Annotated in this window: 46 protein-coding genes and 4 pseudogenes (2 of these 50 running past the window's edge); 32 read left to right on the forward strand and 18 right to left on the reverse strand. The window is 70.4% G+C overall.

The window, feature by feature from the left end; translation table 11 throughout:
* Positions 1-186: the 3' portion of a hypothetical protein gene (locus ABZ893_RS05095; RefSeq protein WP_361396929.1), read on the forward strand. 279 nt of this gene lie to the left of the window's left edge; 186 of the gene's 465 nt are visible here — the last part of the coding sequence; its start codon lies beyond the left edge, outside the window; it ends in the stop codon at positions 184-186.
* A 74-nt stretch (positions 187-260) separates the two neighbouring features.
* On the opposite strand, the gene msrB is transcribed toward ABZ893_RS05095, so the two are convergent.
* The 4 genes from msrB to ABZ893_RS05115 form a co-directional block, all read right to left on the reverse strand.
* The gene (gene msrB, locus ABZ893_RS05100; RefSeq protein WP_361396932.1) at positions 261-668 is read right to left on the reverse strand and encodes a peptide-methionine (R)-S-oxide reductase MsrB; all 408 of its coding nucleotides are present in this window, start codon (positions 666-668) and stop codon (positions 261-263) included.
* A 13-nt stretch (positions 669-681) separates the two neighbouring features.
* The gene (gene murC, locus ABZ893_RS05105; RefSeq protein ID WP_361396935.1) at positions 682-2,076 is read right to left on the reverse strand and encodes a UDP-N-acetylmuramate--L-alanine ligase; all 1,395 of its coding nucleotides are present in this window, start codon (positions 2,074-2,076) and stop codon (positions 682-684) included.
* A gap of 181 nt (positions 2,077-2,257) precedes the next feature.
* Positions 2,258-2,731: an indole-3-glycerol phosphate synthase gene (locus tag ABZ893_RS05110; protein WP_361396938.1), complete on the reverse strand. Its 474-nt coding sequence runs from the start codon at positions 2,729-2,731 to the stop codon at positions 2,258-2,260.
* Between the two features lie 146 nt (positions 2,732-2,877).
* Positions 2,878-3,651, reverse strand: coding sequence for a pyrimidine reductase family protein (locus tag ABZ893_RS05115; protein ID WP_361396941.1), 774 nt, complete (start codon positions 3,649-3,651; stop codon positions 2,878-2,880).
* A 37-nt stretch (positions 3,652-3,688) separates the two neighbouring features.
* Here ABZ893_RS05115 and zapE point away from each other — a divergent pair, with 37 nt between their 5' ends.
* From zapE to ABZ893_RS05160, 9 genes and pseudogenes are all read left to right on the forward strand, one after another.
* On the forward strand, positions 3,689-4,780 hold the full coding sequence (gene zapE, locus ABZ893_RS05120; RefSeq protein ID WP_361396944.1) for a cell division protein ZapE: 1,092 nt from the start codon (positions 3,689-3,691) through the stop codon (positions 4,778-4,780).
* A gap of 207 nt (positions 4,781-4,987) precedes the next feature.
* Positions 4,988-6,388 carry a PhoX family protein gene (locus ABZ893_RS05125; protein ID WP_361396947.1) on the forward strand — a complete coding sequence of 467 codons (1,401 nt, stop codon included), beginning with the start codon at positions 4,988-4,990 and terminating at the stop codon, positions 6,386-6,388.
* Positions 6,389-6,747: 359 nt separating this feature from the next.
* On the forward strand, positions 6,748-7,572 hold the full coding sequence (locus ABZ893_RS05130; RefSeq protein WP_361397710.1) for a PPK2 family polyphosphate kinase: 825 nt from the start codon (positions 6,748-6,750) through the stop codon (positions 7,570-7,572).
* Between the two features lie 162 nt (positions 7,573-7,734).
* Complete coding sequence (locus ABZ893_RS05135; RefSeq protein WP_361396950.1) at positions 7,735-8,601, forward strand: ABC transporter substrate-binding protein; 867 nt, start codon at positions 7,735-7,737, stop codon at positions 8,599-8,601.
* Between the two features lie 112 nt (positions 8,602-8,713).
* Entirely contained in the window at positions 8,714-9,595 is an 882-nt protein-coding gene (locus tag ABZ893_RS05140) for a polysaccharide deacetylase family protein (RefSeq protein ID WP_361396953.1), read from the forward strand.
* A gap of 162 nt (positions 9,596-9,757) precedes the next feature.
* Entirely contained in the window at positions 9,758-10,513 is a 756-nt protein-coding gene (locus ABZ893_RS05145; RefSeq protein WP_361396956.1) for a peptidyl-tRNA hydrolase, read from the forward strand.
* A 508-nt stretch (positions 10,514-11,021) separates the two neighbouring features.
* Positions 11,022-11,829: pseudogene (locus ABZ893_RS05150) on the forward strand (IS5 family transposase).
* A 74-nt stretch (positions 11,830-11,903) separates the two neighbouring features.
* Complete coding sequence (locus ABZ893_RS05155) at positions 11,904-12,503, forward strand: SMI1/KNR4 family protein (RefSeq protein ID WP_361396959.1); 600 nt, start codon at positions 11,904-11,906, stop codon at positions 12,501-12,503.
* Positions 12,504-12,568: 65 nt separating this feature from the next.
* Positions 12,569-13,409, forward strand: a pseudogene (locus ABZ893_RS05160) (IS5 family transposase).
* 95 nt (positions 13,410-13,504) lie between these two features.
* Here ABZ893_RS05160 and ABZ893_RS05165 read toward each other — a convergent pair.
* Positions 13,505-14,194: an isochorismatase family cysteine hydrolase gene (locus ABZ893_RS05165; RefSeq protein ID WP_361396962.1), complete on the reverse strand. Its 690-nt coding sequence runs from the start codon at positions 14,192-14,194 to the stop codon at positions 13,505-13,507.
* Positions 14,195-14,249: 55 nt separating this feature from the next.
* On the opposite strand from ABZ893_RS05165, the gene ABZ893_RS05170 reads away from it, so the two are divergent.
* Together ABZ893_RS05170 and ABZ893_RS05175 are read left to right on the forward strand one after the other, a co-directional pair.
* Positions 14,250-14,762, forward strand: coding sequence for a PadR family transcriptional regulator (locus ABZ893_RS05170; RefSeq protein ID WP_361396965.1), 513 nt, complete (start codon positions 14,250-14,252; stop codon positions 14,760-14,762).
* A 67-nt stretch (positions 14,763-14,829) separates the two neighbouring features.
* Positions 14,830-15,963, forward strand: coding sequence for an IS630 family transposase (locus ABZ893_RS05175; protein ID WP_361396968.1), 1,134 nt, complete (start codon positions 14,830-14,832; stop codon positions 15,961-15,963).
* A gap of 7 nt (positions 15,964-15,970) precedes the next feature.
* Here ABZ893_RS05175 and ABZ893_RS05180 read toward each other — a convergent pair whose 3' ends face one another.
* Positions 15,971-17,527, reverse strand: coding sequence for an oxidoreductase (locus tag ABZ893_RS05180; protein WP_361397713.1), 1,557 nt, complete (start codon positions 17,525-17,527; stop codon positions 15,971-15,973).
* A gap of 179 nt (positions 17,528-17,706) precedes the next feature.
* Here ABZ893_RS05180 and ABZ893_RS05185 point away from each other — a divergent pair, with 179 nt between their 5' ends.
* The 7 genes and pseudogenes from ABZ893_RS05185 to ABZ893_RS05215 all read left to right on the forward strand — a co-directional run bounded on the left by ABZ893_RS05185 (position 17,707) and on the right by ABZ893_RS05215 (position 24,724).
* Positions 17,707-18,042, forward strand: coding sequence for a hypothetical protein (locus tag ABZ893_RS05185; protein ID WP_361396971.1), 336 nt, complete (start codon positions 17,707-17,709; stop codon positions 18,040-18,042).
* A 7-nt stretch (positions 18,043-18,049) separates the two neighbouring features.
* Positions 18,050-18,821, forward strand: a pseudogene (locus ABZ893_RS05190) (transposase).
* 170 nt (positions 18,822-18,991) lie between these two features.
* Positions 18,992-19,414, forward strand: a complete 423-nt coding sequence (locus tag ABZ893_RS05195; protein WP_361396974.1) for a DUF5959 family protein — start codon at positions 18,992-18,994, stop codon at positions 19,412-19,414.
* 26 nt (positions 19,415-19,440) lie between these two features.
* Positions 19,441-19,689: pseudogene (locus ABZ893_RS05200) on the forward strand (transposase family protein); the annotation flags it as partial.
* Positions 19,690-20,726: 1,037 nt separating this feature from the next.
* Positions 20,727-22,052: a DUF692 domain-containing protein gene (locus ABZ893_RS05205; RefSeq protein WP_361397715.1), complete on the forward strand. Its 1,326-nt coding sequence runs from the start codon at positions 20,727-20,729 to the stop codon at positions 22,050-22,052.
* 144 nt (positions 22,053-22,196) lie between these two features.
* Positions 22,197-22,970 (forward strand): TIGR04222 domain-containing membrane protein, encoded by a 774-nt coding sequence (locus tag ABZ893_RS05210; protein ID WP_361396977.1) that lies wholly within the window; start codon positions 22,197-22,199, stop codon positions 22,968-22,970.
* Positions 22,971-23,074: 104 nt separating this feature from the next.
* A complete protein-coding gene (locus tag ABZ893_RS05215) occupies positions 23,075-24,724 on the forward strand; it encodes an alpha/beta hydrolase (RefSeq protein ID WP_361396980.1) in 1,650 nt (549 codons plus the stop codon).
* A gap of 111 nt (positions 24,725-24,835) precedes the next feature.
* Here the strand turns inward: ABZ893_RS05215 and hemQ are convergent, their stop codons facing one another.
* Positions 24,836-25,555: a hydrogen peroxide-dependent heme synthase gene (hemQ, locus tag ABZ893_RS05220; RefSeq protein ID WP_361396983.1), complete on the reverse strand. Its 720-nt coding sequence runs from the start codon at positions 25,553-25,555 to the stop codon at positions 24,836-24,838.
* 4 nt (positions 25,556-25,559) lie between these two features.
* Entirely contained in the window at positions 25,560-27,026 is a 1,467-nt protein-coding gene (gene hemG / locus ABZ893_RS05225; protein ID WP_361396986.1) for a protoporphyrinogen oxidase, read from the reverse strand.
* A gap of 138 nt (positions 27,027-27,164) precedes the next feature.
* On the opposite strand from hemG, the gene ABZ893_RS05230 reads away from it, so the two are divergent.
* Positions 27,165-28,142 carry a DUF4349 domain-containing protein gene (locus tag ABZ893_RS05230; protein ID WP_361396989.1) on the forward strand — a complete coding sequence of 326 codons (978 nt, stop codon included), beginning with the start codon at positions 27,165-27,167 and terminating at the stop codon, positions 28,140-28,142.
* Between the two features lie 105 nt (positions 28,143-28,247).
* Positions 28,248-29,633 carry an FAD-dependent oxidoreductase gene (locus ABZ893_RS05235; RefSeq protein WP_361396992.1) on the forward strand — a complete coding sequence of 462 codons (1,386 nt, stop codon included), beginning with the start codon at positions 28,248-28,250 and terminating at the stop codon, positions 29,631-29,633.
* Between the two features lie 117 nt (positions 29,634-29,750).
* On the opposite strand, the gene hemE is transcribed toward ABZ893_RS05235, so the two are convergent.
* The gene (gene hemE, locus ABZ893_RS05240; protein WP_361396995.1) at positions 29,751-30,818 is read right to left on the reverse strand and encodes a uroporphyrinogen decarboxylase; all 1,068 of its coding nucleotides are present in this window, start codon (positions 30,816-30,818) and stop codon (positions 29,751-29,753) included.
* Positions 30,819-31,006: 188 nt separating this feature from the next.
* Between hemE and ABZ893_RS05245 the strand changes: the two genes are divergently transcribed.
* The 10 genes from ABZ893_RS05245 (at position 31,007) to ABZ893_RS05290 (ending at position 42,061) form a co-directional block, all read left to right on the forward strand.
* Complete coding sequence (locus ABZ893_RS05245; RefSeq protein ID WP_361396998.1) at positions 31,007-31,684, forward strand: DUF3000 domain-containing protein; 678 nt, start codon at positions 31,007-31,009, stop codon at positions 31,682-31,684.
* A 331-nt stretch (positions 31,685-32,015) separates the two neighbouring features.
* The gene (locus ABZ893_RS05250) at positions 32,016-32,678 is read left to right on the forward strand and encodes a response regulator transcription factor (RefSeq protein WP_100591261.1); all 663 of its coding nucleotides are present in this window, start codon (positions 32,016-32,018) and stop codon (positions 32,676-32,678) included.
* Between the two features lie 244 nt (positions 32,679-32,922).
* Positions 32,923-33,369: a hypothetical protein gene (locus ABZ893_RS05255; RefSeq protein WP_361397002.1), complete on the forward strand. Its 447-nt coding sequence runs from the start codon at positions 32,923-32,925 to the stop codon at positions 33,367-33,369.
* Between the two features lie 5 nt (positions 33,370-33,374).
* A complete protein-coding gene (locus ABZ893_RS05260; protein WP_361397006.1) occupies positions 33,375-35,162 on the forward strand; it encodes an alpha/beta hydrolase in 1,788 nt (595 codons plus the stop codon).
* A gap of 95 nt (positions 35,163-35,257) precedes the next feature.
* Entirely contained in the window at positions 35,258-35,722 is a 465-nt protein-coding gene (locus ABZ893_RS05265; RefSeq protein ID WP_361397010.1) for a hypothetical protein, read from the forward strand.
* 177 nt (positions 35,723-35,899) lie between these two features.
* Positions 35,900-37,183, forward strand: coding sequence for a ribonuclease D (locus tag ABZ893_RS05270; protein ID WP_361397013.1), 1,284 nt, complete (start codon positions 35,900-35,902; stop codon positions 37,181-37,183).
* 169 nt (positions 37,184-37,352) lie between these two features.
* Positions 37,353-38,063, forward strand: coding sequence for a ferritin-like domain-containing protein (locus tag ABZ893_RS05275; protein WP_361397015.1), 711 nt, complete (start codon positions 37,353-37,355; stop codon positions 38,061-38,063).
* A gap of 134 nt (positions 38,064-38,197) precedes the next feature.
* A complete protein-coding gene (locus tag ABZ893_RS05280; RefSeq protein WP_361397017.1) occupies positions 38,198-39,424 on the forward strand; it encodes an acetyl-CoA C-acyltransferase in 1,227 nt (408 codons plus the stop codon).
* Positions 39,421-41,553: a 3-hydroxyacyl-CoA dehydrogenase NAD-binding domain-containing protein gene (locus ABZ893_RS05285; RefSeq protein WP_361397021.1), complete on the forward strand. Its 2,133-nt coding sequence runs from the start codon at positions 39,421-39,423 to the stop codon at positions 41,551-41,553. The genes ABZ893_RS05280 and ABZ893_RS05285 overlap by 4 nt, the downstream gene beginning before the upstream one ends.
* 142 nt (positions 41,554-41,695) lie before the next feature.
* The gene (locus ABZ893_RS05290; RefSeq protein WP_361397024.1) at positions 41,696-42,061 is read left to right on the forward strand and encodes an NTP pyrophosphohydrolase; all 366 of its coding nucleotides are present in this window, start codon (positions 41,696-41,698) and stop codon (positions 42,059-42,061) included.
* Here the strand turns inward: ABZ893_RS05290 and ABZ893_RS05295 are convergent.
* The 5 genes from ABZ893_RS05295 to ABZ893_RS05315 are packed head-to-tail and all read right to left on the reverse strand — an operon-like array spanning position 42,058 to position 50,694.
* The gene (locus tag ABZ893_RS05295) at positions 42,058-43,050 is read right to left on the reverse strand and encodes an endonuclease/exonuclease/phosphatase family protein (protein ID WP_361397027.1); all 993 of its coding nucleotides are present in this window, start codon (positions 43,048-43,050) and stop codon (positions 42,058-42,060) included. The genes ABZ893_RS05290 and ABZ893_RS05295 overlap by 4 nt on opposite strands.
* Positions 43,047-45,017, reverse strand: a complete 1,971-nt coding sequence (locus ABZ893_RS05300) for a PIG-L family deacetylase (protein WP_361397030.1) — start codon at positions 45,015-45,017, stop codon at positions 43,047-43,049. The genes ABZ893_RS05295 and ABZ893_RS05300 overlap by 4 nt, the downstream gene beginning before the upstream one ends.
* Before the next feature lie 34 nt (positions 45,018-45,051).
* A complete protein-coding gene (locus tag ABZ893_RS05305; protein WP_361397034.1) occupies positions 45,052-47,925 on the reverse strand; it encodes a stealth conserved region 3 domain-containing protein in 2,874 nt (957 codons plus the stop codon).
* A gap of 7 nt (positions 47,926-47,932) precedes the next feature.
* Positions 47,933-48,898, reverse strand: a complete 966-nt coding sequence (locus ABZ893_RS05310) for a hypothetical protein (RefSeq protein WP_361397037.1) — start codon at positions 48,896-48,898, stop codon at positions 47,933-47,935.
* Positions 48,895-50,694, reverse strand: coding sequence for a stealth family protein (locus ABZ893_RS05315; RefSeq protein ID WP_361397040.1), 1,800 nt, complete (start codon positions 50,692-50,694; stop codon positions 48,895-48,897). Before ABZ893_RS05315 ends, ABZ893_RS05310 begins: the two co-directional genes overlap by 4 nt.
* Positions 50,695-51,118: 424 nt before the next feature.
* Between ABZ893_RS05315 and ABZ893_RS05320 the strand changes: the two genes are divergently transcribed.
* Positions 51,119-52,216, forward strand: a complete 1,098-nt coding sequence (locus ABZ893_RS05320; RefSeq protein ID WP_361397043.1) for an LCP family protein — start codon at positions 51,119-51,121, stop codon at positions 52,214-52,216.
* Positions 52,217-52,310: 94 nt separating this feature from the next.
* On the opposite strand, the gene ABZ893_RS05325 is transcribed toward ABZ893_RS05320, so the two are convergent.
* The 4 genes from ABZ893_RS05325 to ABZ893_RS05340 form a co-directional block, all read right to left on the reverse strand.
* Entirely contained in the window at positions 52,311-53,414 is a 1,104-nt protein-coding gene (locus tag ABZ893_RS05325) for a hypothetical protein (RefSeq protein WP_361397046.1), read from the reverse strand.
* A gap of 235 nt (positions 53,415-53,649) precedes the next feature.
* A complete protein-coding gene (locus ABZ893_RS05330; RefSeq protein ID WP_361397049.1) occupies positions 53,650-55,158 on the reverse strand; it encodes an amino acid permease in 1,509 nt (502 codons plus the stop codon).
* 175 nt (positions 55,159-55,333) lie between these two features.
* Positions 55,334-57,259, reverse strand: coding sequence for a 1-deoxy-D-xylulose-5-phosphate synthase (dxs, locus tag ABZ893_RS05335; protein WP_361397052.1), 1,926 nt, complete (start codon positions 57,257-57,259; stop codon positions 55,334-55,336).
* 201 nt (positions 57,260-57,460) lie between these two features.
* A protein-coding gene (locus ABZ893_RS05340) for a sugar ABC transporter permease (RefSeq protein ID WP_361397718.1) crosses the window boundary here: on the reverse strand, positions 57,461-57,671 show its 3' portion. The gene runs 1,061 nt beyond the window's last position; 211 of the gene's 1,272 nt are visible here — the last part of the coding sequence; its start codon lies beyond the right edge, outside the window — the gene reads right to left on this strand; the stop codon is at positions 57,461-57,463.

The raw sequence follows: 57,671 nt of genomic DNA on the forward strand, positions 1-57,671 counted from the left end.
GACCGCTACGCGTGCACCGGCTGCTCGTCCACGTACACCCTGACCGTCGTCCTGCGCGGCCGCCCCTGGGGCATGGCCGAGACGGTGGTGCGGGGCGGGTCGGCGGAGCCGGTCGTCCAGACCCGGGTCTTCCCGGGCGTCATCCACCCGATGATGCGCCCGGAGAAGTCCGACGAGCAGGACTGACCCCCCTTAACGCACTGCTGAACGCACTGAACGGGACCGAGCCAGGCTCGGTCCCGTTCGTGTGTCGGCGTGCGTCAGCCCTGCTCGGGCGTCAGCGTCAACGAAATCGAGTTGATGCAGTACCGCTGGTCCGTGGGCGTGGGGTAGCCCTCGCCCTCGAAGACGTGACCCAGGTGCGAGCCGCAGCGCGAGCAGCGGACCTCGGTGCGGACCATGCCGTGGGAGCGGTCCTCGATCAGCTCGACGGCGTCGGAGTCCTTGGGGTCGAAGAACGACGGCCAGCCGCAGTGCGACTCGAACTTCTCGCCCGAGGTGAACAGCTCCGCGCCGCACGCGCGACAGGAGTAGACGCCCTTCGTCTTCGTGTCCGTGTACTCACCGACGAACGCGGGCTCCGTGCCGGCCTGACGCAGTACCGCGTACTCCGCCGGGGTCAGCTCCGCGCGCCATTCCTCGTCCGGCTTCTCTACGTCGTACGGCATACGGCTCAGTCCTTCACTTGGCGAGGCGGTCCAGGATCTGCGGGCCGAGCTCCGTCACGTCGCCCGCGCCCATGGTGAGAACAAGGTCGCCGGGCTTGGCCATTCCCGCGATCACGTCGGGCACGGTCGCCTTGTCGTGGACGGCGTCCACGTCGGCGCCGGCCGCGCGGGCGGCGTCGATGATCAGGCCGCTCGTGATGCCGGGGATCGGGTCCTCGCGGGCCGGATAGATGTCCAGGACCACGGACGCGTCGGCGAGGGCGAGGGCGTCGCCCATCTCCTTGCCGAGCTCCTGGGTGCGGGAGAAGAGGTGCGGCTGGAAGACGACGAGGATCCGCGAGTCACCGGCGGCGGAGCGCATCGCCTCCAGGTCGGCGGTCATCTCGGTGGGGTGGTGCGCGTACGAGTCGATGACCTGGACGCCGTTCGCCTCGCCCTTGAGCTGGAGGCGGCGCTTGACGCCGGTGTACGACTTGAGGGCGGCGGCGAGGTTCCGCGAGGGGATGCCGAGCGCGACGCCGGCGGCGAGCGCGGCGACCGCGTTGTGCGCGTAGTGGCGGCCGGGGACCGAGACCGTGAAGGTGAGCAGCTTGCCGTCGAGGAGGACGGTGACCTCGCTGGTCAGGCCGCGCGGGGTGACCTTGTGGATGCGGACGTCGGCCGACTCGGACTCGCCGTAGGTGACGACCTTCAGGGAGGTCGTGTCGCGCAGGCGGCGGGTCAGCTCGACGGCGCCGGACTGGTCGGCGGCGATGACGAGCGTGCCGCCGGGGACGATCTTGGAGGCGAAGGTCTCGAAGGACTCGTAGATCTCGTCCATCGACGCGTAGTTGGCGTGGTGGTCGAGTTCGACGTTGAGGACGATGGCGACCTCGGGCGCGTACTTGTGGAAGCTGCGGTCCGACTCGTCGGCCTCGGCGACGAAGATGTCGCCCGCGCCGTGCAGCGCGTTCGAGCCGGGGGCGTCGAGGTCGCCGCCGATCGCGTACGACGGTTCGAGGCCGAGGGAGCTCAGGGAGACCGCCAGCATCGACGTCGTCGTGGTCTTGCCGTGCGTGCCCGCGACGGCGATGGGGCGCAGGCCGTCCATGAGGGAGGCGAGCGCGTCGGAGCGGTGCACGACGGGGATGCCGAGCTCGGCGGCGCGGGCCAGCTCCGGGTTGTCGGCGCGGATCGCGGAGGAGACGACGACGCAGGTGGCGTCGGGGGCGAGGTGCGCGGCGTCGTGGCCGATGTGGACCGTGGCGCCGAGCTCGCGCAGCGCCCCGGCCGTGGCGGACTCCTTGGAGTCGCTGCCGGCGACCTGGGCGCCGCGCTGGGCGAGGATCTTGGCGATGCCCGACATTCCGGCGCCGCCGATCCCGATGAAGTGCGGTCGGTCCATGGCGGTGGGCAGGCCGGGTGCCATTCGTTTCTCCCCTGGGACGGTGTGCGCTTGCGTGCCCGGTGTGCGGGCGGACTCAGCCTACTTTCTCCGCGCACCCCGCCCGCGCAAGCCTGTGCCCCCGGCCCGCACCCGGCCCCAGGCGTGACCGGCCCTACGCCTTGCCGGGCCTCACGCCATGTCGGGCCTCACGCCTCGCCGGGCCTCACGCCTTGTTGTAGGAGAACAGCTTCAGGACGGGGACGCCGACCTTGTGCCGGGCGCGCGAGGCCCAGTCGCGATGGAAGAACTCCTCGACGTAGTGCGGGTCGGTCAGGACGATGACCTCGTCGGCGCCGATCTCGTCGACGAGGGCCTTGAGGGCGTCCAGCGGGTGGTCCTCGACGAGGCGTCCCTCCGCCTCGCAGCCTGCCTGGTGGAGTGCGGTGAGGGAGACCTCCAGGGCCTGTTCGCCGAGTTCGGCGGCGTCCGCGCCCTCGGGCACCTCGCCTTCCTTCGCCGCGTCGTCCAGCTCTCCCATCGCGACGTCGTCGATGGCCCGCAGCAGGCGGTCCGCCTGGTCGCCGCGGGGCTGGATCAGCACGTGGAACGTGACGGGCTCGTCGCCGTGCAAGGTCGTGACGAACTCCACGTCGGCGGACGTAAGGGCCTTCTCGATCATCAATACGCTCGTGAACACGACAGGCGCCCTTCTTCTTCTCCTCCGTGGGTCCGTCGTCGCTCGACGGGTCCCTGCGGAAACCATCCTGCCCCGCGACAGCACGGGGTCTGCGAGATTTAGTGTGCCCACCGGAAGGTAAACGGAACGGCACATTCCGTCGATTGTCAGGACCGACGGTATCGAGTGAACAGGAACCCGGCCTCTTCCAGCACAGAAGCCATCTCGAAACGTTCGGGGACGGTCAACGATGATCCACCGGCGATGCGCTGCGCGTCCCCGGCCGTCAGCATCGGCGACAGCGTCAGACAGAGTTCGTCGAGCACCTGTGCGGCCACGAACTGGCCGAGCAGCCGGGGTCCGCCCTCCGTCAGCAGCCGCGTGAGCCCGCGCTCCGCGAGCATCCGCACGGCGCGGTCCGGCTCGACCCCGGTGCCCTCGCCGGCGATCAGCACCTCGGCGCCCGCCTTGGCCGCCTCCTCGATCCGGTCGGGCGGTGCGGCGGCGCCGGTGAGGACGAGTGTGGGGACGAGGGGCGAGGTGAACAGCGGGAGGGAGAAGTCGAGGTTCAGGCTCGCGCTGATCACGGCGATGGCGGGGGCGAGTCCCTGTCCGGCCGCCTTCCTGCGCGCGGCGAAGGCCTCACGCGCGCGTGCCGGGCGGTAGCCCTCGAGCCGGACCGTCTCCGCGCCGACGACGACGGCGTCCGCGAGTCCGCGCAGCGTGCCGAAGATCCGCATGTCGGTCTCGCACGAGATGCCCTGTGAGCGGCCGTCGTGCTGAGCGGCCCCGTCGAGCGTCGAAACCATGTTGGCCCGCAGCCATACGGGCTGCTCGGCGGGGTAGGCGTAGGCGTCCGCGAGCTCGTCGAGACTCCATTCGCGCGGCTCGTGGGCCGCGTGATCTGCTGTTTCGTACGTCACAGGGAACAGGCGTCGCATGTCCTGCAGTGTCCCACGGCGTCTAGAGTTGAGGGCTGTGTCGTCCTCCACCACCGCCCCCGCTCAGAGCCCCATAGCCGACTCGGCCCCGCTGTCGCTGTGCGCCCGCGAACCGCAAGTGCCCGCCGACCGTCTGGTCGCCGAGATGGTGCCGCCGCCGCGCTTCGACTCGGTCCGCTTCGCCACGTACATCCCGGACCCCAAGCAGCCCAGCCAGCCCGAGGCGGTGCGGGTCCTGAGCGACTTCGCGGCCGGACTCGGCGGCGCCCACGCGACCGGGGCGGGCAAGCGCCGCTGGTTCGCGAAGAAGCCGGCGGCCCCCACCGGCCCGCGCGGCGTCTACCTCGACGGTGGTTACGGCGTCGGCAAGACCCACCTCCTCGCCTCCCTCTGGCACGCCACCCCGGCGGCGCCCGAGCAGAAGGCCTTCGGCACGTTCGTCGAGCTGACGAACCTAGTGGGCGCGCTCGGCTTCCAGCAGACCGTGAAGACGCTGAGCGGGCACCGGCTGCTGTGCATCGACGAGTTCGAGCTGGACGACCCGGGCGACACGGTCCTCGTGTCGTCGCTGCTCAGCAAGCTCGTCGAGGCGGGCGTCGCGCTCGCCGCGACCTCGAACACGCTGCCCGGCAAGCTCGGCGAGGGCCGCTTCGCCGCCGCCGACTTCCTGCGCGAGATCCAGGGCCTGTCCGCCCACTTCCGCCCGCTGCGCATCGACGGCGAGGACTACCGCCACCGCGGCCTGCCCGAGGCGCCCGCCCCGTTCTCCGACGACCAGGTGACACGGGTGGCGTACGCGACCGAGGGTGCCTCGCTCGACGACTTCCCCCATTTGCTCGACCACCTCGCGCGTGTGCACCCCAGCCGGTACGGCGCCCTGACCGACGACCTCAAGGCCGTCTGTCTCACGGACGTGCAGCCGATTCCGGACCAGTCGACGGCGCTGCGGCTCGTCGTGCTCGCCGACCGGCTCTACGACCGCGAGGTGCCGGTGCTCGCCTCCGGCCTCCCCTTCGACCAGTTGTTCAGCGAGGAGATGCTGAACGGCGGCTACCGGAAGAAGTACTTCCGTGCGATCTCCCGGCTGACCGCGCTGGCGCGCGACGCGAAGGGGCTCGTGGACGGCTGACCGTTCGCCGGGCGCGCGGAGGGTTCGCGCGCCCGTAGGGGCTGCCGCATACCGAGGTGGGCAGGGCCGTGGCGCGAAACCGCTGTTACCGCTGAGTGCCGCCGTGTCATGTGCGTCAGTCGGGTACGCGCGTGGTTCCCGCGCACCAAGTCGCGTGGTACACACGACCGGGTCACAGGTTCCTGTCCGCCAGCAGGAGGTCGACCCATGTCTGAAGCACGTACCGCACGTACCGCTCAGCCGTCCGCGACCCGACGTCAGGTCCTCGCCCGCAGTGGCGCTTCCGTCGCCGCCATCGCCTTCGCCGGCAGTCTCTCCGAACTCTTCGCGGGTACGGCCGCCGCGCAGAGCCTGGGCGAGAAGGGCTACGGCCCGCTGGTGCCCGACCCCGCAGGGCTGCTCGACCTGCCCGAGGGGTTCCGCTACAAAGTCCTCTCCCGCGAGGGCGACCCCCTGCGCTCCGGCGAGGGCAAGGTGCCCAGCAACCACGACGGCATGACCGCCCTCGCGGGCAGACGCGGCCGCGTCCACCTGGTCCGCAACCACGAGAACCGGGTCACCGCGAAGATCCCCGTCCCGATCGTCGCCGGCCTCACCTACGACCCGATGGGCAAGGGCGGCTGTACTGCGCTGACGCTCGACCACAAGGGCGAGGTGCTGTCCGAGCGCGTCGCCATCGCCGGTACGGCGGTCAACTGCGCGGGCGGGCCCACCCCTTGGGGCACCTGGCTGACCTGCGAGGAGACCGAGGACAGGGCCGGCACGAACGGGTACACCAAGGACCACGGCTTCATCTTCGAGGTCGACCCCGAGGACCCGCACCGCTCGGGCGCCGTACCGCTGACGGCGATGGGCCGCTTCCAGCACGAGGCGATCGCCATCGACCCCAGAAACGGCATCGTCTACGAGACGGAGGACGCGTTCCAGAAGCCGTTCGGTCTGTTCTACCGGTTCCTGCCGAAGAAGCCCGAGGGCGGCCTCGGCTCGCTGCGCGCGGGCGGCACGCTCCAGGCGATGCGGGTGCCCGGGGTGCCGGACCTGTCGGCGGTCCAGGAGACCGGCAGGGCGTTCGACGGTGTCGAGTGGGTCGACGTACCGGACCCGCTGGCGGCGCAGACGCCCGTCCGGCTCCAGGACTTCGGCCCGAAGGGCATCACGCACGCGCAGAAGCTGGAGGGCTGTTACTGGGGCGGCTCGTCCGTCTACTTCGTCTCGTCGTTCGCCCACAGCGCGGAGGGCTCGGCGGCCGACCACTTCGGGCAGATCTGGCGCTACGACCCGAACAGCCGCCGGCTCACGCTGGTGGTCGTGTTCGGCCCGAGCACCGACGTACAGCTGCCGGGGGAGGAGCCGGACAACATCTGCCTCGCGCCGAGCGGCGGCCTGATGGTGTGCGAGGACGGCGAGGGCGCGCAGCACGTCTTCGGCGTCACCCGCAAGGGCGAGGTGTACGCGATGGCGCGCGGGCGCCAGAACATCGGTACGGCCGAGGCTCCGGCCTGGGGCGAGTTCGCGGGCGTCACGTTCTCGCCGGACGGCGACACGATGTACGTCAACTGCTACTCGCCCGGGACGACATTCGCCGTGACGGGGCCCTGGCACCGGTAGCGCCACCGCCCCGTCGGTCGCACGATTTAGAAGACGTGTGACCTGACGGGTACGGGAAGGGGTGCGCGGTGGCCAAGGGCGGCACGGACACGAAGCGGAAGGGTGCGGGGGGCGGGGCCGGGAAGGCGGGCGGTGGGAAGGCCTCCGGCGGAAAGGGCTCCGACCGGAAGGCGCCCGCCGGGGAAGGCTCCGACGGGAAGGCGTCCGCCGGGAAGGCGTCCGCCGGGAAGAGCTCCGCGGGTAGGGCGTCCGCAGGGAAGTCGTCCGGTGGGAAGTCGTCGGCCGGGAAGTCGCCCGGCGGCAAGGCCTCCCCCGGCAAGGCGCCCGCCGAGAACGCCGCCTCCACCCCGCTCCGCGAGCTGCTGCGCATCCCCTCCGGCAAGCCCGTCGACCTCGCCTCCTACGACGCACGGGCGACACCCGCCGGGCCGTCAGGCAAGGCCGAAGGCCTGGAGGCGACCACCCGTGCGGGTGAACGCCTCGCCGGACTCCAGGAGCGCCTGTGGGCCGCGGCCACGGCGGGTGACCGGCGCCGGATCCTGCTGATCCTCCAGGGCATGGACACCAGCGGCAAGGGCGGCACGGTCAAACACGTCATCGGCCACTTCAACCCCTCCGGCTGCCGTATCAAGGCGTTCAAGGAGCCCACCGCCGAGGAGCGCGGCCACCCGTTCCTCTGGCGCGTCACACGCGCGCTCCCGCAGCCCGGCGAGATCGGCATCTTCGACCGCTCGCAGTACGAGGACGTCCTGGTCGCCCGCGTCCGCGGCCTCGTCCCGCGCCGCCAACTCGGCGGCCGCTACGGCCAGATCAACCGCTTCGAGCAGACCCTGGCCGAGGACGGCGTGACGGTCGTCAAGTGCTTCCTCCACATCTCGTACGAGGAGCAGCGCGCGCGGCTGCTCGGACGGCTCGACAACCCGGACAAGCACTGGAAGTTCTCCACAGGCGACATCGAGGACCGCCTCCTGTGGCCGGACTACCAGAAGGCGTACGAGATCGCCCTGGAGCGCTGTTCCACGGACGCGGCGCCCTGGTACGTCGTGCCGGCCGACCGCAAGTGGTACCGCAACTGGGCCATCAGCAGGCTGCTCCTGGAGCACCTGGAGGCGCTGGACCCGCAGTACCCGAAGGCGGACTTCGACGTGGAGGAGTCGCGCGAGCGGCTGCTGGAGATCCGCTGACCTCTCGTCGAGCGTCGGCGCCTCGCGCAGCTCGCTGACGCGTGCGGAGTTGACGCGTGCGGAGTTGACGCGTGCGGGGCCGTCGCCCCGGGAAGGGTTCTATGGGTCCGGCCGGACCTGTAGGACCCTTCCGCGCCTCTCCGGACAAGGACACGCAGACACATGGGACGATACGCACCGGCTTGGGAGTTCACCGACGACCGCGGACACGTGGCGACCTCGGGGTACGTGCCGTCGAGGGTCGTGGCGTACATACAGGCCGGCGCCACCCTGTGGGACCACGGGGTACGGCCGACGGCGGTCTTCGGCTCGTTCCACGACGGGGACAGCGCCGACCCGGCCAAGTCGGGGGCGCTGCCGCTCGACACGGTCGGCTACCTCGGGGCGGGCGCCGGGCTCGGCCTGGACGCCTTTCTCGCGGCCAGGCCTGATCTCGTCGTGGCGGTCACGTACGGCGGCGGACAGGTGTACGGCCTCGATCCCGAGGTCGCGAAGCACCTGGAGGAAAACGTGCCGGTGTTCGTGGTCGACGTCGGCCAGGACCGTTCGCTGACGGAGGTGCGGGAGCGGTTCGCCGAGCTGGCGCGCTCACTCGGTGCGCCGGAGAGCGGGGACGGTGAACTGGAGCGGGCGGTAAGGGAGTTGAGGGAGGCCGCGCGGCTGCGGCCGGGACGGGTCCTCGCCCTGTCCCCCGGCGGGCCGGACAGCGTCCATCTCGCCCGCCCCGCCAAGTGGCCCGACCTGAGCGCGCTGACCGCCCTCGGCGTACGGACGGTGGAGCCGCCCGAGGGCCCCGGCGTCAACTGGAACACGGCCGGGTGGGCGGAGGCCGCCGCTCTCGCGCCGGACATCGTGCTCGTCGACTCCCGCGTGAACGCGGCTTCGCCCGAGCAGTACGCGGCGGATCCGCACTGGCAGGAGATCGCGGCGAGGACTCGCCTGCTCCCCTGGAACCCCGAGCTCCCGGCGAGCGGGCCCGCGCACGCCCGCTTCTTCGACGGGGTGGCGGGGGCGCTGCGGGACGACTGAGGAGCCGCCCCGCGAAGGGCCGCGCCCCACCGTTCGTACACCTGGCCCTACGCCGCACCGCCCCCGCGACCAGGTGCGCAACGCATCCCATTAGTACGGTTAACGTCGCGGCGTGATGACCTACGTACGGAGATTCGCGCTGGTCTGCGCCCTGGGCGCGCTGGGGGTCGCAGCGGCGGCATGTGGTGCGGGCGGTGGCGGGTCCGCCGGACAGGGGCGGCACCTCGGGCGGAGCGCGGTGAGCGCTCCGGCGTCGTCCGCCGCGCCGTCGCGTCCGCCCACGCTCGCCCCGGGCCCGACCGGCCTCACCCCCGTCTTCAAGAGCGCGCCCCGCTCCCCGGCCCGTACCGTCGCGCTCACGTTCGACGCCGACATGACCGCCGACGAGGGACCGCGCGCGGCGGCCGGTGAGCACTTCGACAACCCCGAGCTGATCGCCACGCTGCGGCGGCTCAAGGTGCCCGCGACGGTGTTCATGACGGGCCGCTGGGCCGACGAGTACCCGGCCGAGGCGAAGTCGATCGGCGCCGACCCGCTCTTCGAGGTGGCGAACCACTCGTACAGCCACTACGCGTTCACGGGTGACTGCTACGGCCTGCCGACCGTGCCCGAGGCGCGGATGAGGTCGGACGTGGAGCGGGCGTTCACCGCGTTCCGCAAGGCGGGCGTGGAGCGGACGGTGCCGTACTTCCGGTTCCCCGGCGGCTGCTACGACCAGCGGGCGCTGAAGGCCCTGACGCCCACCGGCGTGACGGCGGTGCAGTGGGACGTGGTGAGCGGGGACGCGTTCGCGACGGACTCGGACGCGGTGGCGCAGCAGGTCCTGGACGGGGTGCGGCCGGGTTCGGTCGTCGTCATGCACTGCACCCGCAGCGCGGCCCCGGCCACGGAGCGCGCGGTCCGCGCCGTCGTACCGAAGCTGCGCGAGCGCGGGTACACGTTCGTGCGGGTGTCCCAGCTGATCGGGACGGCGGCGGGGCGGGCGGCGCGGTAGGCGGGGCGGGGCGTCCGGCCCGGTAGGCGGGGCGGGGCGGGGCGGCCGACCCGGTAGGCGGCGCGGGGCGGGGCGGCCGACCCGGTAGGCGGCGCGGGGCGGGGCGTCCGGCCCGGTAGGCGGCGCAAGGCGGCCGGCAGCGCGCCTGGCAGACTTGGTCGGGTGAGCAGCGAAGAGCCCGTGAGCAGTGCGGACCAGACGCAGGACAGCCCCTTCCGACACGAGTCGACCGCGCGCGACGAGGCGCCCCAGTTCGTGCTGCCTCTCGTGGCGCGGATCGAGAAGGCCACTCCCCCGGCCCGTACCGACGCGCTGGAGACGGCGGCCCGCGCGGTCCTCGTGATCCTCTCCGACGCGCGGGCGACCGGCGACGGCGAGTGGGCGGAGGCCATGCGCGACTGGCAGGACGCGCGTATCCGCAAGGTGGTGCGGCGGGCGCGCGGCGCCGAGTGGCGCAGGGCCGAGGCGCTCGACGGCATCACGGTGACGGGGAAGTCGGCCGAGGTCCGCGTGTTCCCGCCGGTCCCGCTCGACGGCTGGCCCAAGGACCTGGCCCGGCTCCAGGTGTCGGGCACGGACCTGGACGACCCGGAACCGCCGGCCGCCCCGGACCGCACGGCGCCGGTCCTGTGGCTGAGCCCGAGCCTCGACATGTCGGCCGGCAAGGCGATGGCCCAGGCGGGTCACGGCGCGCAACTGGCCTGGTGGGAGCTGTCGGACGAGCAGCGCGCGGAGTGGCGCGACGCTGGCTTCCCGCTCTCCGTACGCACGGCGGACGCGGACCACTGGGCCGAACTGACCGCGAGCGGGCTCCCGGTGGTACGGGACGCCGGGTTCACGGAGATCGCGCCCGGGAAAACTCTTGCAGTCGAAGGCGGTAGTCGCTTCTGCCCTCTCCCGCGCCCACCACGGGCGTGACCCGCCGCCGACCAGCTCACGATGTAGATCACGAGCCTGTCCACGTAACAGCTCTGCCCCGCACGGTCGACTCCGCTCCGCAATCAACAGCGACCAAGCGTGACCAGAGGTCGCTGGCATCGAATGCGAGATGCCAACCCCCGCGTGGAGACCGCCTACGAGGATGACCGAGACCGCGGTACGCAGCAAATGCCTCAAAAGCCTGCCCCGACTCTCCGCCTTGCCGCTCCCAAGGATCGACAACGCCCCGGTCAACCACCGGTTACCCTTCCCCCTCCCCCTACGCCACCAGCAGTCTCGCCGCAGCAAGCCTCAAGAACAGTCATTTAACGAAGCGGGCCCTCTGCCGCCGCCCGGGTGGTGCGGGGGTGGTGCAAGCAGCCGTCACGCTAACGATCTACGCCAGAATGAAGCCGTGGATGACATCGCTCGCCACCCCGCCCAGCCCCATGAGTTAGAGGTCGTCTCAACTGGCTTGATCTCTAAGCTGGCGGCCGTGATGGCGATGGTGGGACGTCTGATGCCGGACGGGCTGTGGGAACTGTTCCAGCGTGTGGTCCCGGCTGCGCCGGTTCGTCCCCAGGGCGGCGGCCGTCGGCGCTACGGCGATCGCGAAGTGCTGGCGGCGATCCTGTTCGTAGCCACAACCGGCTGTACCTGGCGACAACTACCGCCAGGCTTCGGCCCGTCCGGGCCGACCGCGCACCGCCGCTTCACCGAGTGGAGCCGGGCCCGGGTATGGGGCAAGCTCCACCGCCTGCTCCTGGCCGAACTCGGCGCACGCGGGGAGTTGGACTGGTCCAGGTGCGCGATCGACTCGGTGAACATGCGCGCAACGAAAGGGGGGATCTGACGGGTCCGAATCCCGTAGATCGCGGCAAGAAGGGGTCAAAGATCCACTTGATCACCGAGCGATCCGGTCTGCCCCTCTCAATCGGGATCTCCGCCGCGAACACCCACGACAGTCAGGGCCTCGAACCCCTCGTACGCGGCATCCCGCCCGTTCGCTCACACCGTGGACCGCGTCGGCGACGGCCTGCCAAGCTCCACGGCGACAAGGGGTACGACTCGATCACCTGCGCCGGTGGCTGCGCTCACGGAACATCACCCCGCGCATCGCGCCCAAGGGCATCGAGTCCTTCCAGCGCCTGGGCCGTCACCGCTGGACCGTGGAGCGGACGGTCGCCTGGCTTGCCGGGTGCCGCCGCCTGCACCGTCGGTACGAACAGAAGGCAGGACACTTCCTCGCCTTCGCCGGAATCGCCGCCGCTCTGATCTGTTACCGCAGACTTGCGAAGGTCATCAACTCGACGTGATCCGTAGAGTACGGCTCCACAGGGGCCGGCCCGACGCGGGGGGACCGCGCCGCGGACACACCGTCGAGGAACTCATGACTGACTACCTGGCTGCCGTGCTGGAGATGCTCGGCCCGGCCCAGAACCGCTATGCGGACCCGGCTGCCTGGGACCGTCTCCACGCAGAGCTCGGCATAGAACTTCCTCCCGACTACAGGGCCCTCGTGGACGCGTTCGCCCCCATCCAGATCAACGGGCACCTGTACCTCTCCCACCCCGCGACCGAACGGTGGAACCTGGGCGAAAACATGCGCAGCACGATCAAGGCGTGGTCAGAGGTGCCGTGGGACGACCTCGACCTCGACGCGGATGAGGATCCCCGCCGGCTCTTCGGACTCGACGAGCTGAGCTTTGGCACCCGCAACGGGCTGTGGCCGATCGCGAGCACCGACCGAGGAGAGGCCATCTTCCTGCACTCCGACCCCGATGCTCCAAGGCTCCTGGTGAGCTACGGCGAAACTTGGGCAGAGCACCGCATGAGCTTCGCGGAATGGCTCTACCGCTACCTCATCGGCGAAGACATGAGCGGGCCCAACAGCGCAGCCTTCTACCCGGGTCCCGTGCAGTTGCAGAGTCTTCCGATGTCCGCTGACGAACGCCCCGAGCCTTGGTACGGCCCAGACCGCGGCATGTAAGAAGCCACCGCGCTAAGAACCCCTAACGAAATGATCTTCGAGGTGCTTGGATCACTCCCAGACTGATGATCTGGGGGTGCAAGGTGGCGAGGCCGAAGCCGTGGGAAGTCGACGACGAGCTGTGGGCGGTGATCGAGCCGCTGCTGCCCAAGGTAGAGCGCCGGACTCGGCATCCGGGACGCAAGCGGCATCCGGACCGGCTGGTGTTCCAGGGCATCCTGTTCGTGCTGCACACTGGGATCTCCTGGGAACACCTGCCGCAGGACTCGGCTTCGGTTCCGGCATGACCTGCTGGCGCCGCCTGGCCGAGTGGACTGCGGCGGGGGTCTGGCCCCGGCTGCACGCGTTCCTCCTCGCCAGGCTCCGCAGCGCGAACGCCCTGGATTTCTCTCGCGCGGCGGTCGATGGCTCCCACATCCGGGCGCTAAAGGGGGAGCCAAGGCGGGACGAAGCCCTGTCGATCGGGGTAGGACGGGCAGCAAACATCACCTGATCACCGATGCCACGGGTATCCCGCTCGCCGTCACACTGACCGGCTGCAACCGCAGTGACGTCACCCAGCTCATTCCCCTGCTCGAAGCGCTGCCGCCAGTGCGGGGCAAGCGCGGCCGGCCCCGGCGCCGCCCGGACGCGGTGCTGGCCGACCGAGGCTACGACCACGACAAGTACCGCCGCCTGGTCTGGGATCTCGGTGTGAAGCCGCTGATTGCCCGCCGCGGTACCGAGCACGGCTCTGGGCTTGGCACCCAACGCTGGGTCGTGGAGCGTGCGTTCGCCCACCTGCATTGGTTCCGCCGCCTGCGAATCCGCTGGGAGATCCGCGACGACATCCACGAAGCCTTCCTCACCCTCGGATGCGCACTGATCTGCTGGCGACGCCTGAACTCACTCCGAGAGGAGTCTTGAGACCGTGGCATCTGGGGGGGGCTGATCAAGATTGACATGTCTCACTCCCACCGATCTCCATCCCGTGACCCCCAACGACGGACCCTAGTGCCGCATCAGGCAACGTTCGCCCGCTCCTCGTCGTCTGATGCCGGGGTGGCTGCGGTCAGTCGGTTGGTGATCTCTTCGGCGGTCAGTACGAGGGCGAAACCCTTGCGCAGGACGGCGAGTTCGGGTTCGTGCCGCGACTCGTCGTCGGTGGCCGTGACATCGGATCCGAAGACGACCTTGTAGCCGCGTTCGTATGCCTGCCGGGCCGTGGTGCCACAGCAGTAGTTGGTGAGCGTTCCCGTGACGATGACCGTGTCGCGGCCGAGGTTACGCAGCATGGTGTCGAGCGGGGTGTCGTAGAACGCCCCGTAGGAGGGCTTGCGGATCACGGCCTCGTCGGGACGGCGGCCCATCGGGGCCCACACCTCGGCAGGGGCCGGTCGACGCCAGCCGCTGTCGGCGTGTGGGAGGAAACGCAGGGCGTGCGGCCGGTCCAGGCCGAGGTGGGTGTCGTCGAAGATGGTCCAGAGCACCGGGACCGAGGCACCCCGGCAGTCTTCGACCAGTTGCTGCAGCCGGGGCGCCATCCGAGTGGCGGCGGGCACCCAGTAGGGACTCCAGCCGGGCCGGACGAATTCATCCTGCATGTCGATGACCAGCAGTGCTGTCCGTTCGGGCCGCACTCCGAACGATGCCCGGCCGCGCTCGTAGGCGTCATGTGCCCGCGTGGTCACCCATTCCTCGGTGTACTCCATTCCTGCCCCCTGCATCGATTCGATATACCTCGGTTCGATGTGCGAGAGTAGCAGCATGCTCGAACTCGCGATCCTGGGATTCCTGACCGAGGGGCCGCTGCACGGCTACCAACTGCGCCGCCGGATAGCTCACTTGTCCGGCCATGCCCGGCCGGTCAGCGACGGCAGCCTCTACCCGGCGATCAATCGGCTGGCCAACGCCGGGCTCCTCGACCGGCTGACCGAACCAGGCGCCTCGGCCGCCCAGCGGCACACCCTGAGCCTGACCGACGCCGGCCGCACCGAACTGCTGCGCCGACTGCGGGACGCAGGCGGCCTGGACATCAGCGACAGCACCCGCTACTTCACCGTCCTGGCCTTCCTCTCCCAGTTGCCCGACCCCGCCGACCAGCACGCGGTACTGCGCCGCCGACTGGAATTCCTGGAACAGCCCGCGAGCTTCTTCCATGACGGCGACCGCCCCCTGGGTGCCGACGACACCGACGACCCCTACCGGCGCGGCATGCTCACCGTCGCCCGCGCCACCAGCCGCGCCGAAAGGGCCTGGCTGCGGGAGGTGTTGGCCTGATACGGCACCAGCAGACACCTCACCCGTTCTCAACCCGGACGCCTCCTCTTCCCGGAAGACTGTGCGGGTGGCAGAGCCGGTACAGGTCCGTGAGATCGATGACGACGAGGGGCAGCGCCTGCTGCGGATCATCCGCCGGGGCACCGACTCGGTGGTGACCTGGCGGCGGGCCCAGATGGTGCTGCTGTCCGCGCAGGGCATGCCCGTGGCGAAGATCGCCGAGGTGACGTTCACCAGCGACGACCGGGTCCGCGACGTGATCCACAACTTCAACGCCGACGGCTTCGACGCCCTCTACCCCAAGTACAAGGGCGGCCGGCCGAGGACCTTCACGCTGCCCGAGCGCCGCGAGATCAAGAAGTTCGCCAAGTCCAAGCCGGCCGAGCACGGCCTGCCGTTCTGGACGTGGAGCCTGGCCAAACTGGCTGACTTCCTCGTCACCGAGGGGGTGATCGACGACATCAGCCACGAGGGCCTTCGGATCCTGCTCCGCCAGGAGGGCGTTTCGTTTCAACGCATAAAGACCTGGAAGACCTCCCGTGACCCGGACTACGCCGCCAAGAAGGCCCGCGTCGAACACCTCTACGCGATCGCCGACGGCGAGGTCATACCCGAGGACAGCGAGCCCGATGTGGTGTTCTGCCTGGACGAGTTCGGGCCGCTGAACCTCCAGCCCCACCCCGGACGGCAGTGGGCCGAGCGCGGCGGCAAGCACAAGGACCCCGACCGGGAGCCCAGGCCCCGCAGGCGGGCGACCTACACCCGCCCGCACGGGGTCCGTCACCTGTTCGCCGCCTACGACCTGGGCAAGGACAGGCTCTACGGCCACATCAAGCCGAAGAAGAACCGGACGAGGTTCCTGGAGTTCTGCCGCTACCTGCGCAGTCTCTACCCGCCGGAGATTCGCATCGCGATCGTGCTCGACAACTTCTCCCCGCACCTAACCACGAAGAAGGACGCCCGGGTCGGTGACTGGGCCATGGCCAACAACGTCGAGTTCGCCTACACCCCGACCAACAGCTCCTGGCTCAACCGCATCGAGGCCCAGTTCACCGCCCTGCGCTACTTCGCGCTTGGCGGCACCGACCACGCCACACACAAAGCGCAGGGCAGCATGATCCGCCGCTACATCATCTGGCGAAACCGTCACGCTGACGATCAACGGCTACGAGCCGTGGTCGACAGGGCGAACGTTGCCTGATGCGGCACTAGCTCTTGGTCAGGGTTCGGGTGACGCCCGCAACGACCGTCGTGGTGAGCACCCAGCCTGCGGCGATCAGTGCGTAGGCCAGCCACTGGGTACCGCTGTCCGTCCAGAACCAGCCCGTACGCTGGCCGAGACCGCCGATGGGAATGAGCAGGTCGAGGGTGTAGACGAGGGGCTGGAACGGGGCGCTGTCACCGGACTTCACCGGAGTCGGCTCGTGGGTCCCGAAGACCGACGTGCCGAACAGGACCAGTGCTGTGAGCCACATGCCGGCCACCCACGGGCGGTAGCCGTAGCCAACGGTGGCATCCAGCAGATGACCCCACGCGCGAGCGGCCGGGTGCAGCGTGCGGCGGCGGTGGCGCTGCTTTGCCAGGAGCACGCGGCGCGCGTCGCTGTCGTGGCCGATCTTGCGGTACCAGCCCGCGAGTTGTTCGTAGGGTTGCGGGGTGTAGCCGGGATTCCGGCGGATCCATGCCAGGCGACGTGTCACCTCGTCCCCCGGTTTTTCCTCTCCCACGGATGTCCTGTACCCCCCCGGCTCTCCGTCTTCCCCTGCCGCCCCGTCTCCCGGGAAGGCTGCCTGGCCGAAGCGGATGGAGCCGTAAGTGAACCCGTCCAGCAGCACTTTCTGCGGCCAGCCCCGCTCGCTGTCCTGGCACCAGGCGGCCTGTGCGGAGCGTAGATCCACCGTGCCTGAGGGCGGTGCGGCGACCCTGAAGTCGAAGTCCCCCACCTGCATCGCTATGCCTACCAGGGCGGTGCCGTCGCCGTTCAGATGTGCTCCCTCGAAGGTCAACAGGTCCTCTATGCGGGCGTTTCGCAGCCTTACTACCCCTTGAGCGGTAAACCCCTGGGAGCAGTCCACGGTCGGAGCGACCACTCCGCCTGCGGCGAGTGCGGCGCCGCCGGAGTTCGTCAGCCGCGCCCCCTGCAGAAACAGGCCGCTGGACAGCCGCGCGCCGGGCAGCCGCAGCCCGCCCTGCGTGGTGAGGCGCTCGCCGAAGGCGCCGCCTTCCACGACGAGGCCGCCCGCAAGCACCGCCCACTCACCCGGGCCCGAAATCCGGGCGTCCGTCAGGAGCAGGTTCCCGGCCACACGAGCATTGACCAGTGTGAGAGAGCCGCCTTCAAGGACCGACCGTCGCAGGTCGAGCTCACCCTCGATCTGGACGAGTTCAGCGTTGATCCCGGGAACCCAGCTGTCCGCGATCCTGATCGTCCGGGTCGTAGCCCCGTACAGGCTCACCGGCTCCTCAAGCTGACAGCCATCGAGCGAGAACGCGTGGCGGATCCCCGCTCCGGACAGATCCAGACGGCCGGTGATCCGCGCGCCGGCGAGCCGCAGTGCGGCGACGGCGCCGGACCGCCCATCGTTCTCGCCGAGGAGCAACGCCGCCACGACACCGGCGCGAATCGAACGTTCGGGGCCCCACTGGGCACCCGCGGTCGGGTCATCCTCCTCGGGCAGCCCCGTACGCAGGTCCACTTGACGCCCCTCGGGGAAGGCGTCCCACAGCTCACGTTCCGGCAGGGTCAACTCGTCGTATGACAGCACCCATGCAGGGTAATGAGTTGCTCGTCCTCCCAACTCACCTCGTCCCACAGCAAGCTGACCCTAGTTCATTCTGTTAGCACTTCTAAGGGCTGTCCCGCAAAAGGCTGGCTGGCGCCCGTGCCAGGTGCTGAGCGGGATACTCGCGGGACTCCGACGCGGGGCTGTGACAGCCTGCGGACATGCCAGCGCTGCGTGTTCATGCGGGTCGTCACTACGCCATCCAGTTCCACTACGCCTTGCCGGACGACGCATGGTGTGTGGAGCTGAGCGAGGTCCCGGCGCCGGCCGCGTGGGCTGAGATCCCCAGCGCCGAAACGCATTTGCCTGGAGTGGCCTTCCTGGTGGCGGTGATACCGGACGAGGATCCGGACCTGGAGCCAACCGTCCACATCCACAGCCACGACGAGCACGTCATCCCCTACGAGATCATGTGCTGGTTCATGGAGCACGTGGCCAAGCAGGTTGAACGCTGCCGCATCGACTTCGAGCAGGGAGAACCTAAAGCAGTGGAATGATCACGCAGTGACTGGTGTGATCACGGCGTCGGAGCACTCCTGGATAGCCCCGTTCAGCGGGCTCAGCCCGCGGCAGTTCGGCAAGCTGATCACCGCGCTCCGGCGAGAGGGTGCAGATCCGGTGCGCAAGGGCCGGCCGTGGAGCCTGCCGCTGGAGGACCGCGTGCTGCTGGTCGCCGCGTACTGGCGGACGAACCTCACCCTGCGCCAACTGGCGCCGCTCTTCGGGGTGTCCAAGTCCGCAGCCGACGGCATCATCGACCACCTCGGACCCGCGCTCGCGCTCCAGCAACGCAAGCGGTTCCGCAAGGACACCGTGCTGATCGTGGACGGCCACCCTGGTCCCCACCCGAGACCACAGCATCGCTGAGCAGTCGAAGAACTACCGGTATTCGACCAACCACCAGGTCGTCATCGACGCAGACACTCGGCTGGTCGTCGCGGTCGGCCGGCCGTTGCCCGGCAACCGCAATGACTGCAAGGCATGGGAAATGTCCGGAGCGAAGGGTGCCGTCGGCAAGACCACGGTCATCGCGGACGGCGGCTACCGGGGCACCGGCCTGGCCATCCCACACCGCCGCGAACCCGGCCAGAGCAAAATGGAGGCGTGGAAAGAGGAACACAACACCTCCCACCGCAAGGTCCGCGCCCGTGTCGAGCACGCCTTCGCCCGGATGAAGACCTGGAAGATCCTCCGCGATTGCCGCCTCAAGGGCGACGGCGTCCATCACGCGATGCTCGGCATCGCCCGCCTGCACAACTTCACCCTCGCCGGGTGACGACGATCAGGCAGGTCAACGCACCCGTGCTAGATCATTTACGGGACAACGCTTAGTCACAGCGGCACCCTAAGTGATGTCCCGCATGTGCCTCATGAAACTGTCGTCCGGGACAGTGCGTGCGAGAGGATCTAGAGCAACCTGGTCCATCGAGTGTTCAAGAGGCAGTTGTGGTCGACGAAGCGCAGGCGGTCGAACTCTTCCGGTTCGCAGATCCGGTTCAGAGTGTCTCCATTGAGGTGAGATGCGGTGAGCCTCTACTGATGGGGGAAGAGCGGTATTACGCGGCCGAGATCGTTGTGGAGAGCGGCTTCGTCGGTGGACGGGTTGGGCTGCAGGTGTCGCTGGGGGACCTGGACGAGTGGGAGCGGTGCCTCGATGCCCTTCAGACGGAGGAGGGGGCGGAGTGGCCGGCTGGTGGCCGTAGTGCCTGGGTAGAGGTAGTGCCGGATGACCCGGTGGAGGTGACGGTGCACGACTCGCCGTCGACACAGATCGCCGTGCGTGTGCCGATCGATGTCGGCTCAGAGTGGCTGCAGGAGAACCGGCTGCGGTTGGCCGGTGTCCGGAAGGCGGTCACGCGCTCCTCATAGGGCGCGCCAGGTGTGATCATCTTCGTGTGGCTGGTGTGATCACGGCGTCGCAGCCGTCTTGGATAGGCCCGTTCACCGGGCTGAACCTGCGGAGTTTCCGCAAACTCGTCACTGCGCTGCGGCGCGAAGCAGCGGAGCCGGCCCGGCGGGGAAGGCCCTGGGGCCTGGCACTGGAGGATCGGGTTCTGCTGGTCGCGGCGTACTGGCGAACGAACTTGACGATGCGGCAGCTCGGCCCGCTGTTCGGGATCTCGAAGTCAGCCGCCGACCGAGTCACTATCTCAAGGCACCCGAGTGGCTGCCGAAATGGGAGGGCAACCACCTTCCGTCGCTTTCTCTGCCAGCCAAGAGGTGGCTCGGCATCTGGCTCCCCGCTCACACCTCGTGGGAGCACGAGCAGAAGCTCGGGACCCTGCTCGCCGTCAACCGCACGCCACGCTGGGACGGCCACCGCGGATGCTGGACTGTTACCAACGGGCACTTTCTCCATATGGCTGGCCTACTTCTTAGCAGGAATCACAGCGTTATGGTCTGGCGCGAATACAACCCGGGCGAGAGATGCAACTCGGCTTGCAAGAACGCCCAGGGACATCTGTGCACATGCTCCTGCCGCGCCAAGTACCACGGGCGCGGCAAGTGGCGTGACGGTTGGACGACGATCGGCGAGGTCGATACGAGCCATCAGGGGCGTTCGTGGCACTGGATGGTTGTTACCAAAGCTCGCTGAACGGTCAAACGCAGCCAACTAATTGTCGAGTGCGCCCTTCTCACCCCGGTACGGGCCAGCCAGGGCCCCAACTGAACGGAGCCACGCCGGGAACGCGAACGCCAGCGCCCCCAAGCGATCCGCTCGCCGGTGACGCAGACGAGGAGCCGTTGGGCGGAGTCAGCCCTGGACGGAGGGTCAGCCGAGGCCAGCGGGAACCACACCAACCAAGGTCGAATACGGAGAGTGTGCAGGTCGGCGCGGAGTGCAAGACGCAGGGGGTCGACCGAGGTCGCCCCCGGCTCCTGCACGGTCGTCGCCGACCATCCGGCGCTGCGCGGGGCGGAACTACAGGCTCCGTAAGCCGAGCCTGCCCGCCACCCCGGCGGAACCTCAAACTCCGTAAGCCGAGCCTGCCCGCCACCCCAGCGGAACCTCAAACTCCGTGAACCGGCCGTGCCCGCCACCCCGGCGGAACCTCAAATGAACCTCTGAACGTCCCTCCTCCTGGGTTCGCACGCGCCGGTCGGGGTCATGACACCGGCATCGCACAGCGCAGCACGGCGCGGCGCACACGCCGGGTGGAGGAGGGGAACCATGCAGCGGATCGAGCGTCTGGGTACGGGCATCGGCTGGCGTCCGGAGATCGCGGAGGCCGTGGAGGCGATGCCGGGCGTCGAGTGGGTCGAGGCAGTCGCCGAGAACGTGTGCCCCGGCCACGTCCCCGACTCCCTGCTCCGGCTCCGCGAGCGCGGCGTGACCGTCGTGCCGCACGGGGTGTCGCTCGGTCTCGGTGGCGCCGACCGGCCCGACGCGGGCAGGCTCGCCGACCTCGCGGCCCGCGCCGAGGCGCTCGGCTCCCCGCTCGTGACCGAGCACATCGCGTTCGTACGGGCGGGCGGCGCGCTCACCGCGTCGCAGCCGCTGGAGGCCGGACACCTGCTGCCCGTCCCTCGCACCCTCGACGCCCTCGACGTGCTCTGCGAGAACATCCGCGCAGCCCAGGACGCCCTGCCCGTCCCGCTCGCCGTCGAGAACATCGCGGCCCTGTTCTCCTGGCCCGGCGAGGAGATGACGGAGGGACAGTTCCTGTACGAGCTGGTGGAGCGCACCGGTGTCCGCCTTCTGATCGACGTGGCGAACCTGCACACGAACCACGTCAACCGCGGCGAGGACCCGGCCAAGGCGCTCACCGAGCTGCCCGTCGAGGCCATCGCCTACGTCCACGTGGCGGGCGGCTTCGAGCGTGACGGCGTATGGCACGACAGCCACGCGCACCCGGTGCCGCGCCCCGTCCTCGACATCCTCGCCGACCTGGCGTCCCGGGTCTCGCCGCCCGGCGTCCTCCTCGAGCGCGACGAGAACTTCCCGGCACCGGAGGAGCTGGAGCGTGAACTGGCCGAGATCGGGCGGACGTTGACGACGGCGCCCTCGCAGGACCACGCCGTACGCCGGGTCACCCTCGCCGACGACACCACCGCCGCCCGCCACCGTCTCGCCCTCGCCCAGGCCTCCCTCCTCTCCTCCCTCGTCGCCGGCACCCCCGCTCCCGAGGGCTTCGACCACGCGCGGCTCAAGGTGCAGGGCAGGGCCCTGTTCGGCAAGCGCGCGGATGTCGTGGCGAAGGTGGCGCCCGAGCTGCCGGTGATCCTCGGCTCCGCGTACCGGCCGGCGTTCCTGTCGTACGCGCGGTCGCGCCCCATGACGGGCGGGTACCGGCGGGACGCGCTCGACTTCGCGGAGCACCTGCTCGACGCGGGGCAGCACATGGACGCGGGTTCCCGGCCGGACGCGGGTGCGCGGCGCGGGCTGGAGCGGTGGTGGCGGGAGCGGTCGGGGCCGATGCCTCCGTCGGCACGGCCGGTGGCGCGGCTCGCGCGCGCGGCCCGGTCCGCCCTGCACCGCGCACGCGGCGTCCCTGAACTCGCGTGACCGGGAAACGGGACTGACTCGCGTGACCGGGGAACGGAACGAACTCGCCCGACCGGGAAACGGAACGTCACATACCGGCGACCCTCTGTCCACATGGTGAAAAGCCCGTGGCGCCCACCCGAACACCTGGCATAGAAAAACGCCATGCTCTGGGTCCTGTTCCTCCTGATGGCCTGCGCCGCGGCCTTCCTGTCCTGCGCACGCCTGTGCCTCGCCGCCGTGCACGCCGCGGCGAGCGAGCCCGCCGGCGACGACGGCGGCCACGAGCTGACGCTGTACGAGGCCGCGTTCCTGTCGGGCGGCCCGTACCGGGTCGTCGACCTGACCCTCGTCTCGATGGCGCGGAGCCGGCGCCTGTGGCTCGCGCACACCGGCTGGGCGACCGTGGTCGACCCGGTCGGCGGTGACGACCTCGAGCGGTCGGTGATCGGCGCGATCGGGCCGGAGGGGCAGTCCCGGATAGGGGCGGTGCGCCGGGCGACGGTGGCGGCGGACGCGGTACGGGCGGTCGCCGACCGGCTGGTCGCGGCGGGCCTCGCCGTTCCGCACGGTGCGCGCACCGGGATCATGGGCGCGGTCCGGCAGGTGCGGGGCGCCGCGCTCGCCTGCGTGGGGCTGGCCACCGCGTCCCTGCTGATGCCCGACATCGCACCAGGGGACGATGTACTGATCGTCGCGTGGTTCTCGCTGCCGCTGGCGCTCACCCTGGCCTGTCTGGCGATCGCCCGTTACGAGGCGCACCCGTACACCAGCTGGGCCTCGCCCGCCGGGCAGCGGCTCATCGGCGCGCTGCCGAAGGCCACGCGTACGGAGAGCGCGGACGCGGGGCTGCTCACCGCCGTCGCCATGCATGGCGTACGTGCCGTCCCCGACGCGGCATTGCGCTCCGCGTTCAGTACGGCGCAACGGGGTCATTGAGCCGACACCGGCGGGCCGGTGCTTTACTTCGCCAACTGCCGCACGAAGTATCCCTTTTGTTCGCCGCTCGAACGAAAGGGACGACAAGCGCGATGAGAAGCGCCATGAGAGCAGCCCCCTCCCAGAACGCCCCCTCGCGCAACACCCCTTCCCCCAGCCCCCGTTCCCGCCACGCCCTCCCCCTCTACGCCGCCGCAGGCTCCCTCGTCCTCACCGCCCTAGTCGCCACCCCCGGCCGCGCCGACCCCGCACCACCGCCGGACTCCGCCGCGCTGCGCGGCACCGCCGTCGCCGCCGCCCGCGCCGCGGCCACCGGCATCCGCTTCGGCCCGTGCGCCGCCGCCGAGCAACTCCCGAAGTACGTGAAGTGCGGCACCGTCTCCGTCCCCCTCGACTACGCGCACCCCGCCGGCAAGCAGATCCGACTGACCGTCAGCCGGGTGAAGGCCACGGGCATGACGGCCCCCGAGGACGGCAAACCGGTCGCCCGGCAGGGCGCCCTCGTCTTCAACCCCGGCGGACCCGGCGGGTCCGGCATGTACTTCCCGCTCGTCGGCCTGATGCCGGAGTGGAAGCGCATCGCGTCCGCGTACGACCTTGTCGGCTACGCCCCGCGCGGCGTCGGCCGCTCCGCGCCCCTGTCCTGCGAGGACCCGAAGCGGTTCGGGAAAGGCCCCACGCAGGCGCCGACGCGCCCCTCCGCCGCGTACAAGACGGAGCGGATCGCGCGGGCCAAGGCGTACGCGCAGAGGTGTGCGAAGAGCGCCGGGGACGCGCTGCGGCAGTACACGACGCTCAACAACGCGCGCGACCTGGACGTGCTGCGCGCCGCGCTCGGTGAGCCGAAGCTGAACTTCATGGGGGCGTCGTACGGCACCTACTTCGGGGCCGTGTACGCGACGCTGTTCCCCACGCACGTGCGCCGCATGGTCTTCGACGCGGCCGTGAACCCCGACCCGAAGCAGATCTGGTACGCCGACAACCTCGCGCAGTCGGCGGCCTTCGAGCGGCGCTGGGCGGACTTCCGCCACTGGGTGGCCGAGCACGACGGGACGTACCACCTGGGCGCGACCGCGGACGAGGTGCGGCGGAGCTACGAGAAGGTGCGGGCGCGGCTCGCGAGGGAACCCGCGGGCGGCACCGTCGGCCCCGGCGAGCTCCAGGCCGCGTACCTCCAAGTCGGGTACTACGACGACTACTGGGCGATGCGGGCGAGCGCCCTGTCCGCGTACCTGAAGGGCGATCCGAAGCCGCTCGTCGAGCAGGCCGCGCCACAGCCCGCCGGGGCCGTGGAGAGCGAGAACGCGGCCGCCGTCTACACGGCCGTCGAGTGCAACGACGCGGCTTGGCCCACCGACTTCCGCGTCTGGGACCGCGACAACACGGCGCTCGCCCGCACCGCGCCGTTCGGCACGTGGACCAACGCCTGGATGAACCTGCCCTGCGCGTACTGGCCCGCCCCCCGGATGCGCCCCGTCGACGTGCGGACCGCGCCCGGCGCGCTGCCCCCGACGCTGATCCTGGCCGCCGAACGGGACGCGGCCGCCCCCTACGAGGGAGCCCGGGAGCTGTGGCGCAGGCTGGCCGGGTCGGCCCTGGTCACCGAGCGCGGCGCCGGGAACCACGGCATCGCCGGCGGCCCCAACGAATGCGTCAACGGCCACCTCGACGCCTACCTGATGGAAGGGCGGGTACCGGCGGCCCAGGCCTTCTGCGCCCCGCACCCCGAACCGACCCCGCTCGCCACGGGCTGACGACGGGCTGACGACGGGCGCGCGGACGCGAAGAGGCCGGCCGGTCGTCATGACCGGCCGGCCTCCGCGTGTACGTCTGCGTGTACGTCTGCGTGTGCGGGAAACCCCGGACTAGGCGAGGGCCTCGACCAGTTCGGCGACGCTCTTACGGCGGCCCGTGTAGAACGGGACCTCCTCGCGGACGTGCATCCGGGCCTCGGAGGCGCGCAGGTGGCGCATCAGGTCGACGATGCGGTGCAGCTCGTCGGCCTCGAAGGCGAGGATCCACTCGTAGTCGCCGAGCGAGAACGAGGCGACCGTGTTGGCGCGCACGTCGGGGTAGCCGCGGGCCATCTTGCCGTGGTCCGCGAGCATCCGGCGGCGGTCCGCGTCGGGCAGCAGGTACCAGTCGTAGGAGCGCACGAAGGGGTAGACGCTCACGTAGTCGCGGGGGTTCTCGTCGGCGAGGAACGCCGGGATGTGCGAGCGGTTGAACTCGGCGGGGCGGTGCAGCGCCATGTTCGACCAGACCGGCTCCAGGGCGCGGCCGAGCTTCGTACGGCGGAAGAGGTTGTACGCCTCCTGCAGCTGGTCGGAGGTCTCCGCGTGCCACCAGATCATCAGGTCGGCGTCGGCGCGCACGCCCGACAGGTCGTACGTGCCGCGGACCGTGATGTCCTTCGCGGCGAGCTGGTCGAAGAGCTCCTGGACCTCGTCCGCGTAGCCCGCGCGGTCCTCGGGGAGGACGTCGCGGAGCTTGAAGACGGACCACAGGGTGTACCGGATGACCTCGTTGAGGTCCTTGGCCTTCTTGCCGGCGTTGGGGATCTTGGCGGCTGCGTCGTCACTCATGTGTCTATTCTCCCGCGCCGCCGTGCGGACTCCGCACCGGGTGGGCGGTCGGCTCCGCGGCCCGTGTCAGGCCACCGCCGAGCCGGTCGACGGCCGCGTAGGCGCTCGCGATGCAGGCGGGGATGCCGACCCCGTCGTACGCCGCTCCGCACACGGCGAGCCCGGGGACCTCGGCGACGTGGGCGCGGACGCGGGCCACGCGCGCGTGGTGGCCGACGGGGTACTGGGGCAGGCCCTCGTGCCAGCGGGTGACGCGGGTGGCGACGGGTTCTGCGGTCAGGCCGGTGGCCTCGCGCAGGTCGTGCCGCGAGACGTCGACGAGCCCTTCGTCGTCGCGCGCGAGGTCCTTCTCGTCCCCGTACCGGCCGACCGAGGTCCGTACGACGACCAGGTCCGGGTCCTCGGCGGCGATCCAGCCCCACTTGTTCGAGGCGAACGTGGACGCCTTGATGGTGTGGCCGTCGACGGGCGGCACGAGGAAGCCGGAGCCCTCGGGCAGGTTCGCCTCGGCCCGCCGGAACGCGAGGGTGATCAGGGCCATCGACGCGTACTCGACGGCGCGCAGCTCGGCGGCGGCTGCCGGTGACTCGGTGTCGAGGAGCCGGGCCGCCTGCCGCGCGGGCACGGCGAGAACGACGAGGTCGGCCTCGACGACGCGGTCGTCGACCCGGATCCGCCAGCCGTCGGGGGCGCGGCGCAGTTCGTGGACGGGGCTGTCGAGAAGGATCTCGCCGCCGCGCGCGCGGACGGAATCGGCGACGGCGAGGGGGAGGCTGCCGATGCCGCCCTCGATGCCCATGAAGACGGGGCCGGTCTGCTGGTTCTGTGCCGCGCGCTCCTGGATGCCGCGGACGGCCTCGGTCAGGGAGCGGTGGGCGCGCGCCGCCTCGAAGAGCTGGGGGACGGCGCTGCGCATCGAGATGCGGTACGCGTCGCCCGCGTAGACCCCGCCGAGCAGCGGCTCCACGAGCCGGTCGACGACCTCGCGGCCGAGCCGCTCGGCCACGTACTCGCCGACGGCGACGTCCTCGCCGAACTCGGTGGCCGGCAGGTCGCGGTCCTTCTCGATACGGGCCAGGCCCTCGTCGGACAGGACTCCGGAGAGGGCGGCGGCGGTGCCGGGGACGCCCATGACGTGGCCCTTGGGCATGGGCCGCAGCGTGCCCCGGGTCCAGAGGGACGCGGTGGCGGTGCTCGGGGGCTGGAGCCGGTCGGCGAGCCCGACCTCGCGGGCGAGGGCGACGGCTTCGGGGCGCCGCGCGAGCATCGACTCGGCTCCGAGGTCGACCCGTACGCCCGCGATCTCGCCGGCGCGCAGCTTGCCGCCGAGACGGCCTGAGGCCTCCAGGACGGTGACGTGGGCGCCGGTGCCGAGCAGCCGGTGGGCCGCGGCGAGCCCCGCGATTCCTCCGCCGATGACGACCGCCCTGGGCGCCTGCCCCGTTCCCGTCCCTGTCTCCGCTTCGCGCATGACCCCACTGTCTCAGACGGTCGAGTCCCGACCGTGACCGCATCGGGACCGCCCGGCAACCACCGAAACGGGCCGCCCGGCCGTCGAAGGAGGTGCGAGAAGAGCCGTCCCACCACTCCAACCTCCGGGGGTACGCCGATGCGATGGTCAGGAACCACAGGAACGCGTCCGGGAAGCCGTGGCGTACGGGCGGCGGGCGCCGTACTGCTCGTGGCGTCCCTCGCTCTTACGGGGTGCAGCGCCGGCGGCGCGGGCGTCGCCGGGGACAGCAAGGCCGGTGAGAAGGCGGCCGCCGCGGACAGCGGTGACGCGAAGGGAGCCGGCGGCGGTCAGGCCGCGGGCGGCTCCGCCCAGCGCGGGGCGCCCAGACTCACCGGCCTCAGCATCATCCGCACCGCGAACCTCACGGTGCAGGTCAAGGACGTGCCGCAGGCGCTCGACAAGGCCCGTACGGCGGCGGAGAACGCGGGCGGCATCGTCGGCGACGAGACGACCGACCGCGACAGCGAGGGCCACGAGCGCTCCCGGGTCGTTTTGCGCGTCCCCCAGGAACGCTACGAGCAGGTGCTCGCGGACCTCTCGGGTGCGGGCAAGCTCCTCGAGCGGAACAAGAAGGCGCAGGACGTCACCGACCAGGTCGTGGACGTCGAGAGCCGCGTCAAGTCGCAGCGGGCGAGCGTGGCGCGGGTGCGGGAGCTGATGGACAAGGCGACGAAACTGAGTGATGTGGTCGCCCTGGAAGGGGAGTTGAGCACCCGCGAGTCCGACCTGGAGGCGCTGCTCGCCCAGCAGGCGTCCCTCAAGGACCGGACGAGCCTGGCGACGATCACGCTGTCACTGACCGAGACTCCGGTGAAGCCGGCGGAGGGGAAGAACAAGGAGCCCGGGTTCACCGACGCGGTCTCGGGCGGCTGGCACGCGTTCGTGACGATGCTGCGCTGGGTCGCGGTGGTCATCGGAGCGGTGCTGCCGTTCGCGGCGGTGGGCGTCTTGCTGGCCTTCCTGTGGGTGCGCGTCGTACGACGCCGGCTGCCGCGCCGGGCACCGGCTCCCGTACCGTCCCAGGCTCCGGCGGCCGGTACGGTGCCGGCGCCCGCGCGGGGCGAGCACGAGTGACTGGGGCGGGCGCTCGTTTACGGGGCGCCGACGCACCCGCAGGGCCCGGAGCCAGTAAGCCGGGCGACCGTCCCCGTCATGGGCCGCCCACGTAGTTTGGTGCGCATGAGCCCTTCACGTGAGCGACTTGTGGTCATCGGCGGGGACGCGGCGGGGATGTCCTCCGCGTCGCAGGCACGCAGGATGCGCGGCCCCGACGAGCTGGAGATCGTGGCCTTCGAGCGCGGGCACTTCTCCTCGTACTCGGCGTGCGGCATCCCGTACTGGGTGGGCGGCGACGTGTCCGAGCGCGAGGAGCTGATCGCGCGCTCGCCCGAGGAGCACCGCAAGCGCGCCATCGACCTGCGGATGCGCACGGAGGTGACCGAACTCGACGTCGAGGGCGGGCGGGCGAGGTGGCGTGAGCTGGACACGGGGGCGGAGGACTGGACGTCGTACGACAAGCTCGTGATCGCCACGGGGGCGCGGCCGATCCGGCCGGAGCTGCCGGGGATCGACGCGCCGGGTGTGCACGGGGTGCAGACCCTCGACGACGGGCAGGCCCTGCTCGACACGCTGGCCGGGACGCGGGGGCGGCGGGCCGTCGTCGTGGGCGCGGGCTACATCGGCGTGGAGATGGCGGAGGCGCTGATCAACCGCGGGTACGAGGTCACGGTCGTCAACCGCGGGGCCGAGCCCATGTCGACGCTCGACCCCGACATGGGCTGCCTCGTGCACGAGGCGATGACGGGCCTGGGCATCACGATGGTCGACGACGCCGAGGTCACCAAGATCCTCACGGATGACGACGGGCGGGTGAGGGCGGTGGCGACGACGGCCGCCGAGCACCCGGCCGACGTGGTGGTCCTCGGCATCGGCGTACGCCCCGAGACGACCCTCGCCCGCGCCGCCGGGCTCCCGGTGGGCAGCCACGGCGGGCTGCTCACGGACCTCGCGATGCGCGTGCGCGGCCACGAGAACATCTGGTCGGGCGGCGACTGTGTGGAGGTCCTGGACCTGGTGTCGGGACGCGAGCGGCACATCGCGCTCGGCACGCACGCCAACAAGCACGGCCAGGTCATCGGGACGAACGTGGGCGGCGGTTACGCGACGTTCCCGGGTGTGGTCGGGACGGCGGTCAGCAAGGTGTGCGACTTGGAGATCGCGCGCACCGGCCTGCGCGAGAAGGACGCGCGCCGGGCGGGCCTCCAGTTCGTGACGGCCACGATCCGGTCGAGCAGCCGCGCCCGCTACTACCCGGGCGCGGCCGACATGACGGTGAAGATGCTCGCGGAACGCCGTACGGGCAAGCTGCTCGGCGTCCAGATCGTCGGGCGCGAGGGAGCGGCGAAGCGGGTCGACATCGCGGCGGTCGCGCTGACGGCGGGGATGACGGTGGAACAGATGACGGCACTCGACCTGGGCTACGCCCCGCCGTTCTCCCCTGTGTGGGACCCGGTCCTGGTCGCGGCCCGCAAGGCGACGGCGGCGGTACGGGCGGCGCAGGGCTGAGGAAGGTGTGACTCCCCCGAGCCAGGTACGCCGACGCCCGCCACCTCTACGGAGATGGCGGGCGTCGGCGTACAACGTGACGGCGTCCAGCGCGCGTCGCTGTAGGGCGCGTCCGGGTCAGACGGCCGTCTTCGTGTGGACGTACTCCACGAGGCGCGACAGCGCGTCCGGGTCCGTCGTCGGCATGACTCCGTGGCCCAGGTTGAACACGTGGCCCTCCAGGTCCTTGGCCGCGGCGAGGACCTCGTCCGCCTTGGCCTCCACCGCTTCCTGCGTGGAGAAGAGGACCGCGGGGTCGATGTTGCCCTGGAGCGCCTTGCCGGGGCCGACGCGGCGGGCGGCCTCGTCGAGCGGCACGCGCCAGTCGACGCCGACCACGTCGGCGCCGGCCTCGCCCATGAGCCCGAGCAGTTCACCGGTGCCGACACCGAAGTGGATGCGCGGCACCCCGTACTCCTCGACGGCCTGGAACACCTTGGCCGACGCGGGCATCACGGAGCGGCGGTAGTCGGCGGGGGCGAGCGCGCCGACCCACGAGTCGAAGAGCTGGACGGCGGAGGCGCCGGCCTCGATCTGCACCTTGAGGAACGCGGAGGTGATCTCGGCGAGCCGGTCGAGCAGGTCGGTCCACAGCTGCGGGTCCCCGTACATCAGGGCCTTGGTGTGCTCGTGGTTCTTGGACGGGCCGCCCTCCACGAGGTAGCTCGCGAGGGTGAAAGGCGCGCCGGCGAAGCCGATGAGCGGGGTGGAGCCGAGCTCGGCCGTCAGCAGGCCGATCGCCTCGGTGACGTACCAGACGTCCTCGGGCGTGAGGTCGCGAAGGCGCGCGAGGTCGGCGCGCGAGCGGATCGGCTGCTCGATGACGGGCCCGACGCCCGGCTTGATGTCGAGGTCGATGCCGATGGCCTTGAGGGGGACGACGATGTCGCTGAAGTAGATGGCGGCGTCGACGTGGTGGCGGCGCACGGGCTGCATCGTGATCTCGGCGACGAGCTCGGGCATCATGCAGGAGTCGAGCATGGGGATGCCCTCGCGCACCTTGAGGTACTCGGGCAGCGAGCGACCCGCCTGACGCATGAACCACACCGGGGTGTGCGGCACCGGCTCACGCCGGCACGCCTTGAGAAAGGCGGATTCGTACGTCGCTGTCGGCTGCTGGCCCGTGGGGCGGAGGTTGGCACTCACGTCGAAGAGTCTCGCACGGGTCGCAGCAACGGCAGGCCCGGGGACATCGGGGCGCGAAGGCCCTGCACCTCTCCCGCTCCTCTCCCCTTCCCCTCCCGCTCCTCTCCCCCTCCCCTCCCGCTCCTCTCCCCTGTCTCTCCCTGTGTCTCTCCCTGCGCGAAGCCCGCGTTCCCCTTAATCTTCCCCGCATGGCTGCGGCTGAGGGACGACTGTCGGACGGCGCTGACGGAATGACTGAATCAGAGCGGGAGGGGCGTAAGACGAACGATCCGGTGGACTCGGCTCCACCTCCGTTCCGCGCGGCGGTCGACGCCTTGCGGGGGGCGCGGCTGCGCCCGGAGATCGAAGTGGACCCGGCCAAGCCGCCCCAGCGCCTCGCGCCCTACGCGTACGCGCTGGAGGCCGCGGTGGTGGACGGCGACGAGGACCTCGCGGACGGGCGTCTCGTGCTGCTGCACGACCCGGCGGGGCATGACGCGTGGCGCGGGACGTTCCGCCTGGTGACGCTGGTGCGGGCGGAGCTGGAGCCGGAGATGGCGGCGGACCCGCTGCTCCCGGAGGTCTGCTGGTCGTGGCTGACGGGGGCGCTGAAGGGGCGCGGCCTCGCGTTCGAGGAGCCGAGCGGCACGGTGACGCGGGCGGGCTCGAACTACTTCGGCGGACTCGGCGACCGGCCACCGGCGTCCCAGATCGAGATCCGGGCTTCGTGGACACCGCGTGAAGGTTCGGGCGGCGTGCCCGACACGGCAGCGCATCTGGCGGCCTGGTGTGATCTGCTCAGCCAGGTCGCGGGTCTGCCTCCTTCGAGCCCCGGGGACGCGTCCGTGGTGACGCTGCCTCAGCGCCGGGGGCCGCAGAAGTCCTGACGGACGGGTGAGTGGCCGCGTGTGCTGGGCGGCTACCGCAGGCGATTTTCGGCCTTCCGTCGCCGACGGTGACGGAGTGGGCGTGGGTGTGCGTGACACGAATCGGGACCGGACCTCGAAGAGTTCCGGTCCCGTTGTGATTCGTTTCGATCTTCGGTCGATCTTCGGATGATCGATCGCGTGTCCGAATTGCACGAATTGTTACTCACTAAATCGTGATCTTTCTCTAAAGGCGGGCGGGTTTGCTGCCGAAGAGGTCTGTGACCTTGAAAGCACGGTTCGCCCCGGCTTCATCCCCGAGCCGGTCCCGTCCCGCACCCCAGGAGGCCTGGTGTCCGTTCTCCTCGAGCAGCCCGCAAGCCTGGTCGCCTACCGCCCGAACAAGCCGACCGCGATGGTGGTCGTGGCCGACCCCCGCGTCCGTTCCACCGTGACCCGCCACCTGTGGGCGCTCGGTGTACGTGACGTCATCGAGGCCTCGTCCGTCGCGGAGGCTCGTCCCCGCATCGGCAACCCCCGAGACATCTGTGTCGCTGACGTCCATCTTCCGGACGGCTCCGGCCTTACCCTTCTGTCCGAAACTCGTGCTGCAGGCTGGCCCAACGGGCTCGCCCTCTCCGCCGCCGACGACATCGGTGCCGTGCGCAACGCCCTCGCGGGCGGGGTCAAGGGCTACGTCGTCACCGGCACCCGTACCAATGTCGGTCTCCCCTCCCGCCCCGGCGCGGCCCCCATCGGGTCCGCCGCGGCCAGAATGCACCGCCGCCCCCCGGGTGCTCCGAGCCACCCGGGCGGCTACCGCGAACTGTCAGGACGTGAGGTCGAGGTGCTCCGGCTCGTCGCCGAGGGCCAGTCGAACAAGGCCATCGGAGTCTCGATGGGCCTGTCCGCTCTGACCGTCAAGAGCCACCTCGCCCGCATCGCACGCAAACTCGGCACGGGCGACCGCGCCGGCATGGTCGCCGTGGCCCTGCGCACCGGCATCATTCACTGATCCTGACTTGTTTACGTACGTTCAGAGCCCGTCGACGGAACGTTCCGTCGACGGGCTCTGTGCGTACGTTCGTTCCACGCTCAGGACTGGGGGTAGGTACGGGTACTCAGTGCCGTTTGAGTGATGCGACGGACGTGACGCAGTGCAACACACCCGTAACGTCTGTCGCGGCAGCCTCATTACACAAGCGCAGTGGAAACGGAGCTCTCCGGAGCAGAGTCCGGGAAACGGGGGAGGAAAACGCATGGCATGGGACGAGTGGGAACAGCTCAAGGGTCAGGCCGCCGACCGGCATACCGCCCACGTGCAGCTGAACAGCGCCTCCGCCGCCGGCGATCACTCCGCGCCGGCCACCGGCAGTGGCGGCCCCGACCTGCTGATCACGGACACCCCGTGGACCGGTGCGGCCCGCGTCGCCAAGGAGCTGAGCACCTCCACCCACAACGGTCTGACCGAGTTGACGAAGTCTGACAACGGCATCGGCGTCTGCACCCAGGGCTTCGACTGCACGGCCGCGCTGAAGGAGATTCAGCCGACCTGGGAGGAAAGGCTTCAAACAGTGCGTGACGAGTGCGACTACCTGCACGACGCACTCGGCAAGACCGGCAAGAAGTTCGGCGAGACCGACCATGGTGTCAAGGACAGAGCCAACGGCGTACACACCCCCGGCAAGCCCGGCTGGGCCAGGTGATCTGAATGACGACCTGGCAGCAGCTCCGAGATCTGAAGATCAGCGAGTACGAGGATGCCGCCGACGGCTGGGGAGACGTCAGCCGCCGCTCGGACGCGGCTCGGGTTCGTGTGGACCAGGAGATGTCCATCCCCGTGCGCAGCACGCAGAAGGGCAAGACGCCGGACGCGGCGGTGGGCCGGCTGAACCGGCTCCGCGACAACTACCAGTACCTGCACAGCGAGTGCGGCCTGATCCGCACCACGTTGAACGCCCTCGCCAAGGATCTCCACGCTCCGCAGCGCAAGCTCCACCAGGCTCTTGAGGACGCCGAGAGCCTGGGATTCACGGTCAACCCGGACGGCTCGGTCACCTACCCCAACCCCGTTCCCCTTGTCTCGGGCAACGACAAGGCCACTCCGGGCTCGCAGCTGCCGTTCCTGCCGGGCAAGGGTGAAGGGCAGGGCAACGAGAACAAGGGCAAGGCCGAAGACATCGCCGAGCGGATCTCCACAGCGGTCAACGACGCCGCCGAGATCGACGCCCGGTACGCCAGCGTGCTGCGCAGGCTCAAGGCACCGGCCGGTCTCTCGGTGACCAAGGAGATGCTGGCCGACTCGGGCAAGGACCTGCGGGCGGCCCAGAAGACCACCGGCGGCCTGCTGGACAAGAGCGATATCCCGCACGGAAAGAGTCCAGCGGAGAACAAGAGGTGGTGGGACCACCTCACCCAGGAGCAGCGCGACGAGTACACGACGCTGTACCCGGCCGAGGTCGGCGCGCTCGACGGGATCCCGAGCATCGCCCGCGACACGTCGAACCGGATGGTGCTCGCACAGACGATGGCGCAGACCCAGATCGAGCTGGACGCTCTGCCCGCGAACCCACCCCAGTATGTCCAGAAGGGCGACCCGCCCTCCTCAGTGGTCAATCCGGCCTGGCAGAAGTGGGTCAGGCTCACCGACGACCAGAAGGGCATGGAGGCGATCCAGGCCCGCCTCGACGAGAGCGGTATGCCGGGCCAGGGCTCGAAGGGCGGGTCGACCTCGGGACTGCCGCAGGCGTACCTTCTCGGCTTCGACACCCAGGGTGACGGTCGCGCCATCGTCGCCACCGGCAACCCCGACACGGCTGACAACACAGCCGTCTACGTGCCGGGGACCGGGGCGAGCCTCGCGAACGCACACGGCGACATCAACCGCATGTCAGAACTGTGGCGTGCCGCGAACCAGCAATCTCCAGGGCAGAGCACCTCCACGATCACGTGGATCGGCTACGACGCTCCCGACAACGTCGTACCCAACGCCACCGCCCGCCACTACGCGTACGACGGGGCCCCCGCGCTCAACACATTCATGGACGGACTCCAGACCGCACAGGGCGGCCCGGAAAGCAGCCACACCACCCTGGTCGGTCACAGCTACGGCAGTACCACGATCGGCGCCGCCGCCAAGGAGGACGGCAACCTGGCCGCGGACGACGTCGTCGTGGCCGGCAGCCCCGGCATGCTGGTGAGCGACGCCTCAGAACTCGAGGTCGGAAGCGACCACGTCTGGTCGGAGGCAGCAAGCAACGACCCCGTGCCCGCCATGGGACAGGAGGCTCTGGGCGGCCGCAAGTTCGGCGTCAACACATGGAATGGCGTCCCGTACAGCCTCGGACCGATCATCTCGATCCCCTCCGACGAGTCCTTCGGCGCCCACCGCATGGACGTCGACACCAGCGGTCACAGCGGCTACTGGGATGCTGACTCCGTGTCCCTGAACAATCAGGCGGCCGTGGTGGTGGGCAAGTACGGCGACGTGAAGGAATGACTGTGAGTCCGCTAAGGAAACAGCCCAGCTGGAGGCAGGCCGCTCTCGCAGCCGTGGCAGTGCTTCCTCTTCTGTTGACAGGATGTTCGAAGACCGTGGATGACCTCGGGTACGAGCCCACAACCCTCGACGTTGATAAGGCCCGAGAAAAAACACGCAGCCACTCCAGCCAGATCCTCGACATGATCGCCATCAAGGAAGGCAAGGTCACCGAACCCGGTCCTGGAGTCTCCACCTGCGACGAAGACCCCGACCACCTGTACAAGACTCGTCATCCGTGGTCGGTCTACGGCGTCGCACCCCAGAAGCTGAGGGCCGGATTCGAGCGACTCAAGGAGAGTCTGCCCGAACACGGCTGGAAGATCGTCCAGTACGGACCTGACAGCAGCGCCAACAAGAACCTGGAGATCACTGCCGACTCCGAGAACGACCGATTCTCGTTGAACGCATCGCTGAGAATCACCGGAGAGTCAGGGAAGCAGGAGCCGCTCCTCATGGTGACGGTCGTGTCGGGCTGCTTCAAGGCTCCGGCGGGTACTGACCTGAACAAGGAGTACTAGCCGCGCTTCGGCCGTGCAGGGCGGACCCGCCCACCGACACGCACCAGGGCACATTCGGGGCGCATGAGGCGGAGAAATGCCGATACTGCGGAGCAGCGAGACGCGTTCTCGCAGGTCAGCCGACTATTGGCCGGAACACGCAGGTCAGGCACACCTACGTGCAGATACCCTTGACAGGTGACCGACGCCCAAGAGACCGCAGCAGACAGCTCACTGCGAACCACCGGGGGCGCACCCCCGGACGACGGCGGATCTGTTGCGGAGGTGCCGATCCCCCTGCTCGAACCCCGCGAGGGCATTCCGCCGGTGATCGCCGACGAGGGCTCCCTCGCCGAGGTGGTCGCGGCCTTCGCCGCGGGCACCGGGCCCGTGGCCGTGGACGCCGAGCGTGCCTCCGGCTACCGCTACGGGCAGCGCGCCTACCTGGTGCAGCTGCGCCGCGAGGGTGCGGGCTCCGCGCTCATCGACCCCGTGGCCTGCCCCGACCTCTCCGCGCTCGGCGACGCGATCGGCGACGCCGAGTGGGTGCTGCACGCCGCCACGCAGGACCTCCCGTGCCTGCGCGAGATAGGCATGGTCCCGAGCCGCCTCTTCGACACCGAGCTGGCCGGCCGCCTCGCCGGGTTCCCGCGCGTCGGCCTCGGCGCGATGGTGGAGAACGTCCTCGGCTACGTCCTGGAGAAGGGCCACTCCGCCGTCGACTGGTCGACCCGGCCCCTGCCCGACCCGTGGCTGCGGTACGCCGCCCTCGACGTGGAGCTGCTCGTCGACCTGCGCGACGCCCTGGAGAAGGAGCTCGACCGGCAGGGCAAGCTGGAGTGGGCCCACCAGGAGTTCGACGCCATCGCCTCGGCGCCGCCCGCCCCGCCCCGCAAGGACCCGTGGCGCCGTACGTCCGGGATGCACAAGGTGCGCCGCCGCCGTCAGATGGCCGTCGTCCGGGAGCTGTGGACCGCGCGGGACCGGATCGCCCAGCGGCGCGACGTCTCGCCCGGCAAGGTGCTCGGGGACGGCGCGATCGTCGAGGCCGCGCTCTCGCTCCCGCCGAACACGCACGCGCTGGCCGCGCTGCCCGGGTTCGGGCACCGGATGGGCCGGCGTCAGCTGGAGCAGTGGCAGGCGGCGGTCGACCGGGCCAAGGAGCTGTCCGACGCGGAGCTGCCGCAGCCCGGCGCCCCCGTCGCCGGCCCGCCTCCCCCGCGCGCCTGGGCCGACAAGGACCCGGTCGCGGCGGCACGCCTGTCCGCTGCGCGGGCCGCGGTGTCGGCGCTCGCCGAGACGCTGAACATGCCGCAGGAGAACCTGATCACGCCGGACACCGTCCGCCGCGTGTGCTGGGAGCCCCCGGGCGACCGCTCCGAGGCCGCCGTGGCGGAGGTGCTGCGCGGGTACGGGGCACGGCCCTGGCAGATCGAACAGGTCACGCCGCTCTTGACCGAGGCGCTCAAGCAGACCGCCTGAGGCTGACACACACGTGACGACGCCCCCGGGATCACTCCCGGGGGCGTTTTTGCGTTGCCGGCACCCCACGCCCGCGCCCGCACCCGCCCGCCCGCCATTCGTCCCGGTTCTGTACCGGTGCCCCCGCGCAGCCCCCTGCACCACCAACCCCCTGACTACGTTCCCCCTCATGATCACCAGGGGGTACGAAGCATGGGTGCGGGAGTTCGAGGGCGAGCGGGAGCGGCGTGAGGCAGCGGGGGATCCCGACTGGGGGCTGGGCGCCCGCGTACACCCCGCTGTGTGGCGCAGTGTGCGGCGGTTCCAGGTCGGGGAGAGCGGGGACGGGGCGAATCTGATCGCCAAGGCGGACCGCGCCGGTGATGCCGCGTACGCGCGGGCCGTGCGGCTGTTCGTGGCCGAGGAGCAGAATCACGCGCGGCTTCTGGGGCTGCTGCTCGGGGCCAGCGGGGTGCCGCCGCTCGTCTCGCACTGGAGCGACACCGTCTTCGTACGGCTGCGGCGGCTGCTCGGGCTGCGGCTCGAACTGCTCGTGCTGATGGTCGCCGAGGTGGTGGCGCTGCGCTACTACCGGGCGCTGCGGGACGGCACCGGGGACGCGCTGACGACGCGGGTGGCGGGGGCGGTGCTCGCGGACGAGGAGCGGCATGTGCCGTTCCACTGCGACCGGCTGCGCGAGGCGTTTCGTGGGGTGCCGCGGCCGGTGGTGCGGCTGGTGCTCGCGGGCTGGCGGGGGCTGCTGCTCGGGGCGGCGCTCGTGGTCGCGTGCGATCACGGGTCGGGGCTGCGGCGACTGGGCGTGGGCCGGTGGCGGTTCGTCCGGGACGTGGTGGTGTCGGCAGGGCCAGTCGGGCGTTCCGTCGTCGATCGCAGGGTGTGACCTTCGCCGCTCCGGCCGTGGGGGCTACACGACTTGGTTACTCACAAGTAGCATGACGGTATTCGCAGCGCGCCGCCCGCATTCCGGGAGCGTGCCGCGCGGCAGTGCCATCCCGCATCTGGAGGAGAGCCATCGTGCCTCGTACCGTCAGGGACGTCGTCTTCGTCGACGGCGTCCGCACCCCGTTCGGCAAGGCGGGCCCGAAGGGCATCTACCACGAGACCCGCGCCGACGATCTCGTCGTGAAGGCCATCCGGGAGCTGCTGCGCCGCAACCCGGCCCTCGACCCCGCGAAGATCGACGAGGTCGCCATCGCCGCGACCACGCAGATCGGCGACCAGGGCCTGACCCTCGGCCGCACCGCCGGCATCCTCGCGGGCCTCCCGCAGTCCGTGCCCGGCTACTCCATCGACCGCATGTGCGCCGGCGCCCTGACCGCCGTCACCACCACCGCGGGCTCCATCGCCTTCGGCGCGTACGACGCCGTCATCGCGGGCGGTGTCGAGCACATGGGCCGTCACCCGATGGGCGAGGGCGTCGACCCGAACCCGCGCTTCGTGTCGGAGAAGCTCGTCGACGAGTCCGCCCTGTTCATGGGCATGACCGCCGAGAACCTGCACGACCGCTACCCGCACATCACCAAGCAGCGCGCCGACGAGTACGCCGTGCGCTCGCAGGAGAAGGCGGCGAAGGCGTACGCGAACGGGAAGATCCAGCAGGACCTCGTCCCGATCTCGGTCCGCAACACCAACCCCGAGGTCGGCGAGACCGGCTGGGGCCTGGTCACCGCCGACGAGCCGATGCGCCCGGGCACGACCATCGAGAACCTGACCGGTCTGAAGACGCCGTTCCGCGTCCACGGCCGCGTCACGGCGGGCAACGCGGCCGGTCTGAACGACGGTGCGACCGCGTCGATCATCGCGTCCGAGGACTTCGCCCGCGAGAACAACCTGCCGGTCAAGATGCGCCTCGTCTCCTACGCCTTCGCCGGCGTCGAGCCCGAGGTCATGGGCTACGGCCCGATCCCGGCCACGGAGAAGGCGCTCGCCAAGGCGGGTCTGTCGATCGAGGACATCAACCTCTTCGAGATCAACGAGGCCTTCGCCGTCCAGGTCCTCGCCTTCCTGGACCACTACGGCATCGCCGACGACGACTCGCGCGTCAACCAGTACGGCGGCGCCATCGCGTTCGGCCACCCGCTGGCCTCCTCCGGCGTCCGTCTGATGACGCAGCTGGCCCGCCAGTTCGAGGAGCAGCCCGAGGTCCGCTACGGCCTGGTCACCATGTGCGTCGGCTTCGGCATGGGCGCCACGGTCATCTGGGAGAACCCGCACCACAAGGACGCCGGAGGCGACAAGTGAGCACCACCACCACCGAGCTCCTGAAGGGCGCCGCCGAGCTGTTCCCGGACGAGGTCGTCACGTCGGCGAACGTGCGCCACCTCGACCTGCCGTTCGGCGCGGGCCGGTTCGCGCTGATCACGCTGGACAACGGCCTCGACCACACGAAGCCGACCACCTTCGGCCCGGCCTCGCTCGCGAACCTGAACACCGCGATCGACCAGGTCGAGCAGGAGGCGGCCGACGGTACGATCGTCGGCGCCGGCATCACCGGCAAGCCGTTCATCTTCGCCGTCGGCGCCGACCTCAAGGGTGTCGAGCTCCTCAAGAAGCACGACGACGCGCTGGCCATCGGCAAGGGCGGCCACGAGGTCTTCAAGCGCCTCGCGGGTCTCGCCGTCCCGACGTTCGCGTACTACAACGGCGCAGCCATGGGCGGCGGTGTCGAGGTCGGTCTGCACTGCACGTACCGCACCGTCTCCAAGTCGCTGCCGGCGTTCTCGCTGCCCGAGGTCTTCCTCGGTCTGGTCCCGGGCTGGGGCGGCTGCGCGCTGCTGCCGAACCTGATCGGCGCCGACAAGGCCGTCTCGGTCATCATCGAGAACAGCCTGAACCAGAACAAGCAGCTCAAGGGCAAGCAGGTCTTCGAGCTCGGGATCGCCGACGCGATCTTCGAGGGCGCGGACTTCCTGGAGCAGTCGCTGATCTGGACGGCGAACGTCCTCAAGGGTGACGTGAGCGTCGAGCGCGCCGAGGTCGACCGCGGTGACGCGTGGGACGAGGCGGTCGCGCGCGGCCGGTTCATCGCCGACTCCAAGGTGCACGGCGCCGCCCCGGCCGCGTACCGCGCCCTTGAGATCATCGCCGCCGCCAAGGACGGGAACCTGCAGGCCGGGTTCGACGCCGAGGACAAGGCGCTCGCCGACCTGATCATGGGTGGTGAACTGCGCGCCGGCATCTACTCGTTCAACCTGGTGCAGAAGCGCGCGAAGCGTCCCGCCGGTGCCCCGGACAAGAACCTGGCACGCCCGGTCACCAAGGTCGGCGTCGTGGGCGCGGGCCTGATGGCCTCGCAGCTCGCCCTGCTGTTCCTGCGCCGCCTGGAGGTGCCGGTCGTGCTGACCGACATCGACCAGGAGCGCGTCGACAAGGGTGTGGGCTACGTCCACGCCGAGATCGACAAGCTGCTCGGCAAGGGCCGTGTCAACCAGGACAAGGCCAACCGTCTCAAGGGCCTGGTCTCCGGTGTCCTGGACAAGGCCGAGGGCTTCGCGGACGCGGACTTCATCATCGAGGCCGTCTTCGAGGAGATCGGCGTCAAGCAGCAGGTGTTCGCGGAGGTCGAGGCGGTCGCTCCGGCGCACGCGATCCTCGCCACCAACACCTCGTCGCTCTCGGTCTCCGAGATGGCGTCGAAGCTGAAGCACCCCGAGCGGGTCGTCGGCTTCCACTTCTTCAACCCGGTAGCGATCCTCCCCCTCCTGGAGATCGTGCGCGGCGAGCAGACCGACGACGCCTCGCTGGCCACGGCCTTCGGTGTCGCCAAGAAGCTGAAGAAGACGGCCGTGCTCGTGAAGGACGCCCCGGCGTTCGTCGTGAACCGCATCCTGACCCGCTTCATGGGCGAGATCCAGAACGTCATCGACGAGGGCACGCCGGTCGAGGTCGCGGAGAAGGCGGTCGAGCCGCTCGGCCTGCCGATGTCCCCGCTCGTCCTCCTCGAACTGGTCGGCCCGGCCATCGGCCTGCACGTCTCGGAGACCCTGAACCGCGCCTTCCCGGAGCGCTTCACGGTGTCCCCGAACCTCGCGGCCGTCGTCAAGGCGGGCAAGCGCGGCTTCTACGTCTATGACTCCGGCAAGCCGGAGCTGGACCCCGAGGTCGCCGCGCTCCTCAAGCAGGGCGACGTCGTCCTGACGGAGGAGCAGGTCCGCGACCGCGTGCTCGACGCCGTCGCCCAGGAGATCCGGCTCATGCTGGACGAGGGCGTCGTCGCCGAGGCCCAGGACATCGACCTGTGCCTGATCACGGGCGCCGGCTGGCCCTTCCACCTGGGCGGCATCACGCCGTACCTGGACCGCGAGGGCGTCAGCGAGCGGGTGACGGGCAAGCGGTTCCTGGACCAGGGCGTGGCGAGCGTTCCCGCGTAGTCCCCCAGTACCCCCATGCGGCGAGGCCCCGGTACCCCCTGTGGTGCCGGGGCCTCGTCGTGCGTAGGAGGCCGTGCGTAGGTGTGGCCCGGGGAGGCCGTGTGGACGTGAGGCCCATGGTGACCGTGCGAAGGTGGGGCGCATGGAGACTCTGCTGATCGTCGACGGCGCGAATGTCGTCGGTTCCGTGCCCGACGGCTGGTGGCGCGACCGGCGCGGGGCCGCCGAGCGGCTGCGGGACCGGCTGGTGACACGGGCCGAGCGCGGTGACGTCGACATCGTGCTCGTCGTCGAGGGCGCGGCGCGCGGCGTGGAGTCGGTACCGGGCGTACGGGTCGAGTCGGCGCCGGGGAGCGGGGACGACCACATCGTGGCGCTGGTCGCGGCGGCGGACGGCCCCTGCGTCGTCGTGACGGCGGACCGTGAACTGCGGTTCCGGGTGGGCGAGTTGGGGGCGGAGTGCGTGGGGCCTCGGACGGTGTACGGCGGGGAGCGGCGGGACGACTAGCGCCGGGCGCGAGGACCAGGGCCACCGTCTTTCGGTCGGTCGACGGTGACCGTGACCGTTCCCGTCAGGACCCGGTGGTCCGAGCAGGGGCGCGAGCCCGCGCAACTCGTAGGGATCGCCAGGGAGTCACCGTCGTGGGCCGAGAGGACGTCCTCCCGGACGAAGATCATGTCGATCTTGGCCTTGCCACCGCAGGACGGTGCGGCCTCCGGTTCGACGTCGACGGTCCCCTCCCCGTAACCGGGGCAGTGGTCCGGGTCGTTGTCGTCGATCTCCCGGTAATGGCCGGTGCCGGCACTGCTCGTGTAGTACGCATTCAGCCGGGCGTCGTCCGGCTGGGCGTTGAAGTCGCCGGCCAGCACCACGGTGTCACCGGCCGCGTGGTACCGCTCCGCCCGGTCGAGGACATAGGTGAGCTGGGCGACGTCGTCCGGAACGCCGCCGGGTCCGGTGTCCCGGCTGACGGTGATGTGTGTGGTGCACAGCCGGATGCGCGGTCCGCCGGTCACGGGAGCGCAGAGCAGCTTCCGCTTCTCCCTGCGCCGGTCGTCGGGCAGCGTCCAGCGGTCGGCGGTCCCCAGCGGCTGTCTGCTGAAGACCGCGATGCCGTAGGCGTCGCCTTGGCAGACCGCGGGGTCGCCGCTCGGCAGGCTCGGTTCGAAGCGGCCGAAGTTACGCGGGTCGACGGGCCAGTGCCGGGCGGTCAACTCGTCCCGGATCCGCTGGAATTGGCCGTAGCACAGCTCGTTGAACGAGGCGAGGTCGATGCGGCGGTGCACCAGCGAGGCGGCCGCCGCCTCGACGAGGCCGTCGGTGGTCGAGCCGTGGTGCACCGCGTTCCCGGCCACGTTCCACTGCCAGACGCGGTACGTGGCCACGACCTGCGGCGCCGCGGCCCTCGGGCTCGTCGGCGCCGCCGCGCCGAACAGCAGGCACAACGCGCCCAGCGCCGCCCGCCGTTCGGCCCACCGGTCGGGCCGCCAGCTCACCCCACGAACCACCAAGGGCCGAACTCCGGTCCCTCCGGGCCGCGTTGGCGGCTGACGGCGAGATGCCCGCTGGGCGTGATCACCGCGATCGTGCCCCGACCCAGCGCGTCGAAGGCCGCCGCGGGAGCGTGCGCGACGGTGCCGCCGAGCGCGGTCATGGGCAGTTCGTGCCACGGGCCGTCACCGGGCACGAACCGGTACGCGACCCCGCCGAGGTCGCTTCGGGTGGCGAGCAGTGTGCCCGCTTCGGGGGCCGGGCCCGCCGCGCAGGCGACCGGACCGAAACCGCCGCGCCCCGACAGGCTCATCGCGGGCTGGGCCCAGCGCCCGCCGGGCGCGTCCTCCTCGGCCATCCGCACGCGGGCCGTGTCCGGCTGCCGGTAGAACACCGCCACCCGCCCGTTCGGCTGGACGACGGCGGAGCACGGCCCCGCGGGTGTGGTGAGCCGGAACCTGGGTGCCCGGGCGAGGGGATGGTCAGGCGTCGCCTGCGCCCAGTGGAACACCCCGTCGCGGCTGGGGGCGAAGACCTCCACCTTGCCGCTCGGCGCGGTCACGGCCGAAAGCCCTTCCTGGAGGTCGTGACCGTGCAGGTCGGTCCACTCCCCCCAGGAGCCGTCACGCTCCTGGACCCGGGTGTGCAGGCCCTGCCCCGCGTTGCGCACGAACAGGTGCAGCCGTCCGTTGCCGTCCCGGGTGACCACCGGACCGCCGAGGTGACGGTCCCGCTCGGGGTCCCCCGCCGACGGGTTGCCCAGCGAGACCCAGCCGGGGAAGGCGCCGCCGGGCTCGGACTGTTCGAGCAGCACGATCTCCCGGCTGTGCGCTCCGTCCGCGGCCAGGTGGGAGAGGCGCTCGGCGAAGACCTGCCAGCGGCCGTCGGGGGTGAGGTGCGCCGCGAGGCCGGGCGCCAGCGGGCCGCCGCCCATGAGGAAGGGGCCGCGCCACTGGTCGCTGCCGGGGCTCGACTCCACCCAGATCGCGGCCTGCCGGCCGATCACGGCGAAGGCGGTCAGGCGTCCCTGGTGGTCGGGCAGGAGCCAGTTGGGGCCGCCCGGGTAGCGGGGCGTCGTGCTCTGCACCCAGCCGGTGTTCCGGGAGTTGAGGCCCACCATGTAGTCGCCGCTGCCCGCCGGGTCGCCGTTGTCGTATCCGTCGGCCGCCCCGTAGACGTTGAGGAAGAACTCCTTCAGCGACACGGCCTGCGGGCTGAGGTTGTGCGGCCAGCGTTCGTTGTAGTAGCCGCGGAAGGCCTCGACGGTGAACGGCGCGCCGCCCTCCGGGCCCTGGTAGTGGTCGAGCGCGGCCCAGGCGAACAGGGCCGCGGCCGTGTGGTCGCTGTGGTCCGAGAGGTTCTTGAAGTCGTGCCGCTGCGGGAACTTCTTGTCGTGGACCAGCCGGTCCGGGTCCGGGTCCAGGGTTCTGATCAGCGTCGGCCGGAAGACGTCGAGCATCTGGGCCAGCGAGGCGCGCAGGCCCTGGCGCGTGTACCCGTACAGCTCCTGCACCAGGCCCCCGGCCGGCACCAGCGTCGCGACCTGTTCCGCCTCCCCGTGCCAGAGGGCGTGCAGGCTGTGGGGCGGCCCCTCGGGAGTGCCGTGCTGGCGGATGTTGAAGAAGACCAGCGTCACCCAGGGCGCGTCGACCAGTTGGTAGACCTCGGCGAGGGCGCCGGACGCCGTGGTGAGCGTGGCCGGTTTCCACGGTGCCGTGCGGTCGCCGAGCGTCATCGCGGCGTACGCGGCCCTGATGCCGTTCTGCCGGGCCTTCGCGTAGGCGGCGTGATCCGGGACGGACTCGTCCGGGTGCCAGGGCCTCGGATTGCGCCCGTTCGCGTCGCCGGCCGTCAGGTAGACCGTGGTCGTGGGTGTGCCCGCCTTGATGCCCTGGAAGGTCGCCGGGTTCATGAAGTAGAGGTCGTCGTCCGGGTGCGCCACGATCTGCAGCACGGAGGCGGGACTGGTCATCGGGCGGTCCTTCCGCTGACGGGCGCGGACCCGGTCACAGCGGCCATCCCGGCAGATAGCCGGCGTGCGCGCGCTGGTTGCGGGCCGAACCCGTCTCGAACTGGCTGGGGACGGGGAAGTAGCTTGGCAGGAACGCACGCAGGATCGCGTCCTGCTCGTCCTCGGAGACGTCCCCGTCGTGGAAGTCGTTGAGACAGAACACGTCGTGCGGGCGGGCGGTGAGGATCCGGCCCAGCCGCGCCTTGTGGTCGCTCAGGCCGACGTTGACGAAGCCGCACGAGATCGAACCCGGCACGCTGCGTCCCGTGTGGAAGCCGAAGTAGTGGTGCAGGGACGAGGCGACGGAGACGTCGCTGTGGTCGCGCAGCCGGTTGCCCGCCGCGGTCAGGACCGCGTCCTTGAAGTGGACCTCCACGTCCTCCAGCACGCTGCGCCGCAGCGGATGCGGGGCGTGCAGGAAGGAGTGGACCAGCGTCTGCCCGAAGTAGGACTGGATGAGAGCCCGGTTGTTCTTCGCGGCGCTGATGTTGAACTCGTCCTCGAACGACGGCGGCCCCATCGGGATCGATGTGGGCGACATGAAGTGCTTCGCCTGGCCGTTGCTCAGGAAGAACATGCTCGGCTGGAGCGTGCGGCCGACGAAGACGTCGTCGTTGAAGTAGAGGAAGTGCTCGGCCAGGCCCTCGATGTGGTGCAGCTGGCTCTCGATGGCGTGCGAGTTGTACGTGGGCAGCGCCCCCCGCGTGCCGAAGATCTCCGTGTGGTCGACGACCCGCACGCGCGGGTGCGAGGTGTCGAGCCACGGCGGCACCTGCCGGTCGGTGACGAGGTAGATGTTGCGGATCCACGGCGCGTACATGTCGATGGAGCGCAGGGAGTAGCGCAGTTCGTCGCGGTTACGGAAGCGGGCGGCGCTGGTCGCGGCGTCCTCGGTGGCGATGCCCATCGCGGTGAGCACCGCGTTCTTCCGTTCCAGCCAGGCGACGTCCGAGCCGTCGACCCAGGTGTAGACGGCGTCGATGGGGAAGGTGACGTCGCCGTGCAGCGACTGGCTGAACGGCGCCACCGACGGGTAGTGGCGGCCGCCCAGGGTCAGGGTGGTGCGCTGCAGGGACCGCTGCGGCAGGCGGTCGCCGACCAGTGTGCGGGTGGGGGACATGAGGTGGGTGGGGTCCTCTTCGTCCGCCTCCCAGAAGGAGATGGTGCAGCCGTAGACGGCGCCCAGGCGCATGGTGCGCGAGGCCGTCACCGCGCTCTGGTACACGCGCACACCAGAGCAGGGGGTCTGGGTGTGGGCGGTGAGCAGGCCCGCGAGGACCGTGGCGGTTTCGCTCTGCTTGTCGTTGAGGAGCGACGCGTACACGGCCTCCTGCGCGTACTGCCGGGCCAGGGCCTCCAGGGCGGCGGTGCGGTAGTGGACATGCACCGCCACGGTGTGCCGGACCATGGAGTCGCGGACGACGAAGTACGGGATGTTCGCGGCCTCCAGGGCGTTCGCGGCGAGCGCCAGGTTGGCCTGGACGATGTCCCAGGGGGTCTCCGACTCGATGACGCGGCAGAGCTGGCCGCCGCTGCGCACCAGACCTCGCCGGGCGCGCTCGACCTTGTCCTCCAGGGCCTTCTGGTCGCCGGTGCGCACCAGGCCGGCCGGGGCGGGTTCGGCCGCCTGGGCGGCGCCGTCCGCACTGCTGCGGACCGTGTGAAAGGCCTGCCGCTCGATCTTGGCGATGTCGCGGTGCCCCTTGTCCCGGGCCTCCAGCAACTCGGTGAAGATCTGCTCCCACTGCCCCGTCACCACCTGCGGCGAGAAGCGTCCGACGGACTCCAGCGCGGCGGCGCCCATCCGGTGGCGCAGCGGCGCGTCCTGGATGAGCTGGAGCAGCCGCGCCGCGAGGCTGTCGGTGTCACCGACCGGCACCAGGAATCCCGTATGCCCGTCGACGATCACTTCGCGCGGCCCGTTGGGCGAGTCGTAGGAGACCACGGGCACGCCCGCGGCCTGCGCCTCGGCGAGCACCAGGCCGAAGGCCTCGTTGCGCGAGGTGAGCAGGGCGATGCTGGCCTTCGCCCACTCCTCCGCCAGGTGCGGTGAGTTGCCGTTGAGCTGGACGCAGTCGTGCAGCCCGAGGGAGTCGATCTGCCGGCGCAGCGCTCCGCTCAGCGGGCCGTCGCCGAAGATCCGCAGGGTCCACTCGGGGTGGCACTGCGCGACGAGGGCCCAGGCGGCGACGGCCTGGTCGATCTGCTTCTCGCCGACCAGACGGCCGGCGATGACCACGGTCCGGGTCTCCAGCGTGGAGCGGGGCCGGAAGCCGCTGGGCAGCGCGTTGGGTACGACGCACAGCCGGGGGGCGCCGGCGCCCAGGGTCTCGGCGAACCATTCGCGGGTGCGCTCGCTCAGCACCGCGAGGGCGTCCAGGCGCGGCGAGTACCGCAGCAGCGGTTCACCGCTGGTGCCGCGGAGTTCGGACACCCGGTGTTCCTGGTGCACGGTGATCACCCAGGACGGGGCGAGGGTCACCGCGAGCGCCATCAGCGCGGGCGTGGTGGTGATGAGGATGTCGGTGTCGATGTCCTGGAGCGCCAGCTCCAGCTCGAGGTCGGAGAGCCGGTTGAAGGCCGCCTCCCAGCCGCGGTCGACGATCTGGCTGGGCTGCGCGGCCAGGTGGCCCCAGACGGAGGGCTCCACGGCCGAGGGGCGCAGCGGCTGCGGCACCGGCGTGGTGGTGTCGATTAGGTAGTCGACACGCACCCGTTCGTCCGGGGAGAAGAACTGTGCGGGCCTGCTCTTGAACACGCTCAGGACGCGGACATCGTGCCGGGCCGCGAGCTCGGAGGCCTGGTTGAACACCGCGCGTTCGGTGCCGCCGACGGCATCCGCCGTGGTCAGCAGAAAAGTGATCTTCATGGGTGTTTCAGTGGGCCTCGGGCATGGGAGTACAGGTGATCCGGAGGTTGCCCGCCGGGGTGTAGCGCGGCTGGACGATCATGGGGGCCAGGCCCTCGGGGGTGATGGCGAGCTGCTTCATCGCGAAGACACGCGCGGGGTTACGGACGTCGTGCAGGCGGCGCCCCACGCGCAGCCGGTCGCCGTTCCCGAAGCACGCCACGACGTCCCACTGGTCGACTCCCTTGCCGCGCGGCGGCATTTGGTCCAGGGGTACGACGGCCCGGATCACGTCGGGGGCCACCTCGTCGACGTCCGTCTCCAGGGTGCGGCCGGAGGCGATGAACTCCATCCAGGGCAGTTCGTCGCCGGGTCCGAGGAGCCGGAAGTCGACCGTGATCCCGGCATGGTCGATATGGATCTTCAGTACCTCGGCCGAGGGCCGCGCGCTGCGGGTCACGACGCGCGCGCTGCCGGCGAACGAGCGGCTGATCCGGTGCTTCGCCCCGGTCGCCGCCGACTGTTCCATCGGTTTGGTGGGGCCTTCGTACGGCACGGGTGGCTCGACGAGGAGCAGGGCGCAGCTGCGTGTGCGGCGGCCGTCGCGCAGGCGCAGCCCGAGCTTCCAGCGGCCGTCGGTGACGGGAGCCCCGCCGACCTCCGTGCCGAGCAGCACTGCGGCGTCCATCAGCAGTTGTCCGTCGGGGCCCTCGTAGACCCGGGCGTCCGTGCGCCACCGCACGCGCCCGCGCTTGAGCAGGATCTCGGCGCGCTCGGGGAGCCTGGCGCCGCGCGGCAGCCGGGCGTGCAGGTTCACCGTCTGCCCGTCGAGGATCGCGGCGTACAGCAGCCGCGCCCCGCGCCGGGCGCGCAGGGGGAGGAAGAAGCGGGCGGTGAAGGCGGCGCGCAGCGCGGCCGTGCGCTTGCGCATCCGGTACCGGACCGCACCGGCGCGTCTGCGCAGTCCTCTCGGCCGTCGCGGGAAACGTCTCATCTGTCCGTGCTTCTCAGCTCGGCCCGGCGTGCCGAGGGGATGCCGGGCAGGCTGTCGATCTCGTATGGGCTGGGGACGGGGAAGTACGCCTCGAGGAAGCGCTCCAGCATCCGGGTCTGGGCGTCCGGGTCGTCGCCGACCACGGTGTCGTTGAGGCAGAAGGTGTCGAAGTTGCGGTGCGCGAGCAGGCTGTTGAGCCTGCGCTCGGCGAGCTTCGCGGCCAGGTCGACGTACTGGTAGCGGATGTCGCCGACCGTGGCGCGGGCCGAGTGGTACGCGTAGTAGTGGTGGAGCGACGACGCGACCGGGATGTCCTTGGGCGAGCGGAAGCGCGAGTGCTGGGTGGTCCGGTGCTCCCTGGGGTACGCCTGCTCGATCTCGTCGAGGACGCTGCGCCGCAGGGCGTGCGGTGTGTGCTTCATCTTCTGCGATATGGCGCTGCCGAATTCCTGCGCGATGAGGCGGCGGCTGTTCTTGCCCGCCGCGTTCACGGGCAGGTCGGACGCCTCCAGGTCACCGCTCGGTATGAGCGCTTTGGACTGGAAGAACTTGGTCAGGCCATTGGGGTGGAAGAAGTGGCCGGGGGGCACGGGGCGCCCGAAGAAGACGTCGTCGTTGAGGTAGAGGAAGCACTCCGACAGGCCCTCGATGTGGTGCAACTGGGTTTCGATCGCATGGGAGTTGAAGGTCGGCAGCGCCATGGGGTCGGAGAAGATCTCGCGGTGGTCCACCACGTGCATGTTCGGGTGCTCGGTGTTCAGCCACGCCGGGACCTGGCCGGCCGTCACCAGATAGATGTCGCGGACCCACGGGGCGTACTGGTGCAGGGAGCGCAGCGAGTACAGCAGCTCGTCGCGGCTGGTGTAGCGCGCGTCGTTGGCGGCCTGTTCGTGCAGGCCTCCCCCGGTCAGGGCCGTACGTGCCCGGTCGCGGACGGCGCGCCAGGACGGGTCGGAGTCGTCGACCCACGTGTAGACGACGTCGATCGGGAAGGCGTGGTCCTCGGGGAGCCGCACGGAGAACTCGGCGATGGTGGTGGCGTCGCCGGTGGTGTACGCAGGCGGGACCGGGCTGAACAGGGCCTGCGGGGCGACGCGTCGCGGGGCGTCCACGGGGATGCTGTCCGCGACCCGGTTGGACCGCGGCGCCACGAAGTGGTCGTCCTTCTCGGCCCAGAACTCCAGGTCGCATCCGGAGTCGGCGCCGAAGACGAGGTGGTGCGAGGGGTCCGTGACGTACCAGGCGAGCCGCAGCACCTGCTGCTTGCGCAGCTGACGCCAGGACTTGTCCTCGTCCCCGGGCTGCATGTCGGGCTCCGCGGCCGCAGCCGGACCCACGTAGCCCGGGGTCTGGTCGAAGGCGATCTTGAGCAGTTCCTCCGCGGTCTCCCGGAATTGAACGGGCACCGCGACCGTCGGCACGCCCTGGGCCGTGCCGCGGATGCAGAAGTAGTCGATGTCGCCGGCTTCGAGGACCGATACGAGGATGTGGAGGTTACGGGCGCGTGCCGCCCAGTCGGTGGCTCCCTCGACGAGCAGGGCGCGCATGTGACGGCGGCCGACCCGGACGACCCGGCGGGCGAACGCGGCGCTGTGGCGCGGGACTTTGCGGCGGCCGCCCATGGCCCAGACGACCGTGGCGGAGCGAATGGCGTCGACCGTGGTGAGCGAGGACTTCACTGCGGAGCGCAGCGGGGAGGGAACTCCGGCGACGATGCGTCGGCGCGCGCCGACGGGCACGACGGAGCGGTACGCCGAGACCAGCGATCCAGCCTCCGGATTCCCGGAACCTGCCACGAGGCATCCACCATCCACGCCACTGCGGCCCCGCGAACCGACGGTTCCCCGCGCGGCAACGCACCGGGCCACCGGTCGAAAGAAGACCGTTCTCAGTTGTGATCCACCCCGACAGACCACCACATAGCATGTCGAGTTCCCCAGTCACCGCCGGGGACTCCAGCACCTTCACATGAGAACTAGGTAAAAGTCCAGGCAATAACTTGACATAGAGTCACTAGCCCCGTGATGTATCCCACCGATTTTCCGTACAACCTTTTTCCGACTTCCGACGGAACAACAAGTGACGTCAGGGCGACCCGTCATCGAACGCGTGACCTGCATATAGTGCTCGGTCAGTCAGACGTTGACGCGGTCCGGAGCACCCGGTTCCCGCTGTCCCTCCCGCCCTTCCGGGCCCGCGAGAAACGGGAAGCCCCAGTCCATGACCCATGCCGAGGCACCTCAGAGCACCAGGGCCGACCGCCGAAGAGCGGCCGACGGCAAGAGCGGGCGACCGCCGCGCAGCCGAGGCCGACGCGTCCGCCGGATCATCCTGTGGACCCTGGTGGTCCTCGTCCTTGCCGCCGGCGGCACCGGTTACTGGCTGTACAACAACCTGAACAGCAACCTTCACGGCGTGAACCTGGACGAGGCGCTCGGTAAGAACCGCCCCGAGAAGATGGCGACTTCGGGTCAGAACATCCTGGTCCTCGGCTCGGACTCGCGGGCGGGAGACAACGCCGCCCTCGGCACCGGCAAGGTCGCCGGCGCCCGCTCCGACACCGCGCTCGTGATGCACATACCCGAGGGCCGCACCCGGGCCACCGCGGTGAGCATCCCGCGCGACACCCTGGTCACGCGGCCCGAGTGCACCAAGTCGGACGGCTCGACCGTCCCGCCGGCGAAGCGCGTCATGTTCAACTCCGTGTACTCGCTGGCCGGTCCGGCCTGTGTGGTCAAGACCGTCGAGCAGATGTCCGGCGTCCGCATGGACCACTTCATGGAGATCGACTTCTCGGGCTTCAAGGACCTCGTGGACGCGATAGGCGGCGTCACCGTCACCGTCGACAAGCCGATCCACGACAAGTCCAGCGGCCTCGACCTCACCGCGGGCACCCACAAGCTCGACGGCACCCAGTCCCTCGCGTTCGTCCGCACGCGCCACGGCGTCGGCGACGGCAGCGACCTCGGCCGCATCGGGCTCCAACAGCAGTTCATGGTCGCCCTGTTGAGCGAGATCAAGCAGCAGGACCTGCTCGGCAGCCCGGCGAAGACCTACAAGATCGCCAACAGCCTGACCTCGTCGCTCACCACCGACTCCGAGCTGGCGTCCCTCAAGTCGCTCGCCGACTTCGGCCGCAGCATGAACGGCGTCGACCCGGGCAACATGGACACGATCATGCTGCCCGTCGCGTACGACAAGATCGACCCGAACCGCGTGGTGGCCGCGCAGCCGCAGGCGGACACCCTGTGGAAGGCCATCCGGACGGACACGGAGATCCCCGAGTCGGCGAAGAAGTCCCCCGCGACCGGCGGCTGAGCCGCGTCAGACTCCGTGGGCCCGCACATCCGGGCCCACGTCAGACTTCGGGGGCCCGCACATCCGGGCCCCCGTTCGTCGTTCTAGAACACGCTCACAGGTGCTGCCACCGGGGCGAGAGCGTGAGCCCGGGCCCCTGCTCCTGGCGCGCGACGCGCGGTGCGCCGTCAGGTCCCAGTACCGCGACGACCACGCGTCCGTACGCGTCCAGAGCCAGGGCCGGGGCGCCGACGCACTCAGCCGTGGTGTCCGACCACCACACGCCGTTCTGCTCGCCCTCGGTGCCGCAGACGCCGACCAACAGCGTGCCGCCGGCGCCGCGTTGGGCCAGGACCGTGCAGTCGAAACCGTCGAGCGGGGCGCGCAGGGCGGCGATGGCCCCGTCGCCGGGCGCACCGCCGAGCGCGACGGGCCAGGCACCGGCGCGGTACGCGACCGTGCCCGACATGTTCGCGTCGGTCCAGTAGTAGGTGACCCGGCCCGGCGCGGTCTCCAGCGCCGTGCCCGAACCCGGCAGGGCGTGCATCTGCATCGGCTGCCCCGCCGCCAGCGGCCCGTCCGCGGCACTCTGGTGCCACTGCTGTACGCCGCGCTGCGTGGGGACGGCGACCTCCACCGTTCCGGCGGACGTGGCCGCCGGGATGGGGCCGTCGGCGAGGCGCGAACCCTTCAGGTCCTGCCAGGGCGCCCACTTGCCGTCCTTCTGCTCACGCCGGAGCATGAGCCCGCCGCCTGCGTTGCGGGCGAAGACGAACACCGTGCCCCGCGAGTCCACCGCCGCCGCCGGGACACCGAAGACGGCCGCCTTCGCCGCGTCCTTGTGCGCGTTGCCCAGCGAGCGCCACTCGGTGACGGGGCGTCCGGTCTGGTACTGGATGGCGTGGACGATGTCGACGTCGGCCCGGCCCTCGGAGCTGCGCCGCTCTCTGCGGCCGAGGAAATGCACGTAGGTGTCGGCACCCTGAGTGACGGTGAGATGCGTGAGACCCTCGACGGGAAAGAACTCGGGGCCGGTCCACCCGGGCCCGCCCACCCGGTCCTCGGTCCACCGCGACAGCCCGCCGTCGACCGGAACGTACACGGTCAGGCGGCCGTCCTTGCCCCGTGTGAGCCAGGAACCCGCGAGGGTCGCGGCCCCCTTGCCCCCGGTGCGCGGCCCGTCCGTACCCGCCGACGATATGTGCGGCCCGTCTGCCACACGCGCGGACCTACCCCGCATGTCTGCCGTCACCCTCCGTCAACCTCACGCCCTGCGTGGACGCGGGGACTGTGAACTCGCCACATCATAAGCCCCAGCCAAAACGGCCGACTCGGCGTCATCCCCACGTGACCTCACCGCCATCTCCCCGAGGTGTTCACCATGCCGAGGCACACGGAAGGGCGGTCCCTTTGACCCGGCGGGACCGCCCTTCCCGAAAAACGACGTGGCCGCCTCAGGCCCCGTCGGCCGCCTGCACCCCTTCCTCCTTCTCCTGGAGCGCGAGCCGGCTGTGTGTCCGCCCGTACGCGAAGTACACGATGAAGCCGATCAGCATCCAGACGCCGAAGCGGATCCAGGTCTCGGTCGGCAGGTTGATCATCAGCCACAGGGACGCGAGGACCGACAGGATCGGGACCAGCGGGACGAGCGGGGTGCGGAACGCGCGGGGCAGGTCCGGGCGGGTGCGGCGCAGGATGACGACGCCGAGCGCGACGACCACGAAGGCGAAGAGCGTACCGATGTTCACCAGTTCGGCGAGTGCGCTCAGGCTGGTGAAGCCCGCCAGGATCGCGATGATCACGCCGAGCAGGATGGTCGGCCGGTGCGGGGTCCTGAAGCGCGGGTGGACGCGGGAGAAGAACGTGGGCAGCAGCCCGTCACGGCTCATCGCGAAGAACACGCGGGTCTGGCCGAGCAGCAGGATCATGCACACCGTCGTGAGGCCGACGGCGGCGCCGAAGCTGATGACGCCCGCGTAGAAGGGGTGTCCGGTGGCCTTGAAGGCGTCCGCGAGCGGGGCGTCGATGGAGAGGTCGCTGTAGTGCTGCATACCCGTGACGACGATCGACACCGCGACGTAGAGCGCGGTGCAGATGAAGAGGGAGCCGAGGATGCCGCGTGGCATGTCCCGCTGCGGGTTCTTCGTCTCCTCGGCGGCGGTGGCCACCACGTCGAAGCCGATGAACGCGAAGAAGACGACGGAGGCGGCGGTGAAGATGCCCATCACGCCGAAGTTCGTGGGCGCGTAGCCGAACATCAGCTGGACGAGCGGGGACTGGAGGTTGCCGCCCGCCGTCTGTGGCTGGGCCTTGGGGATGAAGGGCTTGTAGTTGTCGGAGGTGATGAAGAAGGCACCGGCGACGATCACGATCAGGACGACGACCACCTTGACCGCGACGACCACCGACGTGACACGGGCGGAGAGCTTCATCCCGACGACCAGGATCGCGGTGAGGACCAGGACCAGGGCCGCGGCCAGGATGTCGAAGCCGAAGACCTGCGCCCCGTCGCGCCCGCCCAGCTGCGCGGGCAGATGCCAGCCCGCGTTGTCCAGGAGCGAGCGGACGTAGCCCGACCAGCCGACGGCCACCACCGCCGTACCGAGCGCGAATTCGAGGACCAGGTCCCAGCCGATGATCCAGGCGGGCAGTTCGCCGAGTGACGCGTACGAGAAGGTGTACGCGGATCCCGCGACCGGGACGGTGGAGGCGAACTCCGCATAACAGAGCGCGGCCAGACCGCAGACGACGCCGGCGACGATGAAGGCCAGGGAGACCGCGGGACCCGCGTTCTCCTTGGCCACCTTGCCGGTGAGGACGAAGATTCCGGTGCCGATGATGACACCGACGCCGAAAACGGTGAGGTCCAGAGCGGACAGGGACTTCTTGAGTGCGTGCTCCGGCTCCTCAGTGTCCGAGATCGATTGTTCGACCTTCTTCGTCCTGAAGAGGGTGCTGCTCACGGGCTTACCTCCCACGCATGGTCGTCCTCGACATGATCGAGGGGGCTTTCGCCCTATATGCCCCGACGCGGGCCCGTTCACGCGAATGGGCCGGTCCCACCACCCTTGCGGAGTGGTGGGACCGGCCCATGGGTTTCAGCCGGGACCGCGTGGGTCGTGGCTGTCTGTGACCTCGTCAGTCGCGCGCGGGCTGCACCGCGTCGGTGGCCGTGGCGCGCTCGAAACGGCCGTCCAGCTTGGCGACCAGGCCCGTGACCTGGCGTGCGATGTCAGGAGCCGTGAGACCGATCTCGGCCATGACCTCCTTGCGGGAGGCGTGGTCGAGGAAGCGCGGCGGGATGCCGAAGTCACGCAGCGGCACGTCGACGCCCGCGTCACGCAGCGCCTGCGCGATCGCGGAACCGACACCTCCGACCCGGGAGTTGTCCTCGACCGTGACGACGACGCGGTGCTGCTCGGCGAGCGGGGCGAGCGCCTCGTCGACCGGCTTGACCCAGCGTGGGTCGACGACGGTCGTGGTGATCCCCTGCTTGTCGAGGAGGTCGGCGATCTCCAGGCACATGGGCGCGAGCGCGCCGACGGAGACGAGGAGGACGTCCGGCTTGGGCGCCGCGGGCTTGCGCAGCACGTCCATCGCGCCGACCTTGCCGACGGCCGGGACGGCCGGGCCGACGACACCCTTCGAGTAGCGGACGACGGTCGGGGCGTCCTCGACCTGGACGGCCTCGCGGAGCTGGGCGCGGACCTGGTCGGCGTCGCGCGGCGCGGCGATCCGCAGGCCCGGCACGACCTGGAGGATCGACATGTCCCACATGCCGTTGTGCGAGGCGCCGTCGGTGCCGGTGATGCCCGCCCGGTCCAGGACGAACGTCACGCCGCACTTGTGCAGCGCCACGTCCATCAGGAGCTGGTCGAAGGCGCGGTTGAGGAACGTCGCGTAGACGGCGAAGACCGGGTGCAGGCCGCCCGCCGCGAGACCGGCGGCGCTGGTCGCGGCGTGCTGCTCGGCGATGCCCACGTCGTAGACGCGCTCGGGGAACTCCTTGGCGAACTTGTCGAGGCCCACCGGCTGGAGCATGGCCGCCGTGATCGCCACGATGTCCTCGCGCTCGCGCCCGAGCTTGACCATCTCCTCGCCGAAGACGGAGGTCCAGTCGGCGCCGGCGGCCTTGACGGGCAGTCCGGTGTCGGGGTGGATCGGGCCGATGCCGTGGAAGCGGTCGGCCTCGTCCTGCTCGGCCGGCTTGTAGCCGCGGCCCTTCTCGGTGAGGCAGTGCACGATGACGGGTCCGCCGAAGCGCTTGGCGCGGGCGAGCGCCGACTCCAGGGCCTCGATGTCGTGGCCGTCGATCGGGCCGACGTACTTGAGGCCGAGGTCCTCGAACATGCCCTGCGGGGCGATGAAGTCCTTGAGGCCCTTCTTGGCGCCGTGCAGGGTCTCGTAGAGCGGCTTGCCGACGACGGGCGTGCGCTCCAGGAGGTCCTTCCCGCGGGCCAGGAAGCGCTCGTAGCCGTCCGTGGTGCGCAGGGTGGCCAGGTGGTTGGCGAGGCCGCCGATGGTGGGGGCGTAGGAGCGCTCGTTGTCGTTCACGACGATGACGAGGGGGCGGTCCTTGGCGGCCGCGATGTTGTTCAGCGCCTCCCAGGCCATGCCGCCGGTGAGGGCACCGTCACCGATGACGGCGACGACGTGGTCGTCCTTGTGGCGCAGTTCGTTCGCCTTCGCCAGGCCGTCGGCCCAGCCGAGGACCGTGGACGCGTGGCTGTTCTCGATCACGTCGTGGTCGGACTCGGCCTGCGCGGGGTAGCCGGAGAGGCCGCCCTTCATCTTCAGCTTGGAGAAGTCCTGGCGGCCCGTGAGCAGCTTGTGCACGTACGACTGGTGGCCGGTGTCCCACAGGACCTTGTCCTGAGGGGACTCGAAGACGCGGTGCAGCGCGATGGTGAGCTCGACGACGCCGAGGTTGGGGCCGAGGTGGCCGCCGGTCTTGGATACCGCGTCGACCAGGAAGGTCCGGATCTCTCCGGCCAGCTGGTCCAGCTCCTCCAGGCTGAGCCGGTCCAGATCGCGCGGTCCCGTGATGCGGGTCAGCAGCGGCACCCGTGCCTCCTTGCGATAGAGCTGATCGAGCTTTTGCCGGGCCTGTCGAGTCTAATGTTCCGCCCGGATGCGTGGTGCCCGGCCTCTGGCTTGCACTTCACCCGATCGGGTGTGCTTTGAGGGCACTGGCGTTCGGACGCGGACACGGCTGTGCCCGGCGCCGTCATGGACGCCGGGCACGCTTCCGCCGGTTCCGTGCCGCTACGCGCGACCTGCGGACTTCTGGGTCTTCCGGGTGACGGCGTCGATGACGACGGTCGCCAGGAGCACGCCTCCGGTGATCATGTACTGGATCGGCGAGGCGATGCCCTGAAGGGCGAGGCCGTACTGGATCGACGTGATGACCAGCACACCGAGCAGCGCGTTCCAGGTGCGGCCGCGGCCGCCGAAGAGACTTGTGCCACCGATCACG

This window comes from Streptomyces sp. NPDC046821, from assembly GCF_040645335.1.
Classification (GTDB): domain Bacteria; phylum Actinomycetota; class Actinomycetes; order Streptomycetales; family Streptomycetaceae; genus Streptomyces.

Coding starts and splice junctions, on each gene's coding strand:
- ABZ893_RS05305 (WP_361397034.1), bottom strand. CDS start 47,925: ATGAAGATCACTTTTCTGCTGACCACGGCGGATGCCGTCGGCGGCACC.
- ABZ893_RS05165 (WP_361396962.1), bottom strand. CDS start 14,194: ATGGAGTACACCGAGGAATGGGTGACCACGCGGGCACATGACGCCTAC.
- msrB (WP_361396932.1), bottom strand. CDS start 668: ATGCCGTACGACGTAGAGAAGCCGGACGAGGAATGGCGCGCGGAGCTG.
- ABZ893_RS05115 (WP_361396941.1), bottom strand. CDS start 3,651: ATGCGACGCCTGTTCCCTGTGACGTACGAAACAGCAGATCACGCGGCC.
- hemQ (WP_361396983.1), bottom strand. CDS start 25,555: ATGAGTGACGACGCAGCCGCCAAGATCCCCAACGCCGGCAAGAAGGCC.
- ABZ893_RS05215 (WP_361396980.1), top strand. CDS start 23,075: ATGAGAGCAGCCCCCTCCCAGAACGCCCCCTCGCGCAACACCCCTTCC.
- ABZ893_RS05230 (WP_361396989.1), top strand. CDS start 27,165: ATGCGATGGTCAGGAACCACAGGAACGCGTCCGGGAAGCCGTGGCGTA.
- ABZ893_RS05260 (WP_361397006.1), top strand. CDS start 33,375: ATGACGACCTGGCAGCAGCTCCGAGATCTGAAGATCAGCGAGTACGAG.
- ABZ893_RS05170 (WP_361396965.1), top strand. CDS start 14,250: ATGCTCGAACTCGCGATCCTGGGATTCCTGACCGAGGGGCCGCTGCAC.
- ABZ893_RS05245 (WP_361396998.1), top strand. CDS start 31,007: ATGGCTGCGGCTGAGGGACGACTGTCGGACGGCGCTGACGGAATGACT.
- hemG (WP_361396986.1), bottom strand. CDS start 27,026: ATGCGCGAAGCGGAGACAGGGACGGGAACGGGGCAGGCGCCCAGGGCG.
- ABZ893_RS05155 (WP_361396959.1), top strand. CDS start 11,904: ATGACTGACTACCTGGCTGCCGTGCTGGAGATGCTCGGCCCGGCCCAG.
- ABZ893_RS05275 (WP_361397015.1), top strand. CDS start 37,353: ATGATCACCAGGGGGTACGAAGCATGGGTGCGGGAGTTCGAGGGCGAG.
- ABZ893_RS05300 (WP_361397030.1), bottom strand. CDS start 45,017: ATGACCAGTCCCGCCTCCGTGCTGCAGATCGTGGCGCACCCGGACGAC.
- ABZ893_RS05310 (WP_361397037.1), bottom strand. CDS start 48,898: ATGAGACGTTTCCCGCGACGGCCGAGAGGACTGCGCAGACGCGCCGGT.
- murC (WP_361396935.1), bottom strand. CDS start 2,076: ATGGCACCCGGCCTGCCCACCGCCATGGACCGACCGCACTTCATCGGG.
- ABZ893_RS05210 (WP_361396977.1), top strand. CDS start 22,197: ATGCTCTGGGTCCTGTTCCTCCTGATGGCCTGCGCCGCGGCCTTCCTG.
- ABZ893_RS05125 (WP_361396947.1), top strand. CDS start 4,988: ATGTCTGAAGCACGTACCGCACGTACCGCTCAGCCGTCCGCGACCCGA.
- ABZ893_RS05135 (WP_361396950.1), top strand. CDS start 7,735: ATGGGACGATACGCACCGGCTTGGGAGTTCACCGACGACCGCGGACAC.
- ABZ893_RS05255 (WP_361397002.1), top strand. CDS start 32,923: ATGGCATGGGACGAGTGGGAACAGCTCAAGGGTCAGGCCGCCGACCGG.
- ABZ893_RS05235 (WP_361396992.1), top strand. CDS start 28,248: ATGAGCCCTTCACGTGAGCGACTTGTGGTCATCGGCGGGGACGCGGCG.
- ABZ893_RS05185 (WP_361396971.1), top strand. CDS start 17,707: ATGCCAGCGCTGCGTGTTCATGCGGGTCGTCACTACGCCATCCAGTTC.
- ABZ893_RS05290 (WP_361397024.1), top strand. CDS start 41,696: ATGGAGACTCTGCTGATCGTCGACGGCGCGAATGTCGTCGGTTCCGTG.
- ABZ893_RS05320 (WP_361397043.1), top strand. CDS start 51,119: ATGACCCATGCCGAGGCACCTCAGAGCACCAGGGCCGACCGCCGAAGA.